55 protein-coding genes and 2 riboswitches (1 of these 57 cut by a window edge) are annotated in these 54693 nt (G+C 67.5%); of the genes, 29 read left to right on the plus strand and 26 right to left on the minus strand.

Features of this window, described 5'->3' with window-relative positions; translation table 11 throughout:
* Positions 1-7: 7 nt before the first annotated feature.
* From EJP67_RS11625 to EJP67_RS11645, 5 genes are all read right to left on the minus strand, one after another.
* Positions 8-1033 carry a tripartite tricarboxylate transporter substrate binding protein gene (locus EJP67_RS11625; RefSeq protein ID WP_126021862.1) on the minus strand — a complete coding sequence of 342 codons (1026 nt, stop codon included), beginning with the start codon at positions 1031-1033 and terminating at the stop codon, positions 8-10.
* Positions 1034-1046: 13 nt separating this feature from the next.
* Positions 1047-2489, minus strand: coding sequence for a sensor histidine kinase (locus tag EJP67_RS11630; protein WP_240650607.1), 1443 nt, complete (start codon positions 2487-2489; stop codon positions 1047-1049).
* Positions 2490-3155 (minus strand): response regulator, encoded by a 666-nt coding sequence (locus EJP67_RS11635; protein ID WP_126021863.1) that lies wholly within the window; start codon positions 3153-3155, stop codon positions 2490-2492.
* A gap of 25 nt (positions 3156-3180) precedes the next feature.
* Positions 3181-4191, minus strand: coding sequence for a Bug family tripartite tricarboxylate transporter substrate binding protein (locus tag EJP67_RS11640; RefSeq protein WP_126021864.1), 1011 nt, complete (start codon positions 4189-4191; stop codon positions 3181-3183).
* A gap of 80 nt (positions 4192-4271) precedes the next feature.
* Positions 4272-5066, minus strand: coding sequence for an IclR family transcriptional regulator domain-containing protein (locus tag EJP67_RS11645; RefSeq protein ID WP_126021865.1), 795 nt, complete (start codon positions 5064-5066; stop codon positions 4272-4274).
* A gap of 199 nt (positions 5067-5265) precedes the next feature.
* Here EJP67_RS11645 and EJP67_RS11650 point away from each other — a divergent pair, with 199 nt between their 5' ends.
* The 14 genes from EJP67_RS11650 (at position 5266) to EJP67_RS11715 (ending at position 20007) form a co-directional block, all read left to right on the plus strand.
* Positions 5266-6189 (plus strand): shikimate dehydrogenase family protein, encoded by a 924-nt coding sequence (locus EJP67_RS11650; RefSeq protein ID WP_126021866.1) that lies wholly within the window; start codon positions 5266-5268, stop codon positions 6187-6189.
* 142 nt (positions 6190-6331) lie between these two features.
* Positions 6332-7165, plus strand: coding sequence for a shikimate dehydrogenase family protein (locus EJP67_RS11655; protein WP_126021867.1), 834 nt, complete (start codon positions 6332-6334; stop codon positions 7163-7165).
* Between the two features lie 22 nt (positions 7166-7187).
* Positions 7188-8402 carry a 3-carboxy-cis,cis-muconate cycloisomerase gene (gene pcaB, locus EJP67_RS11660; RefSeq protein ID WP_126021868.1) on the plus strand — a complete coding sequence of 405 codons (1215 nt, stop codon included), beginning with the start codon at positions 7188-7190 and terminating at the stop codon, positions 8400-8402.
* Positions 8399-8830 (plus strand): carboxymuconolactone decarboxylase family protein, encoded by a 432-nt coding sequence (locus tag EJP67_RS11665; RefSeq protein ID WP_126021869.1) that lies wholly within the window; start codon positions 8399-8401, stop codon positions 8828-8830. Before pcaB ends, EJP67_RS11665 begins: the two co-directional genes overlap by 4 nt.
* Positions 8827-10062 (plus strand): Bcr/CflA family efflux MFS transporter, encoded by a 1236-nt coding sequence (locus tag EJP67_RS11670; RefSeq protein WP_126021870.1) that lies wholly within the window; start codon positions 8827-8829, stop codon positions 10060-10062. Before EJP67_RS11665 ends, EJP67_RS11670 begins: the two co-directional genes overlap by 4 nt.
* Positions 10059-10823: an alpha/beta fold hydrolase gene (locus EJP67_RS11675; protein WP_126021871.1), complete on the plus strand. Its 765-nt coding sequence runs from the start codon at positions 10059-10061 to the stop codon at positions 10821-10823. Before EJP67_RS11670 ends, EJP67_RS11675 begins: the two co-directional genes overlap by 4 nt.
* 134 nt (positions 10824-10957) lie before the next feature.
* Positions 10958-12835, plus strand: coding sequence for a bifunctional sugar phosphate isomerase/epimerase/4-hydroxyphenylpyruvate dioxygenase family protein (locus EJP67_RS11680; protein ID WP_126021872.1), 1878 nt, complete (start codon positions 10958-10960; stop codon positions 12833-12835).
* A 78-nt stretch (positions 12836-12913) separates the two neighbouring features.
* The gene (locus EJP67_RS11685) at positions 12914-14323 is read left to right on the plus strand and encodes an MFS transporter (protein WP_126021873.1); all 1410 of its coding nucleotides are present in this window, start codon (positions 12914-12916) and stop codon (positions 14321-14323) included.
* A 63-nt stretch (positions 14324-14386) separates the two neighbouring features.
* Positions 14387-15076 (plus strand): DsbA family oxidoreductase, encoded by a 690-nt coding sequence (locus tag EJP67_RS11690; protein ID WP_126021874.1) that lies wholly within the window; start codon positions 14387-14389, stop codon positions 15074-15076.
* A gap of 122 nt (positions 15077-15198) precedes the next feature.
* A complete protein-coding gene (locus EJP67_RS11695) occupies positions 15199-15681 on the plus strand; it encodes a hypothetical protein (protein WP_126021875.1) in 483 nt (160 codons plus the stop codon).
* 44 nt (positions 15682-15725) lie between these two features.
* Positions 15726-17291, plus strand: a complete 1566-nt coding sequence (locus EJP67_RS11700; RefSeq protein WP_126021876.1) for a DUF1800 domain-containing protein — start codon at positions 15726-15728, stop codon at positions 17289-17291.
* Positions 17292-17453: 162 nt separating this feature from the next.
* Complete coding sequence (locus EJP67_RS11705; RefSeq protein WP_126021877.1) at positions 17454-18665, plus strand: DUF1501 domain-containing protein; 1212 nt, start codon at positions 17454-17456, stop codon at positions 18663-18665.
* Between the two features lie 66 nt (positions 18666-18731).
* Positions 18732-19241, plus strand: a complete 510-nt coding sequence (locus tag EJP67_RS11710; protein WP_126021878.1) for a hypothetical protein — start codon at positions 18732-18734, stop codon at positions 19239-19241.
* Between the two features lie 37 nt (positions 19242-19278).
* Positions 19279-20007 carry a tRNA-uridine aminocarboxypropyltransferase gene (locus tag EJP67_RS11715; RefSeq protein ID WP_126021879.1) on the plus strand — a complete coding sequence of 243 codons (729 nt, stop codon included), beginning with the start codon at positions 19279-19281 and terminating at the stop codon, positions 20005-20007.
* Between the two features lie 12 nt (positions 20008-20019).
* Here EJP67_RS11715 and EJP67_RS11720 read toward each other — a convergent pair whose 3' ends face one another.
* Positions 20020-20850, minus strand: coding sequence for an HDOD domain-containing protein (locus EJP67_RS11720; protein ID WP_126021880.1), 831 nt, complete (start codon positions 20848-20850; stop codon positions 20020-20022).
* Positions 20851-21102: 252 nt separating this feature from the next.
* On the opposite strand from EJP67_RS11720, the gene EJP67_RS11725 reads away from it, so the two are divergent.
* The 3 genes from EJP67_RS11725 to EJP67_RS11735 all read left to right on the plus strand — a co-directional run bounded on the left by EJP67_RS11725 (position 21103) and on the right by EJP67_RS11735 (position 22874).
* Complete coding sequence (locus tag EJP67_RS11725; RefSeq protein ID WP_126021881.1) at positions 21103-21600, plus strand: DUF4188 domain-containing protein; 498 nt, start codon at positions 21103-21105, stop codon at positions 21598-21600.
* Between the two features lie 129 nt (positions 21601-21729).
* Positions 21730-22248: a hypothetical protein gene (locus EJP67_RS11730; RefSeq protein WP_126021882.1), complete on the plus strand. Its 519-nt coding sequence runs from the start codon at positions 21730-21732 to the stop codon at positions 22246-22248.
* Positions 22248-22874, plus strand: coding sequence for a hypothetical protein (locus tag EJP67_RS11735; RefSeq protein WP_126021883.1), 627 nt, complete (start codon positions 22248-22250; stop codon positions 22872-22874). The genes EJP67_RS11730 and EJP67_RS11735 overlap by 1 nt, the downstream gene beginning before the upstream one ends.
* Positions 22875-22900: 26 nt before the next feature.
* On the opposite strand, the gene EJP67_RS11740 is transcribed toward EJP67_RS11735, so the two are convergent.
* Positions 22901-23827, minus strand: a complete 927-nt coding sequence (locus EJP67_RS11740) for a LysR family transcriptional regulator (protein ID WP_126021884.1) — start codon at positions 23825-23827, stop codon at positions 22901-22903.
* A 142-nt stretch (positions 23828-23969) separates the two neighbouring features.
* Here EJP67_RS11740 and EJP67_RS11745 point away from each other — a divergent pair, with 142 nt between their 5' ends.
* Both EJP67_RS11745 and EJP67_RS11750 read left to right on the plus strand, forming a co-directional pair.
* Positions 23970-24374, plus strand: a complete 405-nt coding sequence (locus EJP67_RS11745; protein WP_126021885.1) for a RidA family protein — start codon at positions 23970-23972, stop codon at positions 24372-24374.
* Between the two features lie 270 nt (positions 24375-24644).
* A complete protein-coding gene (locus tag EJP67_RS11750; RefSeq protein WP_126021886.1) occupies positions 24645-25661 on the plus strand; it encodes a patatin-like phospholipase family protein in 1017 nt (338 codons plus the stop codon).
* Between the two features lie 25 nt (positions 25662-25686).
* Here EJP67_RS11750 and EJP67_RS11755 read toward each other — a convergent pair whose 3' ends face one another.
* The 7 genes from EJP67_RS11755 to EJP67_RS11785 form a co-directional block, all read right to left on the minus strand.
* Positions 25687-26769 carry a type II asparaginase gene (locus EJP67_RS11755; protein WP_126021887.1) on the minus strand — a complete coding sequence of 361 codons (1083 nt, stop codon included), beginning with the start codon at positions 26767-26769 and terminating at the stop codon, positions 25687-25689.
* Between the two features lie 58 nt (positions 26770-26827).
* Entirely contained in the window at positions 26828-28306 is a 1479-nt protein-coding gene (locus EJP67_RS11760; RefSeq protein WP_126021888.1) for an N-acyl-D-amino-acid deacylase family protein, read from the minus strand.
* Positions 28306-29292 carry a Bug family tripartite tricarboxylate transporter substrate binding protein gene (locus tag EJP67_RS11765; protein WP_126021889.1) on the minus strand — a complete coding sequence of 329 codons (987 nt, stop codon included), beginning with the start codon at positions 29290-29292 and terminating at the stop codon, positions 28306-28308. Before EJP67_RS11765 ends, EJP67_RS11760 begins: the two co-directional genes overlap by 1 nt.
* Positions 29293-29352: 60 nt before the next feature.
* Positions 29353-30087 (minus strand): cysteate racemase, encoded by a 735-nt coding sequence (gene cuyB / locus EJP67_RS11770; RefSeq protein ID WP_126021890.1) that lies wholly within the window; start codon positions 30085-30087, stop codon positions 29353-29355.
* On the minus strand, positions 30084-31034 hold the full coding sequence (locus EJP67_RS11775) for an N-carbamoyl-D-amino-acid hydrolase (protein WP_126021891.1): 951 nt from the start codon (positions 31032-31034) through the stop codon (positions 30084-30086). Before EJP67_RS11775 ends, cuyB begins: the two co-directional genes overlap by 4 nt.
* 227 nt (positions 31035-31261) lie before the next feature.
* Positions 31262-32188 (minus strand): LysR family transcriptional regulator, encoded by a 927-nt coding sequence (locus EJP67_RS11780; RefSeq protein WP_126021892.1) that lies wholly within the window; start codon positions 32186-32188, stop codon positions 31262-31264.
* Between the two features lie 184 nt (positions 32189-32372).
* Positions 32373-33263, minus strand: a complete 891-nt coding sequence (locus EJP67_RS11785; protein WP_126021893.1) for a LysR family transcriptional regulator — start codon at positions 33261-33263, stop codon at positions 32373-32375.
* Between the two features lie 82 nt (positions 33264-33345).
* On the opposite strand from EJP67_RS11785, the gene argC reads away from it, so the two are divergent.
* Complete coding sequence (argC, locus tag EJP67_RS11790) at positions 33346-34275, plus strand: N-acetyl-gamma-glutamyl-phosphate reductase (RefSeq protein ID WP_126021894.1); 930 nt, start codon at positions 33346-33348, stop codon at positions 34273-34275.
* A 67-nt stretch (positions 34276-34342) separates the two neighbouring features.
* Here the strand turns inward: argC and EJP67_RS11795 are convergent, their stop codons facing one another.
* From EJP67_RS11795 to EJP67_RS11810, 4 genes are all read right to left on the minus strand, one after another.
* Positions 34343-35290 carry a TauD/TfdA dioxygenase family protein gene (locus tag EJP67_RS11795; RefSeq protein WP_165909619.1) on the minus strand — a complete coding sequence of 316 codons (948 nt, stop codon included), beginning with the start codon at positions 35288-35290 and terminating at the stop codon, positions 34343-34345.
* A 70-nt stretch (positions 35291-35360) separates the two neighbouring features.
* Complete coding sequence (locus tag EJP67_RS11800; protein WP_126021896.1) at positions 35361-36362, minus strand: Bug family tripartite tricarboxylate transporter substrate binding protein; 1002 nt, start codon at positions 36360-36362, stop codon at positions 35361-35363.
* A 308-nt stretch (positions 36363-36670) separates the two neighbouring features.
* Complete coding sequence (locus EJP67_RS11805; protein WP_126021897.1) at positions 36671-37249, minus strand: dihydrofolate reductase family protein; 579 nt, start codon at positions 37247-37249, stop codon at positions 36671-36673.
* Positions 37250-37392: 143 nt separating this feature from the next.
* Positions 37393-38991 (minus strand): AlbA family DNA-binding domain-containing protein, encoded by a 1599-nt coding sequence (locus EJP67_RS11810; protein ID WP_126021898.1) that lies wholly within the window; start codon positions 38989-38991, stop codon positions 37393-37395.
* A gap of 292 nt (positions 38992-39283) precedes the next feature.
* On the opposite strand from EJP67_RS11810, the gene EJP67_RS11815 reads away from it, so the two are divergent.
* Entirely contained in the window at positions 39284-39643 is a 360-nt protein-coding gene (locus EJP67_RS11815) for a hypothetical protein (protein ID WP_126021899.1), read from the plus strand.
* 9 nt (positions 39644-39652) lie between these two features.
* On the opposite strand, the gene EJP67_RS11820 is transcribed toward EJP67_RS11815, so the two are convergent.
* Entirely contained in the window at positions 39653-40069 is a 417-nt protein-coding gene (locus EJP67_RS11820) for a GFA family protein (protein ID WP_126021900.1), read from the minus strand.
* Positions 40070-40345: 276 nt separating this feature from the next.
* On the opposite strand from EJP67_RS11820, the gene EJP67_RS11825 reads away from it, so the two are divergent.
* The 7 genes from EJP67_RS11825 to EJP67_RS11855 all read left to right on the plus strand — a co-directional run bounded on the left by EJP67_RS11825 (position 40346) and on the right by EJP67_RS11855 (position 45963).
* On the plus strand, positions 40346-40891 hold the full coding sequence (locus tag EJP67_RS11825) for a hypothetical protein (RefSeq protein ID WP_126021901.1): 546 nt from the start codon (positions 40346-40348) through the stop codon (positions 40889-40891).
* Positions 40888-41205: a hypothetical protein gene (locus EJP67_RS11830; RefSeq protein WP_126021902.1), complete on the plus strand. Its 318-nt coding sequence runs from the start codon at positions 40888-40890 to the stop codon at positions 41203-41205. The genes EJP67_RS11825 and EJP67_RS11830 overlap by 4 nt, the downstream gene beginning before the upstream one ends.
* Before the next feature lie 218 nt (positions 41206-41423).
* Positions 41424-42725, plus strand: coding sequence for a UDP-N-acetylglucosamine 1-carboxyvinyltransferase (locus EJP67_RS11835; RefSeq protein WP_126021903.1), 1302 nt, complete (start codon positions 41424-41426; stop codon positions 42723-42725).
* Positions 42726-42817: 92 nt separating this feature from the next.
* The gene (locus EJP67_RS11840) at positions 42818-43864 is read left to right on the plus strand and encodes an NAD(P)H-dependent flavin oxidoreductase (RefSeq protein ID WP_126021904.1); all 1047 of its coding nucleotides are present in this window, start codon (positions 42818-42820) and stop codon (positions 43862-43864) included.
* 26 nt (positions 43865-43890) lie between these two features.
* On the plus strand, positions 43891-44568 hold the full coding sequence (locus EJP67_RS11845) for an alpha/beta hydrolase (RefSeq protein WP_126021905.1): 678 nt from the start codon (positions 43891-43893) through the stop codon (positions 44566-44568).
* 124 nt (positions 44569-44692) lie between these two features.
* Positions 44693-45601, plus strand: coding sequence for a DUF3014 domain-containing protein (locus EJP67_RS11850; protein ID WP_126021906.1), 909 nt, complete (start codon positions 44693-44695; stop codon positions 45599-45601).
* Between the two features lie 107 nt (positions 45602-45708).
* Positions 45709-45963 carry a hypothetical protein gene (locus tag EJP67_RS11855; protein WP_126021907.1) on the plus strand — a complete coding sequence of 85 codons (255 nt, stop codon included), beginning with the start codon at positions 45709-45711 and terminating at the stop codon, positions 45961-45963.
* A gap of 34 nt (positions 45964-45997) precedes the next feature.
* On the opposite strand, the gene gcvP is transcribed toward EJP67_RS11855, so the two are convergent.
* From gcvP to EJP67_RS11890, 7 genes are all read right to left on the minus strand, one after another.
* Positions 45998-48913 (minus strand): aminomethyl-transferring glycine dehydrogenase, encoded by a 2916-nt coding sequence (gene gcvP, locus EJP67_RS11860; RefSeq protein ID WP_126021908.1) that lies wholly within the window; start codon positions 48911-48913, stop codon positions 45998-46000.
* Positions 48914-49081: 168 nt separating this feature from the next.
* Positions 49082-49453, minus strand: a complete 372-nt coding sequence (gene gcvH / locus EJP67_RS11865) for a glycine cleavage system protein GcvH (RefSeq protein WP_126021909.1) — start codon at positions 49451-49453, stop codon at positions 49082-49084.
* A 73-nt stretch (positions 49454-49526) separates the two neighbouring features.
* The gene (gcvT, locus tag EJP67_RS11870; RefSeq protein WP_126021910.1) at positions 49527-50699 is read right to left on the minus strand and encodes a glycine cleavage system aminomethyltransferase GcvT; all 1173 of its coding nucleotides are present in this window, start codon (positions 50697-50699) and stop codon (positions 49527-49529) included.
* 45 nt (positions 50700-50744) lie between these two features.
* Positions 50745-50858, minus strand: a riboswitch (glycine riboswitch).
* A gap of 12 nt (positions 50859-50870) precedes the next feature.
* Positions 50871-50968, minus strand: a riboswitch (glycine riboswitch).
* A gap of 46 nt (positions 50969-51014) precedes the next feature.
* On the minus strand, positions 51015-51425 hold the full coding sequence (locus EJP67_RS11875) for a YkvA family protein (RefSeq protein WP_240650610.1): 411 nt from the start codon (positions 51423-51425) through the stop codon (positions 51015-51017).
* 49 nt (positions 51426-51474) lie between these two features.
* Positions 51475-52023 (minus strand): hypothetical protein, encoded by a 549-nt coding sequence (locus EJP67_RS11880; protein WP_126021911.1) that lies wholly within the window; start codon positions 52021-52023, stop codon positions 51475-51477.
* Positions 52024-52136: 113 nt separating this feature from the next.
* Positions 52137-52613, minus strand: coding sequence for a L,D-transpeptidase Cds6 family protein (locus EJP67_RS11885; protein ID WP_126021912.1), 477 nt, complete (start codon positions 52611-52613; stop codon positions 52137-52139).
* An 81-nt stretch (positions 52614-52694) separates the two neighbouring features.
* On the minus strand, positions 52695-53885 hold the full coding sequence (locus EJP67_RS11890; protein ID WP_126021913.1) for an MFS transporter: 1191 nt from the start codon (positions 53883-53885) through the stop codon (positions 52695-52697).
* Positions 53886-53983: 98 nt separating this feature from the next.
* Here EJP67_RS11890 and EJP67_RS11895 point away from each other — a divergent pair, with 98 nt between their 5' ends.
* Positions 53984-54693, plus strand: partial view of an AraC family transcriptional regulator gene (locus EJP67_RS11895; protein WP_126021914.1) — the 5' portion only. The gene runs 70 nt beyond the window's last position; only the first 710 of its 780 coding nucleotides appear in the window; the start codon lies at positions 53984-53986; its stop codon lies beyond the right edge, outside the window.

Below are 54693 nucleotides of genomic sequence, written 5' to 3' on the forward strand. Positions count from 1 at the left end.
CGGATTCTCATCGGGAAGTCGGCCAGCGCCGCAGCCCCAGTTCGTCTGCCAGCTGCCGGTAGGCCTTGATCTGCGCCTGCACATAGTCGTCGAGCGCGGAGCCGGTGAGGGCGAAAGGGTAGAGCCCGTGCTGTTCGCGCAGCGATGCATAGCCGGGCGCAGCGCTCGCCTCGCGGAACGCGTTGGACCAGGCGCGCACGGCGGCATCGGGCACGTCCGCGCTCAGGTAGAGGCCGCGCACCGTGGGCCAGACCAGGTCCACGCCTTGCTCGCGCGCGGTCGGCACGCCGGTGAGGGCGCCGCCCAGCCGGTTCTCCGACAGCACCGCGAGCAGCCGCACGGCCGCTCCGCCCGCGATGGCCTGGAGTGCTTCGGCCGCATCGCCCGGAAACGCGTCGACATGCCGCCCCTGCAATGCGCTCAGTGCGTCGCCGCCGCCCTCGAAGGAGACGAAGCGCATCGCCTTGTGGTCTCGTCCCGCGGCGCGCACCAGCAGCGCGGCCTTCACCCAGTCCTGGCTGCCTACCGTGCCGCCCGCGCCGAAGGCGATGCGCGACGGGTCCTGCCGCAGTGCGGCGACAAGGTCCTGCAGGCGCCTGAAAGGCGAATCGCGGTGAACGGCGATCACACCGTAGTCGGTGCCCAGCGTGGCGATCCAGCGCACGGCCGAGGGCGAATGCGGTCCGAAGCGGCCTTGGGCGAGGTTGAGCAGCGAGCCGCTCGAGAACGCCACCAGCGTGCCCGGCCCGCCGAGCTTGCCGGTGGCGATGCGGTCGAAGGCCACGGCGCCGATGCCGCCCGGCAGGTAGCGCTGCGCGAGCGGTGGGCGCGTGGGGCGCACGGCCTGCAGCGCGTCGCGAGCCAGGGCGCAGGTCAGCGCGAAGCCGCCGCCCGCCTTGGCGGGGATCACGCAGTCGGCAGCTTCTTCGGAAGGATCGCCCGCGGCCATCGCGCGCATGCCGAATGGCGGCGCGAGCAGCGCACACAGCGCGCGCAATGCATGGCGTCGGTTGGAGGTAGCGGAGAAAGGCATGGCGGCGGGCCCGTCAGTCGGAGGCCGGGGCCGATGAAGCGCGCGGCCACCAGATGATCGCATGCAGCCCCGGGCCGGTTTCGCGTGCCTCGAGCCGCAGTTCGCCCCGGTGCCGCTGCGCAATGGAGCGCGCTATGGCCAGCCCGAGCCCGAAGCCGCCCTTGCCGGCGCGTGCGCCACGCCGGAAGCGCTGGCCCAGCGCGGCGCGTTCCTCCTCGTCGATGCCCGGGCCGTTGTCTTCCACGTTGAGGCTCCAGCCCGCGGCGTCGCCGGCAGCAAAAAGCGTGATCGTGCCTTCGGCTGGCGTGTAGGCGATGGCGTTGCTCACCAGGTTGCCCAGTGCCTCGCGCATCAGCCCGCGATCGGCCACGGCGGGGAATTCAGGCGCGGGTGAATGGACGCCCAGGTCGATGCCCAGATCTATGCGTTTTGCGCGCGCCAGCGGCAGCAGGTCGACGGCCACTTCGCGCAGCAGCCCCGCCAGATCGAATTCGGCGGGCTCCACCGGCACCGTGTCGCTGCGGCCCAGCGCCAGCAGTTGTTGCGCGCTGCGCGTGGCGCGGCCGATCTCGGTGCCGAGCGCATCGAGCGCCACCTGCACCTGCGCCGGGTCTTCTTCACGACGTGCGTAGTCGGCCTGCATGTGCAGCGTGGTCAGGTGCGTGCGCAGCTGGTGCGAAGCGTCGTCGAGGAACTGGCGCTGCTGCGAAACCAGCTCCTGCGTACGCGACATCTGCTGGTTGACGGCAGCCACCAGCGGCCGCACCTCGGCGGGCAGGTCGGTCTCGGCGATGCGCGTGAGGTCGTCGCTGGTGCGCGCACCCACCTCGCGCGCCAGTCGCGAAAGCGGGCGCAGCGCCGCCGCGAGCGCGATGGCGGTGCCGCACAGCAGCATCGCCAGCACCAGCCCGTCGCGCAGCGCCGCGCTGCGCACGAAGCGCGCGCTGAATTCCTGGCGCGAGCGCGTGCTCTCGCCGACCTGGATCAGCACGCTGCGCCCTGTGCTGCCGGCCGGCGCACGGTCGAGGTCGCGGCGGTAGGCCGCGAGCCGCACGGCCTCGCCGAAGTAGGTGGCGTCGTAGAAGGCCGGCACGCCCATCTTCAACTCGGCGGGCGGGGCGGGCAGGTCGGCGCTGCCCAGTTCGACCAGCCCGTCGGAGGTCGAGACGCGGAAGAACACCTGTCCGCTCGCCGTAAGCTCGAAGAACTCGAACATCGTGTAAGGCAGCTCGACGGAGAGCCCGCCCGACGCGGTCGAGATGTTGGCGTCGATGGACTTGAGCGCGCCCAGCAGCGAGCGGTCGTAGGCGGCGTTGGCGGCGGCCAGCGCGTCGTGCCGCGTCATCCACAGCTCCAGCGCGGTCACCACGAGCAGGGCGGGAAAGAGCAGCAGCGCGAGCCGCTGCCACAGGCTCGCGCGGCGCAGGCGGTTGAGGATGCCCTGCGTCACGCTCACTCAGTCTGCTTCCAGCACGTACCCAAGCCCACGCAGCGTGACGATGCGCACGCCGCTGCCGTCCAGGCGCTTGCGCAGCCGGTAGACGAAGACCTCCACCGCCTCGGGGTGCACTTCTTCGTCGTCGGAGAACACGCGCTCCAGGATCTGCTGCTTCGACAGCGGCTCGCCGCTGCGCTGCACCAGCACCCGCAGCACCGCCAGTTCGCGCGGCGAGAGCGCCAGCGCCTCGCCGTTGAGCGTGAAGTGCCGCCGCGCGCCGTCGTACACCAGCGGGCCGCAGGCCTGGCGCGGATGCTCCACGCCGCGCGCGCGGCGCACCAGCGCATGCAGCCGCGCCTCGAGCTCGGCCAGCGCAAAGGGCTTGGCGAGGAAGTCGTCGGCGCCCGCGTTGAGCGAGGCCACCCGCTCGTTCACCGAATCGCGCGCCGTGAGGATCAGCGCCGGCAGCCGCTGGTCGCGCTCGCGCAGCCGCTGCAGCACCGTGTGCCCGTCGAGCCCTGGCAGGCCCAGGTCGAGCACCAGCGCGTCATGGTCGCGCTGCTGCAGCGCCCGGTCGGCCAGCCGCCCGTCGTCCACCCATTCGACCTGGATGCCCGCGTGCTCCAGCGCCTTGCACAGCCAGGTGCCCAGGGTGTGTTCGTCTTCGGCCAGGAGAATGCGCATGGCCCGATGCTAGAGCCGACGGGGCTCAATCTGGCTTGATGTTTGCCCTTGCGATGACCTTCTGCCAGCGTGCCTGCTCCGACGCGATGAACTGCGCGAACTGCTCCGGCGTGCCGCCGATGGCTTCCGCCGCGTCGTTGGTCAGCCGCTGCATCGAGTCGGGCGACTTCACCGCCTTCATCGTCTCGGCCGAAAGCTTGGCGAGCTGCGCCGGCGTGATGCTGGCCGGCGCGAGCATGCCGTACCACTGCGTCATCTCGAAGCCCGGGAAGCCCTGTTCGGCCACGGTCGGCACGTCGGGCAACTGCGGCAGGCGCTTGGCCGAGCCGGTCGCGATGCAGCGCACCTTGCCCGCCTTGATGAACTGCAGCACCGCTGCCGCGCCGATGGCCGAGGCGTCGAGCCGGCCCGACAGCAGGTCGGTCACCATCGGGCCGGTGCCCCGGTAGGGCACGTGCAGCATGAACACGTCGGCCGTCATCTTCAGGTACTCGAAGGCCAGGTGGCCCGCGCTGCCGTTGCCCGCCGAGCCGTAGCTGAGCTTGCCCGGCTTCGACTTGGCGTAGGCGATGAACTCCTTCAAGTTCTTCGCCGGCACGTCGGGATGCACCACGTAGAGGCTGGGCACCTTGGCCAGCAGGCTCACGGGCTTGAAGTCCTTGTTCGCGTCGTAGGGCAGCTTGGCGAAGATGTACGGGTTGACCGCCAGCGTGCCGATGTGGCCGAGGATGATCGTGTGCTGGTCGGTGGCGCGCGCCACCTCGCCCATCGCGATGTTGCCGGCCGCGCCCGGCTTGTTGTCGACGAACACGCTCTGCCCGATGGTGCGCGAGAGTTCGGCGGCGGTCGAGCGCGCGACGATCTCCGAGCTGCCGCCCGGCGCGAAGGGCACGACGAAGCGGATCGACTTGCTGGGCCACGCGTCTTCGGCGAAGGCCATCGAGGGCAGCAGGCCGCCGAGGGCTGCCGCGCCGCCGGCCTGGAGCAGGCCGCGGCGGCTCAGGCGGGTGTCTTGGGGGAGGAGGGGTGCGGACATGGTGCTTGTGTCTCCAGCGCTTTTTGGATTGAAAGCGCACATCGTGCCCGGGGGATGCTGTCGGAATGCTGTCAGTCGGGTCAGATCAGGTTCCGCATCGCCTGCGCCGTCTCCCGAAGCACCGGCAGCACCCGCGCCACCGCATCCTCCGAGCTCTCGTGCCCCATCGGCATCGTGATGTTCAGCGCGCCGACCAGCGTGCCGTGCCGGTCACGCAGCGGCACCGCGATGCCGCGCGAGTTCAGGTCGAGCTGCTGTTCGGACAGCGCCCAGCCCTGGGCGCGGATGCGCGCAAGTTCGAGCTTCATGCGCTCCATGCTCGCGATGGTGTGCGAGGTGAAGACGGTGAGCTTGCGCGTGGTGAGCCACTCGTCGAGCTCGGCGTCGCTGCGCAGCGCCAGCATCAGCATGCCGGAGGCGGTGACCTGCGCCGGCACGCGTGCGCCGAGCACGTAGCCGGTGCTCATGCTGCGGTTGGGTCCGTTGCGGGCGATGTAGACCACCTCGTCGCCGTCCATCACGCTGAGGTAGGCGATCTCGTTGGTGCCGGCGGCCACACGCTGCAGGAAGGGCTGCACCACGCGCGGCAGGCGGGCCGACTCCAGGTACGACTGGCCCAGGCGCAGCACGCGCGGCGTGAGCCAGAACAGCTTGCCGTCGCTGGCCACGTAGCCCATGTGCTGCAGGGTCAGCAGGTAGCGCCGCGCGGCGGTGCGGGTCATGTTGGTGCGCTGGCCGGCCTGGCTGGCGGTGAGGCGCGGGTTGGCGTCGTCGAAGGCCTCGATGATGCTCACGCCGCGCTCCAGGCCGGCGATCCAGTCGCGCTTGTCCAGGCCGGGAGGCGGTGCCGGGTCGTGATTGCTGTCCTTGCTCATGGGCGGAAGTGTGATGTGTGCGGAAGGGTTCGAGTTTGCAATTGGTGCAGGTGAAAACCCTTGAATTGATCGATCATTGAATTCTAAAGATCGATAGTCGCACGTTTTGATGCCCCAAAGGCTGCAGGGATTGGCTGGAGGGACTATAAAGCTCGCCATCCGCCCTCCAAAAGAGCGATTGACGAACGGAAGCACGCACATGAGCCATTCCATCAGCGGCAGCACCCAGGCCTACCTGATCCCCGGTGACCCGGTTCGCAACGTGCGGCTGCCGCGCATGTTCAATGCGGCCTTCGAGCGCTACGGCATCGACGCCGTGCTGCTGCCCATGCAGGTGCCGGTGCGCGACTTCGCGGTGTTCTTCAAGTCGGCCTTTCTCGCGCGCAACGTGCGCGGCATGGTGATCGCGCCGCCCCACAAGCCGCTGGTGGTCGATCTGCTCGAAGGCTGCGGCCTCTTCGGCCGCGTGGCGGGCTCGGTCAACGTGGTGCGCCGCACCGAGGGCGACCAGCTCGAGGGCGATCTCTTCGACGGCGAGGGCCTGATAGGCGCGCTCGACCACTACAACATTCCCTTCCGCGGCAAGCGGGTGCTGATTTTGGGCGCGGGCGTGAGCGCCGCGGCCATCGGCGTGGCGCTGGCCGAGGGCGGCACGGTCAACGGCGCGGCGCACATCGCCATGTACGACAAGGCAGCCGGCAAGGCGGCCGGTGTGGCGGCCAAGCTCGACGCCTTCTTCGACGCGAACGTGGTCGCCGCCGACAGCAACGCGCCCGAGGGCTTCGACCTCGTCATCAACGCCACGCAGCTGGGGCTGAGCGACGACGACGCGGCGCCGGTCGATGTGGCGCGCATGGACAGCCACGCCGCGCTCTTCGACATCCTGCTGCGCAACCAGCCCACGCCGCTGGTGCGCGCGGCCCGTGCGCGCGGGCTCAATGCGCAGGCCGGCTTCGAGATGCTGATCCAGCAGATGCCGCACTACTTCCGCTACTTCGGCCACATGGATGCGGCGGATGCGATGACGGCCGACGCCGATTTCCTGCGCGAAATCATCTATCCGCCCGCGATGCACGCCGAGATCGCGCAGCCCTTGTGCTATCGCTCCCCGAGCGTGGTGTAAATGGCTCACCCCCAGGCTTCGCGCACTTCGTGTCGCTTCGCCAACCCCCTTGCAGGGGGCAATGCCTGCGGCCCGGCAAAGCCGGTTCCGCGGCATTCCTGGAAGAAACCTTCGACCTTTGACTGCACAGATTGATCCACCAATGATTTCCGGCAAATCCACCCTCATCGCCCACATCGGCTTTCCCACGGAGGCCTTCAAGGCTCCGATGATCTACAACCCCTGGTTCGACAAGCACGGCATCGACGCCGTGGTCGTTCCCATGGGCGTGAAGCCTGAGGACTACGCGGTGTCGCTGCCGCAGATCTTCAAGTTCAGCAACATCCGCGGCGCGCTGGTGACCATGCCGCACAAGGTGACGACGATGTCGCTGGTCGACGAGGTGACGCCCACCGCGCGCGTGGCCGGCGCCTGCAACGCCATCCTCAAGCGCCCCGACGGCACGCTGCTGGGCGACCAGTTCGACGGCGCCGGCTTCGTGCGCGGCGTGGAGCGCAAGGGGCGGCTCTTCAAGGGCACGCGGGTGCTGGTGTCGGGCGCGGGCGGCGTGGGCTCGGCCATCGCGGCGTCGATTGCCGCCGCGGGCGCCGCCGAGTTGATGCTGTTCGACATGAGCGAGGCTTCGGCCAACGCGCTGGCCGCCCGGCTGCGCGAGCACTATCCGCAGATGAAGGTGACCACCGGCTCGAAGGACCCGGCCGGCTACGACGTGGTGGTCAACGCCACGCCGCTGGGCATGAAGGAGGGCGATCCGCTGCCCTTCGATGTCGACCGCATCGACCCTTCGACCTTCGTCGGCGAGGTGGTCATGAAGACCGAGTACACGCCGCTGCTGCAGGCCGCCAAGGCCAAGGGCTGTGCGGTGCAGGTGGGCACCGACATGCTGTTCGAGATGATTCCGGCGTACCTGGAATTCTTCGGCTTCGGCACCGCCTCGCCCGAGGAGCTGCGCGCCGTGGCGCAACTGAAATACTGAAAAAGAAAGGAAGGCTCGCCCGATGAGCATTTTCGAAGGCTTCCTCTCCACATCCGAAACGCTCGGCGCCTTCAGCGACCGTGCCTTCGTCGACGCCATGCTGCGCTTCGAGGCCGCGCTGGCGCGCGCGCAGGCGGCCGAGGGGCTGATCCCCGAAAGCGCCGCCAACTCCATCGTCAGCAGTTGCAAGGTCGAGCTGTTCGACGTCGCCAAGATCGTGCGCGAGAGCGGCCGTGCCGGCAGCGTCGCGATTCCGCTGGTGAAGGCGCTGCGCGAGGCCGTGGGCCTGTTCAACGCCGAGGCCGCGCAATTCGTGCATTTCGGCAGCACCAGCCAGGACGTGATCGACAGCGCGATGGCGCTGGTCACGCGCGAGGCGGTGGCGCTCGTCGAGGCCGACCTCGCCAAGGCCGCCGACGCGCTGCTGCGCCTGGCCGTGACGCATGCCGAGACGCCGATGCTCGCGCGCACGCTGATGCAGCCGGCCTCGGTCACCAGCTTCGGCTTCAAGTGCGCCGGCTGGGCCGCGCCGCTGGTGCGCAGCCGCATCCGCCTGCGCGATGCCGCGAAGCACGCGCTGCAGCTGCAGCTCGGCGGTGCCATCGGCACGCTGGCGCAGATGAAGGGGCAGGGCGCTGCCGTGCGCAAGCGCATGGCCAGGGAACTCGGCCTGGGCGACCCCGGTGCGACCTGGCACACGCAGCGCGACGAATGGGTCGCGCTCGGCTGCGAGCTCGGCCTGATGACCGGCAGCCTGGGCAAGATCGCGGTTGACATCTCGCTGCTCGGGCAGTACGAGGTGGGCGAAGTCACCGAGCCCAGCGAGCCGGGGCGCGGCGGCTCGTCGGCCATGCCGCACAAGCGCAATCCGGTGGCGTCGATGGTCGCCATCGCCGCCGCGCACCGCGCGCCGCAGCGCGTGGCCGCGTTGCTCGGCGCCATGCCGCAGCAGCACGAACGCGCCCTCGGCGCCTGGCAGGCGGAGCTGGGCGAATGGCCGCAGCTGCTGATGTCGGCGCACGGCAGCGTGCGCGCGATGGCCGGCGCCTTGCCCGGCCTGCAGGTCGACGCCGCGCGCATGCGCGCCAACATCGACCGGCTGCGCGCCGAACTCCCGCGCGACGCGGCGGACGAATGGTTCGCCCCCGCGCTCGCCCACGAAGCCGGACAGACCGCGCTCGCCGAAGTGAAGGCGCTGCAGGCCCGGCTCGACGCACACAAGGAACTCTCTCAATGACCACCCCCGAAAACCCGCCCGTGGAGCCCGGCGCCTATGAAGCCGGCCTCGTCAACCGCCGCCGCGTGCTCGGCGATGCCTGGGTCGACAAGTCGCTGGCCAACCGCAACGGCTTCAACGCCGAGTTCCAGGAGCTCATCACGCGCCATGCCTGGAACGACATCTGGGGCCGTCCCGCGCTGGGCGACAAGACGCGCCGCTTCATGGTGCTGTCGATGATGCTGGGTATCCACGCGTACGAAGAATTCGCGATGCACGTGCGCGCCGCGCTCGACGGCCCGCCCGAGTCGCGCCTCACGCCGGACGAGATCAAGGAAGTGATCATGATGGCCGCCATCTACTGCGGCGTGCCCGTGGCCAATCACGCCTTCGGCATTGCGACGGGCATCCTGCGCGAGAAGGGCCTGCTGCCGCCGCTGGCGCAGTGACCGCGCCGCCTGCTCCAGGTAGGGGACGAACGAAGGGCCGCTTCGACGTCACCTTTGCGCTGCTGCTGCCGCTGCTTCTCGCAGCGCAGCCCGTAGCCACCGACAGCTATCTTCCCGCGCTCCCCGCCATCGCGAAGGAGCTCGGCTCGGCCAGCACCAGCCTCACGCTGTTCGTGCTGGCCTTCGGCTTTGCGCAGCTGCTGTGCGGGCCGCTGGCCGACCGCTTCGGGCGGCGGCCGGTGCTGCTGGCGGGGCTGGGCTGCTACGCGCTCGCGGCGCTCGGCGGCGCCTTCGCGGGCAGCGTGGCGCTGCTCGCGGGCTGGCGCACGCTGCAGGGCTTCTCGATGGCGGCGATCCTCGTGTGTTCGCGCGCCGCCGTACGCGACCTGTACCCGGCGCACGAAGGCCCGCACGTGATGGCGCGCGGCCTCACCGGCCTGGGCATCGTCGGGCTGATGGCGCCGCTGCTCGGCGCGTGGCTGGTGCAGGGCGCGGGCTGGCGCTGGGTGATGGCGGCGATGGCGCTCTACGCCGCGGTGCTGTTCGCTCTGTGCTGGCGTTCGTTCGGCGAAACGCGCCGGCCCCTGGGCGAGGGCGAGTCGTCCGCGCCGCGCGGCAGCACGCGCGCCGTGTTCGCGAGCCGCTCGTTCCGTGCCTGGGCCTCGGTGGCGGCCACCACCTACGGGGGCTTGTTCTGCTTCCTGCTGCTCTCGCCGATGGTCTACATCGGCTACCTGGGCTGGTCGCCAGCCTGGTACGGCTGGATCCCGGCCGGGGGTTCGCTGGTCTACATCTTCAGCACCACCATGTGCCGCAGCCTGCTGCGGCGCTACGGGCCTGTGCGCACGGTGAAGCTCGGCGCGTCGCTGAGCCTGGCCGGCGCCACCATCCAGGCGCTGGGCTGCTGGCTCATGCCGCTGAGCGCGGTGCCGCTGCTGTTCGGACACGCCGTCTACTGCCTGGGCCACGGCATCCACCAGCCCTGCGGGCAGGCGGGCGCGGTGGGCGACCTGCCGCACCTGGCGGGCCGCGCCGTGTCGTGGTCCGGCTTCGGCATGATGATGGTCGCGTTCTGCGCGGGGCAGCTGGCCGCGCGCTTCGTCGATGCCGATTATTCCAACGGCGCCTGGCCGATGGTCGTGCCCATGCTGCTGGCCGGCAGCGTGCTGGTGGCGATCGCGTTCTTCTGGCTGCCGCGTCTGCAACACCCGAAAAAGGAAACCACACCATGACCCGTTTGAATGTCGTTCGCGAGGGCGATGGCCCCATCGTCGTGCTCAGCCATGCGCTCGGCTGCGACCTGAGCATGTGGGACGGCGTGGCCGCGCACCTGGCGCGCGGCCACACGGTGCTGCGCTACGACCACCGCAACCACGGCGCCTCGGAGGTGCTGCCCGGCGAATTGCGCATCGAGACGCTGGCGCAGGACGCGGCCGAGCTCATCCGCCGGGAGGCGGGCGGCGAGCCGGTGCACTTCGTCGGCCTGTCGATGGGCGGCATGACGGCTCAGGCGCTGGCGGTGCGCCACCCCGAGCTGCTGAAGACGATCGTGATCGCCAATTCGGCTGCCCACTACCCCGACCAGACGCCCTGGCGCACGCGCGTCGAGACGGTGGCCGCCAGGGGCGTGGCCGCCATCGCCCCCGGTGCGGTGTCGCGCTGGATCACGCCGGCGTGGGCCGCCACGCCGGAAGGCGCGGAAGCCGCGAAGAAGCTGCACGACGTGCTGGTGCGCACCGACGCGCAGGGCTACATCGAGAGCTGCAACGCCGTCGCCGCCATCGACTTTCGCGAGAGCAACCACCGCGTCGCCGTGCCCACGCTGGTGATCGGCGGGCTGCAGGACGAGGCCACGCCGATGGCGATGTCGCAGGCCATGGCCACGGCCATTCCGCATGCCCGTCTGGAGACCATCGACGCCGCGCACCTGAGCGCCGTAGAGCGGCCGGAGGAATTTGCGCGGCTGCTGATCGATTTCTGGCGCAGCCTTTGAGCGGCCGGAGCCGGGGCGGCGGCCTAGGTGTATCCCGTATTTCGTGCGAATAACGGTTGAGTGTGATCGATGATCGATCAAACCGGCTCTGAATAGATTGTGACGTTGCCCGGGTGTTCCTAAAGTCCACCCCCATGCATCGCTCCATCGCCACCGTCTCGCTCAGCGGCACGCTCCGCCAGAAGCTCGAAGCCGTCGCCGCCGCCGGCTTCGACGGCATCGAGCTGTTCGAGGCCGACTTCATCAACTTCAAGGGCACGGCCGCCGAACTGGGCCGCATCGCCGGCGACCTGGGCCTGAGCATCGACCTGTACCAGCCGTTGCGCGACTTCGAAGGCATGCCCGAGGCGCAGTTCCGCCGCAGCCTGGAGCGCGCCGAGCGCAAGTTCGATCTGATGCAGGCCATGGGCGCACCGACGATGCTGTGCTGCTCCAACACCTCGCCGCTGTCCGTCAACGACCCTTCGCTGGCGGCCGCCCAACTGCACGAACTGGCCGAGCGCGCCGCGCGTCGCAACCTGCGCGTGGGCTTCGAGGCGCTGGCCTGGGGCCGCCACACCTGGCTTTACGGCCAGGCCTGGGAGATCGTGAAGCAGGCGAACCACCCGCACCTGGGGCTGATCCTCGACAGCTTCCACACGCTCTCGCTGAAGGACGACCCGGCCGGCATCGCGGCCATTCCGGGCGACAAGATCTTCTTCCTGCAGATGGCCGACGCGCCGCTGCTGTCGATGGACGTGCTGCAGTGGGCGCGCCATCACCGCTCGTTCCCGGGGCAGGGCGACTTCGACGTGGTCGGCTTCTTCGAGCAGGTGCTGCGCGCCGGCTACACCGGGCCGCTGTCGCTGGAGATCTTCAACGACATCTTTCGCGAGACGCCGAACCGCCGCACCGCGGTGGACGCGATGCGCTCGCTGCTGTACCTGGAGAGCGAAGCGCGCCAGCGCCTCGCCAAGCCGGCAGTGGCGCAGCAGGTGACGCTGTTCGACCCGCCGCCGGTGCCCGCGCTCTCGGGCCTTTCGTTCATCGAGTTCGCGGCCGACGAGGCTTCGGCCGCGACGCTGGCGACGCTGGTGAAGCAACTGGGCTTCCGCCGTATCGGCAGGCACCGCTCCAAGGCGGTGACGCTGTACCGCCAGGGCGAGATCAACCTGATCGTCAATGCGCAGCCCGATTCCTTCGCTCGAGAGCGCTTCGAGGCGCACGGCACTTCGGTGTGCGCGCTGGGCGTGCGCTGCGGCGATCCGCTGGCTGCGGTGGGCCGCGCCACCGCCATGCGCTCGCAGCGGCACGACAGTCCGGTCGGGCCCAACGAACTGCGTGTGCCGGCCATCGTGGCGCCGGGCGGCAACCTGATCCATTTCGTGCCCGAGGCGCTGGGCGCCAACGGCCTGTACGAGGCCGACTTCATTCTCGAAGACCAGGGCGCCGGCGCCAACGACGCGGGCCTGCAGCGCATCGACCACGTGGCGCTGGGCCTGGCGCTCGACCAGCTCGACACCTGGGTGCTGTTCACGCGCGCCGTGCTCGGCCTGGAGCCCGGCGAGAGCCTGGAGCTGGCCGACCCGTTCGGCCTGATCCGCAGCCGCGGCGTCGCCAATGCCGAGCGCAGCCTGCGGCTGGTGCTCAACGTGTCGCTGAGCCAGCGCACCCGCACCGCACGCACGCTGAGCGTGACCGGCGGTGGCGCGGTGCACCACATCGCGCTGAGCTGCTCCGACATTTTCGAGACCGCCGCGAAGCTGCGCGCCAACGGCACGCGCTTCGTTCCGATTTCCGACAACTACTACGACGACCTGGCCACCCGCATCGACGTCGAGCCCGCGCTGCTTTCGCGCATGCGCGACGCGGGCGTGCTCTTCGACCGCTCGCCGGCCGGCGACTACCTGCACATCTATACCGAGAGCTTCGAGGGCGGACTGTTCTTCGAGGTCGCGCAGCGCGTGGGCGACTACGACGCCTACGGCGCGCTCAATGCGCCGGCGCGCATGGCTTCGCAGGCACAGGACTGACAGGCCCGCCGGCGCATCGACAGATCGATTGACCGACAGAGCTGATTTCTTTTTTCACGTCACCACTGGAGACAACACATGGCAAGCAACACAGCCCGTGAGCCGCAAGGCAGGCACCAGTCGAGAAAGGCCGCGGCAAGCGGCTGGATCGGCTCGGCGCTGGAGTACTACGACTTCTTCATCTACGCCACCGCGGCGGCGCTGATCTTTCCGCAGATCTTCTTTCCCAAGGGCGACCCGACGACGGCCATCGTCGCCTCGCTCGCGACCTACGGCGTAGGCTACGTGGCACGCCCCATCGGCGCCTTCGTGCTCGGCCACTGGGGCGACACGCACGGGCGCAAGCAGGTGCTGGTGCTTTGCATGTTCCTGATGGGCTTCTCGACCGTGGCCGTCGGCCTGCTGCCGACCTACGACCAGGTCGGCCTGCTGGCACCGGTGCTGCTGGTGCTGCTGCGCTTGGTGCAGGGCTTCGCGGTGGCGGGCGAGATCTCGGGCGCTAGCTCGATGATTCTTGAACATGCTCCGTTCGGGCGACGCGGCTTCTTCGCGAGCTTCACGCTGCAGGGCGTGCAGGCCGGCCAGATCCTGGCGGCCGCCGTGTTCCTGCCGCTGGCGCACTACATGCCGGAGGACGCGTTCAACTCCTGGGGCTGGCGCATTCCGTTCCTGCTGAGCTTCCTGGTGATCGTGGCGGGCTACATCATCCGCCGCGAGGTGGACGAGACCCCGGCCTTCGCCGAGGTCGACAAGAAGGGTGAAACGGCCAAGGCGCCGATCATCCAGGCCTTCACCGACAGCTGGGCCGACATGCTGCGCGTGGTGTGCATGGCGCTGATGAACGTCATTCCGGTGGTGGCCACCGTGTTCGGCGCGGCCTACGCCGTGCAGGCCGCCTACGGCATCGGCTTCCAGAAGGACGTGTACCTGTGGATCCCGGTGCTCGGCAACATCCTGGCCGTGATCGTCATCCCGTTCGTGGGCAACCTGTCGGACCGCATCGGCCGCCGCCCGCCGATCATCGTCGGCGCGCTGGTCTCGGGCCTGCTGTCGTTCGTGTACCTGTACGCCATCAGCATCCGCAACGTGCCGCTGGCCATCTGCATGTCGCTGCTGATGTGGGGCGTGATCTACCAGGGCTACAACGCGACCTTCCCGAGCTTCTATCCGGAGCTGTTCCGCACCCGCAACCGCGTCTCGGCCATGGCCATCTCGCAGAACATCGGCACCACCTTCACCGCGCTGCTGCCGGCGCTGTTCGCCGCCGTCGCGCCTCCGGGCTCGACCAACGTGTGGTTCACCGTGGGTGCCATCACCTTCGCGGTGACGGTGCTCGCCGCCCTGGCCGCCTTCAGCGCCCGCGAAACCTACCGCATCCACATGCGCGACCTGGGCGACCCGAACGCCGTGCCGGTCGACAAGCAGGAATACGACCGCATGCGCGAGCAGACGCTGCAGGACGCGCGCCTGGCAAAGGCCGCGGCCTGAGGGGTGCTCGCAGGCGAAGACCTTTCGCCTGCCAAGGGTTGTGGCGCCGGGAAGAATGGCGCCATGACCTCCACATCCTCCCCCTCCCGCCTCAAGATCGACTTCGTCTCCGACGTGTCCTGTCCCTGGTGCGCCATCGGCCTGAGTTCGCTCGAGGCGGCGCTCGGGAAGGTGGCGCCGGAGATCACCGCGGAACTGCATTTCCAGCCCTTCGAGCTGAACCCGCAGATGCCGCCTGAAGGCCAGGACACCTTCGAGCACCTCAACCAGAAGTACGGCTCCACGCGCGAGCAGCAGGCGCAGTCGCGCGAGATGATCCGCCAGCGCGGCGCGGCTGTTGGTTTCGAGTTCAGCCCCGAAGGCCGTCCGCGCGTCTACAACACCTTCGATGCCCATCGGCTGCTGCACTGGGCCGAGCTGGAAAGCCCGGCCAAGCAGGCGGCGCTCAAGAAGCTGCTGCTGAAGGCCTACTTCACCGACAGCCAGAACCCTTCCGACCACGAGGTGCTGGTGCGCGCCGCCACCGAAGCGGGGCTCGACGCGGCCCGTGCCCGTCAGATACTGGACAGCGACGAGTTCGCGCAGGAAACCCGCGAACGCGAGCGCATGTACACCGACGCCGGCATCCACTCGGTGCCCGCGATCATCATCAACGACCGGCATCTCATTTCGGGCGGCCAGCCCGTCGAAGTGTTCGAGCGGGCCCTGCGCCAGATCGCCGGTGCTGCACCTTCGGGCCTTGCCACAGCCTGACTTAGCTGGCGCTTAGGCGCCATCTTTGCCCGGCGTTACGATGGTAAAGACCGTCAACCCGAAGCGGGCTCCGGCGGTTGAGGAGGCGTCTCCAACCACTGTCACACACAGGAGCCCCGAAGATGAAGAAGAAAAGCCTAATCGCCGCGCTCGCCCCCTTATTCGCTCTTTTGGCCGCGGCCTCGCTGCCGGCACTGGCGGCCGAGTACGGCAAGCATCCGTTCTATCTCCACGCCTTGTCCGACCTGCGCACCGCGGCCTGGAAGGTGGAGCACCGCCGCCCCGAGGACGGGCAGGTCTCGCGCGACGAGCAGGTGGTGATCGACGAGATCCACGCCGCCATCGGCGACCTGCAGCACGCCGCATGGCTCGACGGCAAGCCCGTCGAATGGCGCGAGCCCACCGATGCATGGCTGCCGCGCGAGGGCCGCCTGCACGCGGCGGTCGACCTGTTGCGCAAGGTGCATTCCGATGTGGCGCGCGAGGAGGACGACCCGCGCTCGCGGCCGTATCAGCAGCGCGGCCTCGAGCATGTCGACCTCGCGCTTTCCACCGCGCAGCACGCCATCGGCGACGTGCGCCGCCACGATCTGCGCAGGGAGTGAGGGCGGTGCCGGCCGCCGCTGTTTCGCCGATCTTCTCTTTCCCGATGCGGCGCGCATCGATGGCGCTTGGCGCCTGCGCGCTGGCGCTGCTCGCGGGCTGCGCAACCCCGCCCGGAGACCATCGGCCGCTGGTTTCGGTGTCGCTGCCTTCGCAGCAAGTGGACGAGGCCACGCGGCTGCGCTGGCTCGACCGCGTGAGCTGGGGCGCCAATGCGAGCAGCGACGCGCAGCTCGCGAAGCGCGGCCTCCCGCTGTGGATGCGCGACCAGCTCAACCCGCGCCCCGCGCCGCTGCCTGCGGCCGCGCAGGCGCAGATCGACGCGATGGAAATCTCGCGCACGCCGCTCGACCAGCTCGTCACCGGGCTCGACGCGCAGCGCAAGGCGGCCGATGCGCTGCCCGACGAAGACCAGAAGAAGGCCGCGCGGCAGGCCTACCAGCAGCACCTCAACGCGCTGGTGCGCGAGGCCCAGCAGCGCTTCGTGCTGCGCGCCCTCTACTCGCCCAACCAGCTGCAGGAGCAGATGACCTGGTTCTGGATGAACCACTTCAACGTCAACCTGCGCAAGGACAACATCCGCGCGATGGTGGGCGACTATGAGGAGAACGCCATCCGCCCGCACGCGCTCGGCAGGTTCCGCGACCTGCTCGGCGCCACGCTGCACCATCCGGCGATGCTGCGCTACCTCGACAACGCGCAGAACGCCGCCAACCGCATCAACGAGAACTACGCGCGCGAGCTGATGGAGCTGCACACGCTGGGCGTTGGCGGCGGCTATTCGCAGGCCGACGTGCAGGAGCTGGCACGCGTGCTCACCGGCGTGGGCGTGAGCTACCAGCCGCTCGATGCGCCGCCGCCGAACGTGCGGCCCAACCTACGCGCCGACTACGTGCGCAAGGGCCTCTTCGAGTTCAACCCGAACCGCCACGACTACGGGCCGAAGACGCTGCTGGGACAGCCCATCCAGAGCCGCGGGCTGGCCGAGGCCGACGAGGCGCTCGACCGCCTCGCGCGCGCGCCGGCCACCGCGCGCTTCGTCTCGCGCAAGCTCGCCGTGTACTTCGTCTCCGACGATCCGCCGCAGGCGCTTGTCGACCGCATGGCTGCAGCCTTCACGCGCAGCGACGGCGACATCGCCATCACGCTGAAGGCTCTGTTCGAGTCGCCCGAGTTCTCGGCTTCGCTGGGCCGCAAGTTCCGCGACCCGGTGCACTACGTGATGGCCGGCGTGCGCCTCGCGTACGACGACCGCGTGGTCACCAACGTGAACCCGATGCTCGGCTGGATCAACCGCATGGGCGAGCAGCTCTACGGCCACGAGACGCCCGACGGCTATCCGCTCAACGAGGCCGCATGGGCGAGCGCGGGGCAGATGAACACCCGCTTCGAGATCGCGCGCGCCATCGGCGCGAACGGCACGGTGCTGTTCCGCGCGGACGACAAGGCACCGCTGGAGAAGCCCGCCTTTCCCCCGCTGTCCGATTCGCGCGCGGTGCGCACGATGCAGGGCAGCATGAGCGCGGACACGCGCGAGGCACTGGCGCAGGCGAAGAACCCGCAGGAATGGAACACCTTCCTGCTGGCCTCGCCCGAGCTGATGCGCCGCTGAGGTTCGGGTTTTTCTCCCTCCCCCGCTGGGGGAGGGCAGGGGTGGGGGCAAGCGGCGCTCAATGAAGCGCTGAGGCTTGACAAGCATTGCCGTGCCCCCATCCCAACCTTCCCCCAAAGGGGGAAGGAGCAAGGCAGGAAGAAAGAAGAAAGGACAACCGTCATGCAACGCAGAGAAATCCTGAAGCTCGCAGCCGCCGCACCGTTCGCAGGCACCGCCGCCAAGGTGATGGCCGCGCCGGCCGCCGAAGGCGCCAAGCTGCTGGTCGTGTTCCTGCGCGGCGCCTACGACTGCTGCAACCTGCTCGTGCCCACGGCCAGCGACTTCTACTACGCCTCGCGTCCCAACATCGCCATCGCACGGCCCGGTTCGCCCAATGGCGCGCTGCCGCTGGACGGCAGCTGGGGCCTGCACCCCGCACTGGCTCAGAGCGTGCTGCCGATGTTCCAGCAGAAGCAGGCGTCCTTCGTCGCCTTCGCGGGCACCGACGACCTCACGCGCAGCCACTTCGAGACGCAGGACTCCATCGAGCTCGGCCAGGCGCTCGACAAGCGCCGCGACTACCGCTCGGGCTTTCTCAACCGGCTGGCCGGCGTGCTCGGCGCGGGGCCCGTCACCGACGTGTCGCCCATCGCCTTCACCGACCAGTTGCCGATCTCGATGCGCGGCAACGCCAAGGCCGCCAACATGGCGCTGGCCGGCAATGCGCGCTCGGGCATCGACGCGCGGCAGAGCCAGGTCATCGCGTCCATGTACCGCAATACCACGCTGGCCCAGCCGGTGGCCGAGGGCTTCCAGGTGCGCGACGAAGTCATGCGCGCGGTGCAGGCCGAGATGGACGCCGCCAGCCGCAATGCCATGACCGCCAAGGGCTTCGAGCTGGTGGCGCGCCGCATGGCGCTGCTGATGCGCGACCGCTTCGACCTCGGCTTCGTCGACGTCGGCGGCTGGGACACCCACGTGGGGCAGGGCGGCGCCACCGGCTACCTCGCCAACCGTTTTGAAGAACTGGGCCGCGGCGTGGCCGGCTTCGTGCAGGAGATGGGCGACGACGCCTGGCGCCAGACGGTCGTGGTCGTCATCAGCGAGTTCGGCCGTACCTTCCGCGAAAACGGCAACCGCGGCACCGACCACGGCCACGGCACCGTCTACTGGGTGCTCGGCGGCGGCCTCTCGGCGCAGGCCGGCGGGCGTGTGGTGGGCGAGCAGCAGGCGCTGACGCAGGCGACGCTGTTCCAGAACCGCGACTATCCGGTGCTCAACGAGTACCGGGCGGTGTTCGGCGGGTTGTTCCAGCGGATGTACGGGCTGTCGCCGGCGCAGCTGGGGAGGGTGTTCGAGGGCGTGGCGCCGAAGGACTTGCGGCTCGTCTAGCGGCGTCGGCTCCAAGGCGGCATGAGCCATGATCCGGGCTGATACAGGACGGATCGGGAAAGAAACATGGCCGTGATCGCCGAACACCTGCGAATGTCCGAGCTGCAGCGGCTCGGAGCATCCGCTCCGCTGATGCTGCTGGCTGCCGGCCAGTGCATCCACGAGGCGTTGCGGGACTCCTGCCTGGGACCGCCGTTCTACGTCTACAACGGCGCGGACGTGCCCGAAGGGCCCACGCTGGTTCCGCTGTGGGACCACGGCAGCAGGGTCTGCGGCCTCCGGGCAGCGGAGGGCAGCCTGGAGTTCATCGAGTTCAGCATCGAATTGCCTCAGGACTTCGAAAGGGTTGCCGGCACCGAGCAGGGCTTCTGGACGACGCGCTTCGACTTCCTCTACGAATGCGATCTGTCCGATGAAGTGCTGCGCGACGCCGCCGGAGTGGTCGGATTCCGCTTCCTGGAGTGGTACCTGACGGCGAGGGAAGCCTTCGAGGAGCAACTGGGCAGCTTCAGCGCCCATCGGGCGTGGCTTCAGGAGCTGGTCGCCGGCATCGACCGGGACGCCACTTCAGCCTGATCACAGGGCGGGCTGCAACACCACCGAGAATCCCCGCATGCCTCACGCCGTTTCCCTTCTTCGCGCCGCACGGCTGGCGCGAAGCGCCAAGCCTTTTCTTGCCCGTGGCGGCTTCAAGCGCGAGCGCTGTGCGGGCTGTCGGCTGGTGCCCAGCCACTGCATGTGCGCCATCCGCCCGTCGGTCGCAACGCGCGCGGGCGTCTGCCTGATCATGGCGGACATCGAGCCGCTCAAGCCCACCAACACCGGCTGGCTGGTCGCCGACGTGGTGGCCGACACCTTCGCCTTCGGCTGGGCTCGCACCGAGGTCGACCCTGCACTGCTGGCGCTGCTGAACGACCCGCAATGGCAGCCCTACGTGGTGTTTCCGGGGCAGTACGCGGAACCGGAGCGTGTGGTGCTGGGCGTCGAGCAGCCCGCTGCGAAGCGCCCGCTCTTCATCCTGTTCGACGCGACCTGGGCCGAGGCGCGCAAGATGTTCCGCAGGAGCCCGTACCTCGACCGGCTACCGGTGCTGAGCCTTCGCCCGGAGCAGATCACGCAGTACAAGCTGCGCAATTCGGGCCGCGAAGACCACTTCTGCACCAGCGAGGTCGCCGCGATGTGCCTGAACCTGGCGGGCGAGCATGCGGCAGGGCAAACGCTGGAGGCCTATCTGCCGGTGTTCTCGCACCACTATCTGCGCGCGAAGAACCAGCAGCCGGTTGAGTGGGACGGTGCCGAGCACCAGCGGCTGCGCGAGGTGGTCGCCGCGCAGGCCTCGTGACGGCCGCCGTCGTCAGGCGATCATCGATTCGAGTTCCGCCGCCAGTTCGCGCGGCGCAGGCATTTCCTGGACGATGTCCTCGGTGATGCCGGCAGCGATGGCCGACTGGCTCGGCCAGACGCCGCCCAGATTGCCCAGGTCCACGCCCTGGCGCTCCAGCGCCACGCGCCACACGGCCAGGTGCAGAACGCCGCCGAGTGCGTCGGCATGCACCGACTTGTCGGGGCTCACGAAGCTCGAAAGCCCGCCGACCAGGTCGGGCGCGAAGCCCCAGCGCTGCGCCAGCGAGGCGCTCACGTCGCCGTAGTGGTAGCCGAACTCGACCAGTTCCAGCTGCGCGCGCCCCAGCGCCTCGAAGGGATGGAGGGCGTTCAGCGCGGCGATCCGGCCCGGCATCGCCTGGGCCATGATCAGGTGGCCGATCGCATGCATGCTGCCGGCGGTAAAGGCCAGGTTGGGGTCGACGAGCCGGGTCTTGGAAGCCAGATACCGCGAAGCCGAAGCCACGCGCAGGCTGTGCGCCCAGAAGGCCGGAAGGCTGACGCCTTCCACCTTCCTGAAGGCGCCCGCCAGGCCCGAACTCACCACCACCGAGCGGATCGCCGAGAGCCCCAGCATCAGGATCGCGCCCTGGATCGAGGAAATCTTGCGCCGCAGCCCGAAGAGCGGCGAATTGATCATCTGCAGCACCTTGGCCGCCAGCACCTGGTCGAGTTCGATGCGGTGAGCGACCGCCGAGAAGGACACGTCGTCGTCCCTCAGCATCTCCATCAGGTCGGAGACCACCCTCGGAACAGTGGGGAGCGACTCGTCATTGGCAAAGAGTTCGTCGAGTGTCTTCATGGCGCTGGGGAGGTGTTATGCCTTTGTATGCAATGGATTTTCTCCCGGCGCGCGCCCTGGCGGGGCCCCGGTTTGCGCCGATCCGTCATTTCTACGGATTCTGGTGGGGAGGGTTTACCCGGCGTAGGCGCATTTGGCACCGCGTACAGGCATTCCGTCGCATGGCGGTCGCTGTGGCGAGGGTGCGATGACATAGTCCGGCCGACTTCGCCGCAACCATCAACGAGCCAGAGGACAAGAGGACGCCCCGTCATGATCAACAGAGAACGCCTGACCGCCAAGCTGGAAGGGGACTTCGTCGTGTTCCTCATCGGCATGCGCATCAACCAGCCGCTGAAGCTGCACAAATGGCTTCCCGTCGCGGCCGCCATGCCCCGCATGCTCAAGGAGCTCCAGCAGCAGCCGGAGCGCGGCCTGCTTCACGCCGAGCTGTGGTTCTCGCGCACGATCCTCGTGCTGCAGTACTGGCGTTCCATGGAACAGCTGCTGGCCTACGCCAAGGACAAGGAGGCCGAGCACCTTCCGGCGTGGAGAGCGTTCAACAAGGCCATCGGCACTGACGGCTCAGTAGGCATCTGGCACGAGACCTACGCGGTGTCGCCCGGCACCTACGAGAACATCTACGTCAACATGCCGCCCTTCGGGCTCGGCGGAGCCGGGGCGCTTCGGAGCGTGGCGGAGGCTAATCGGTCGGCGGCTGCCCGGTTGAGGGCTACGAAGAGCGCCCGCGCCGATCTGCGCCTGCCTTGATGGCTCTTGGCAATGGCGTTGTGCCGGATTTAACGCGCAAGCGGGCAAGTTCTTGTGGCGCGGTAGCATGGCGTCGATCGCGGCAGACAATGCCCGCCTATGCCCAATTTCAGATTTCAGGAGAGCCCGATGGCTACCAATAACTCGGCGGCGATATTGGATTTGATAAGGGCAAATGCCCAGAAGCTGCGCGCCGAGCAAGAAGAAGCGAATTCCGTCGATTGGTCTGCGCGGCGATCGTGGTGGCAGCAAGAAATCCAGAAACTCTACGGTGACCTTGGCGAAGTCCTGCGTCCTCTGGCGGAGTCCGGGGATCTGCAAATCAGTCGGCGCCCCCAAACCATCCACGAGGAATCCCTGGGCCAATACGAAACGGAAGCCCTGGAGCTTTCCATCGGGCGGCGAAGCGTCGTGCTGAAGCCGATTGGCTCCGTGATCATCGGCGGTGTCGGCCGGATCGATCTTCTAGGTCCCGAAGGCACAGCAAGGCTGATCCTGGCGACCCCGGATGGACAGGGCGACCGGGAGTACAAGACAAACGCGAAGTGGCATGTCACGGCACCGAGCCGGCCCTTGCCGCTTGCGGAGATGGACGACAAGACCTTCCTCGAACTCTTTGCCCAGCTCATAGGCATCCGGGGCGAGTAGTGCTCTTCTTTCCGAACAGACAGGGCTATCTGGAACCAGAGGCAATCTTCGAGTGGTATCAGATGTGTGCCGCGGCCATCGATTCGCATCGGGCAGCGTTCCTCAACTGGCTTTCGAACGGGGCGACCGGCGTTCCTCCCTCGCCGCTTTCTTCCGCGCTGATCGGCGGCACACGTGAAGATGTCGTCGAGCATTTCGATCAGGTTGCCAAGGAGCTGGAGCTTTCGTCGGTTCTCTGGCTGGTGACCGCGTGCGAAGGGCGGTTGAGGGTCGATCTGCGGACACGATTGAAAGACCAGGACTTTCTGGCCACTCGCCTCCAGATTGCGAGAAACGGCCGGGCGCAAGAATTCCTGGTTCCCTTGGAAGACGAGGGGATCTTCGACGCCTGGAAAGCGTTCATCCGAGGGCATGTCACCGGGCCGCTTCAAGATCAGGCAGTCAATGCGATGGGGTCTGTGAAGCCTCTCATCGATCTTCGGCACTGGCTGGCGCGTGGCCGCTATTGGCAGACCAAGGTATCGACCACTGCGCAGACGCCGGCGGCCGTCAGGAATGCAGTCATCCAGCTTTTCCGCTTGCTCGATCAATGCGCGGCAAAAGCGGGCATCCGTGCGGTGGCGTGAAGGCTGATCGGGTGATATGGCTGGAGCTATGAATTGCTCCGGCCCGCAACCGGCGCATGCAGCGCCATCAGCTCCGCCACCCAATCGATGAACACCCGCAGCTTCGCGCTGACATGCCGGTTCGGCGGAAACGCCACGTACAGCGGCATCGGGTCGAAGCTCCAGCCCTCGAAGAGCGGCACCAACTCGCCGCTGGGCAGGTGCGCCTTCGCCATGTAGTCGGGCAGCCAGAGCACGCCCAGGCCTGCCAGCCCCGCTGCGAGATACGCGTTGCCGTCGTCGACCGATAGCACGTACCGCCCCTGCACCTCGATGCGTTCGCCATCGCGGTACATGGCGTACGGAAAGGTCTTGCCGTTGCGCGACCACAGGAAGCCGACGATGCGGTGGTGCGTATCTTCCAGCTCGCGCGGATCGGAGGGCGTGCCGGCGCGCTCCAGGTAGCTGGGCGCCGCATACACGCCGAGCTGCAGGTCGCCCACGCGGCGCGCCATGAGCGACTGGTCGGTGAGCTCGCCGCCGCGCACCACGCAATCGACGTTCTCGCCGATCAGGTCGACCATGCGGTCGCTCACGCCCATGTCGAGCTGGATGTCGGGGTAGCGCGCGTGGAACGCGGGCAGCGCCGGCACGAGGATCATGCGGGCCAGCGGGCTGGGCACGTCCACGCGCAGGCGGCCTCTGGGAGAAGTCGACGCGCCCGAGAGGCTGGTCTCGGCGTCGTCCATGTCCGCCAGCAGGCGCACCACGCGCTCGTAGTAGGCGGCGCCGTCGGCCGTGAGGCCGACCTTGCGCGTGGTCCGGTTGAGCAGCTTCACGCGCAGCCTCGCTTCGAGCTGCTGCACCAGCTGGGTCACGCTGGTCTTGCTCGTGTGAAGCGTCTCGGCCGCCTTGGTGAAGCTGCCTGCTTCCACCACGCGGGCGAAGGCCTGCATTGCGTCGAAACGGTCCATGGTGCTGTTCCTGAGTTGCCGATTGTTTGGATTCCCCAAACAGTCATTGTCGGCATTGCCCGTTTATCGGCGAGGCGCGCTTTCCTAAAGTCCTTTCATTCCATCCATTCACTGATTGAAGAAGAGAGAAAGGAAAGCATCCATGGCCAAACGCGACGTCGTCTTCCCGCCCGGGCGCCAGGCGCTCTACGAAAAAAACCGCTATTCGCCCGCAGTCCGCGCCAACGGATTCCTGTTCGTGTCGGGGCAGGTCGGCAGCCGCGAGGACGGCTCGCCCGAGCCCGACCTCGAAGCGCAGGTGCGGCTCGCATTCAAGAACCTGAACGCGGTGCTGGGCGCCGCCGGCTGCACCTTCGACGACGTGGTGGACGTCACAGTCTTCATCGTCGACCCCGAGGAGAACTTCGAGAAGGCCTGGAAGATCGTGCCGGAGTTCTGGGGCGATGCGCCGCATCCCACGCTGACCGGCATCGGCGTGACCTGGCTTTACGGCTTCAAGTTCGAGATCAAGGTGATCGCGAAGCTGCCCGGCAACGGCGAAGGCTGAATCGCTCGCGAAGCCGAAGCGGAGGAATGACGACTTTCTTTGTATGGAGACTGCTGTAGAGAGGCCGAACCTCACTTGTTCAAGTGATGCACCGCCCCGCGAATTGACCCACATTCCGCCCTGAGATCCGTGGCTATCGATCGTTCGGCGTGGGGAACGATCACTTCATCGCATCGGCAAACCCCCGCATTGAAAGTCCCGGCGCCTTCGATGGAAAGAGGGCGCCTTGCGTCCATTCATCCATCCATCCACTCGAGCAAGGAGCACGGCATGTCTTTCAAGATTCTCTGCTGCGACGGCGGCGGCATTCGTGGCGTCATCACGGCGCTGTTGATCCAGGACCTGGACAAGAGCTTCGGCATCGTCGCGGGCGCGAACGGCTTTGCCGGTACGTCCACCGGCGGGCTGATCTCGCTCGGGCTCGTGAACGGCGTGGCCATCGGCGACATCGTGAACGTCTACGAGAACGACGGCGCCACCATCTTCAAGCCCAACGGCTGGCTGCTGGAAGCGCAGGCCAGGCAGCAAGACAGGGCCCCGGCGCAGTCGACGGCAGAACTGCTGGGCAGCGGCCCGGGCATCTTCGAGTGCCAGTACGTCAACACCGGCCTGCAGTCGATCGCGCAGCAGTTGGTGGGCAGCGGCCCGCTGTCGTCGGCGAGCCGCTTCGTGGCCGTCAACTCCGCGCGGCTGTGGGACCCGAGCCAGAACAGCTGGGAGCCCTGCACCATCTCCAACGGACCGAGCAATGCCTATCGCGGCATCAGCATGGTGGACGCCGCGCTGGCCACCTCGGCCGCGCCGACCTACTTCCCTCCGTACCAGGTGGGCAGCTACGGCTACTTCGCCGATGGCGGCACCTTCGCCAACAACCCGTCGATGACGGCGATGGTGGAGGCGATCTACCAGGGCTACGCGAGCGGCACGTCCGACATCCTGATGCTCTCGCTCGGCACCGGCGTGAACCCGGTGGGCATTTCGCCAAGCTCGGTGTCGAACCCGCTGGACTGGGGCGTCACGCACTGGCTGTGGCCCTTCAGCGATGGCACGGTGCCGGCGACTGCGCTGCTCAACCTCACCATGGACGCCACCGCCGAACTGGCCGCGATCCAGGCCGGGCAGCTGCTCGGCGGCAACTACATGCGCGGCAACGTGCCGCTGGCCCAGCCCTTCGGGCTGGACGACTACAAGAACGTCGGCGAGCTGGTGAGCGCGACGCAGAACTACATCAAGAACTCGCCCGAGTGGGCGAAGGTGCGCAACTGGGTGGAGGCGAACTGGACCTGAGCCGGCCTCCAGCCGCTGCAATCGCTCAATACTCCTCGAACATCCGCTGAAGCTCCTTCGGATCGTTCGTCTTCGTCAGACCGAGCATCAGGAGGATCCGCGCCTTCTGCGTCGTGTGCATCATCGATGTCACGAAGCCGGCTTCGGTGAACTGACCGACCGGGGTCACGATGCCGCTCATGGCGCGCGACCCGACGACGATGGCCACGCCCTTCTGGCGCGCGGCCTTCAGGCTCTGCAGCGTGACGTCGGGCATGTTCGCATGGCCGACGCCCGCGTTGACGATGCCCTTCGCGCCGGCTGCGACTGCGGCGTCGACCAGCACGCCGTCGGAGCCCAGGGTCGTGTAGTTGATGTCCACGCGCGGCAGCTTCTGCAGGTTCGACACGTCGAACTCGCTGTGCACGGTGTGCCGCTTCAGCGGTTGCGCGACGAAGTAGGGCGTGGAGTTCTGCATGTAGCCCAGGTCACCGCCGTCCAGGCTCTTGAAGGTGGCGACGTTGGTGGTGTTGGTCTTGGTCACGCTGAACGCGCTGCTGATGACCTCGTTCATGCTCACCATCACGCCCTTGTCCCGGGCGCTGGGGCTCGCGGCCAGTGCGACCGCGTTGACCAGGTTCAGCGGGCCGTCCGCGCTCATGCCGGTGCTGGGGCGCATGGAGCCCACGATCACCACGGGCTTGGCGCTCTTGACCACCAGGTTGAGGAAGTAGGCGGTTTCTTCCAGCGTGTCGGTGCCGTGGGTGATGACGACGCCGTCCACGTTCTTCGACGCGAGGATCTCGTTGGTGCGCTTCGCCAGCGTCAGCCAGTTGTCGATGCTCAGCTTGGAGCTGCCGACATTGAAGATCTGCTCGCCCGTGATGTTGGCGAACTTCTGGATCTCGGGAACGGCAGTCACCAGTGCTTCGACGCCCACGGGCTGCAGCCCTTTGCTCAGGCCGTAGTCGGTGAGCGCCAGGCTGTCGGCGCCCCGGCTGGCGATGGTGCCGCCGGTGGCCAGGATCACCACGTTGGGCTTGGCCGGGGCCTGCGCGATGGCATGCCCGGCGCCTCCGAGGAGGCCGATGGCGGTCAGAAACGTCAAGGCGATTTTCTTGGGGTTCATGATTCGACGGTTTTGAAGGAGGGGAACAGAGGAGGGAGAGAGAAAGGGAGGTCCCGGATCAGTGCCGCTGCAGCACCTTGCCCGGCCGCAGGCCGGTGGGGCGCTGCCCGTCCCAGACCCGCTGCCCGTTGACCCACACGCCCTCGATGCCCCGGCTTGCCTGCACGGGGTTGTCGAAGGTGGCGAGGTCCGTCACGCGCTGCGCATCGAAGGCCACCAGGTCGGCCCGCAGGCCCGGGCGCAGCAGGCCCCTGTCGACCAGTCCGTAGTTGCTCGCGGCCAGGCCGGTCATCTTGTGGACGGCGGCTTCCAGCGTGAGCAGGCCCTTGTCGCGAACCAGCCGCGACAGCACGCGCGTGAAGGTGCCCCATTGGCGCGGGTGCGGATGCGGATCGAAGGGCAGCCCGTCGGAGCCGACCATGGTGCGCGGGTGCGCCAGGATGCGCTCCACGTCGCGCTCGTCCATCAGGAAGTAGATGGCGCCCGCGGGTGCGAGCCGCTGCAGCATGGCCTCGTCGTCCAGCCCCCATTCGCGCTGCAGGTCCGCGAAGTCGCGCCCCTGCGCGGACGGCTCGTTCTTCGACCATGCGATGAGCGTGCGGCTCGCCAGCCGCACGCGGTCGAGCCGCAGCATGGTCGAGGTGGCCGGGTAGGGGTGGCAGTCGAGGCAGACAGGCTGCATCGCGCCGGCCTCGTCGATGCGCGAGAGGGTCTGCGCCGACCTGCCATGGTTGCGCTCGCCCGCCAGCTTGTGGTGCGAGAACACGACGCGCGCGGTCAGCGCGCGCCCGATTTCCAGTGCCTCCTCGATCGCCTCGTCGATCCGGTCGGATTCGTCGCGCAGGTGCACCGCGTAGACCATGCCTCCACGGCCCCGCATGGTTTCGCCGATGTCGATGATCTCCTGCGTGGTGGCGTGCTGCGCGGGCGGGTAGAAGGTGCCGGTGGACATGCCGAACGCGCCTGCGTCCAGCGCCTCGGCCAGAAGCTGCCGCATGGCGTCGCATTCCTGCGGCGTCGCGGCCCGCTGCAGGTCGTCCATCGCGCTCACGCGCAGGCTGGCGTGGCCCACGAGGGGAATCACGTTGACCGCTGCAGGCGTCTGCCGCAGCGCGTCCATCCAGGAAGAGAAGCTCGCGTAGCGGAATAGCTCGGGCGGCCCCAGCAGGTCGAGCGGCTGGGGCAGGGGGCTGCCGGGCGGCACGGGCGCGAGGCTCACGCCGCAGTTGCCGGTCACCACCGTGGTCACGCCCTGCGAAACCTTGGGCACCATGTCCGGATGCGCCAGCAGGTAGCCGTCGTCGTGGGTGTGGGAGTCGATGAAGCCGGGTGCCAGGGCCAGGCCGTGGAGCTCGACGACTCCGGCGCCAGCGATCTCGCTGCCTGGCGGCAGGATGTCCGCGATGGTGTCGCCCTCTATCAGCACATCCGCGCGGCGCGGCGGGGCGCCGCTGCCGTCGATCACCGTGCCGCCGCGCAGCAGCAACTGCTGCTGTTGTTGCTGCTGTTGCCCGGATGGAGTCGCGAGGCCCGCCATCAGTCGAGCTTCTCGATGCGGTTGCGCTCGATCAGCTCGCCCCAGCGCTTGGTTTCGCGGTCGATGGTGCGCTGGAAGTCGGCGGGCGTACCGCCGGCCGGCACGGCGCCGAGCTTGGCGAGGCCCTCACGCACGCTGGGGGTGGCCAGCGCTGCGTTGATTGCGGCGTTGAGCTTCTCGATCACCTCGCGCGGCGTTCCGCGTGGCGCGACCACGCCGCCCCAGGCCACCGTCTCGTAGCCTTTGATGCCCGCTTCGTCCAGCGTGGGTACGTTCGGCAGCAGCGCGATGCGCTTGGCGCTGCTCACCGCGAGCGCGCGCACCCGTCCGGACGAGACCAGCGGGCCGACTTCGGAAGAATTGGCGAACAGGTAGTCGATGCGACCGCCCATCAGGTCCTGCAGCGCGGCGGGGCCGCCGTTGTAGGGCACGAAGAGCACGTCGATGCCGGCCATGCTGCGGAACAGTTCGCCGCCCATGTGGCCGGTGGTGCCGATGCCGGGGGCGCCGAAGGACAGCTTGCCCGGCTGCTTGCGCGCTGTGGCCACCAGCCCGGCCACGTCCTGGATGGGCGAGTCCTTGGGCACGATCAGCACGTTGTAGAGGTCGAAGGCCTGCGCCACCGGCATCAGGTCGTGGTCCACGTCGTAAGGCAGCTTCTTGAACAGCGTGCGGTTGACCGCCAGCGTGTTCACGTTGCCGTAGCCGATGGTGTAGCCGTCGGCCGGCTTGCTCTTGATCTGCAGGATGCCGATGTTGCCTGCTGCGCCGGGGCGGTTCTCGATGACCACCGGCACGCCGAGCGACTTGGAGACCTCGTTGGTCACCAGCCGCGAGAGCACGTCGGGCGAGCCGCCGGCCGCCGAGGGCACGACGAAGGTGATGGGGCGGTCGGGCCAGGCGGCCCACGTCGGGGCGGCGCTCGCCAGCAGGCCGAAGGCGGTGGCCAGCACGGCCATCGGGCGGGAGAACTTGCGATGGATCATCGGAAGGGTCTTTCGTGGAAGTGGAGAGGCGACAAGGGGAGGCGAAAAGGGGAGGCAGCCTCAGTGCTGCTGGCGGCAGTGCGCGATCGCGGCCAGCGCCAGCGCGTCGATGGAGTCCGTGAGCACGCAGTCGAACTCGCCGCGCCGGTGGTGCGGAACCGCCAATGGCAGCTCGGTACAGCCGAGCACCACGGCCTGCGCGCCGCGTGCGACCAGCGCGCGGATGCCTTGTGCGGCCGGCTCCCAGGCGGCATCGATCTGCCCGGCCTTGACCGCCGCGATGGACGCTACGCAGTGGCGTTGCACGTCGTCAGCTTCGGGAACGATCGCCTCGTACCCCGCCTGCTCCAGCGCTCGCTGGTACAGGCCGAGCGCCAGCGTGGCCGGCGTGCCGAGCACGCCCACCTTGCCTTGCACGACACTGTGGCGCCGCAGGTTCTGCACCACCGCCTCGGCGATGTTCAGCACCGGCAGCCGGGTCGCGCCTTTCAGGTCGTCGAACCAGAGATGCGCGGTGTTGCAGGGCACGGCGATGCAGCCGGCGCCCGCCGCCTCCAGCAGGCGGATGCCGCGCTGCATGGCGGGCAGCGGGCTCTCGCCGCCCTGGAGCATGGCGCTCGAACGATCGGGGATGCGAGGGTCGTTGCACAGGATCGTCGGAATGTGGTCCTGGTCGACGGCAGCCTCTGTCAGCTGCACCATCCGCAGCGCGAAGGTCGCGCCCGCCAGCGGCCCCATGCCGCCGAGGATGCCCAGCGCCCTCGGCGCGAATGGGGGGTGCTGCTGCCCGCTCATGGCAGCGGATCTCCGGCGCCGGTGCGCTCGACGATCAGGCGGTAGTGTTCCGGACGGCGGTGCTTGGCGAAGTTGAAGACGTGCTCGCGGAAGTGCGCGCCCAGCGCAAGGTCGGCGCGCACGCAGATGACCTCGTCTTCCTCGCTCACCGTGCGCGCCACGATCTCGCCGCTGGGCGCCACGATCACGGAGCTGCCGATCATGTGGTGGCCGTCCTCCGACCCGCACTTGGCTGCAGCCGCCACCCAGATGCCGTTCTGGTAGGCGTTGGCCTGCAGCGAGATCAGGTGCGTGGTGGTGCGCAGGTGCGTCGGCTCGTTCCAGTGGATGTTGAGCGAGGGCGTGTTGTAGCCGAGCACCACCACCTCGGCGCCCTGCAGCGCCATCACGCGGTAGGTCTCGGGCCAGCGGCGGTCGTTGCACAGGCACATGCCCATGCGCACGCCGTCGGTGTCGAAGGCGCGGAAGCCCAAGTCGCCGACCTCGAAGAACTTCTTCTCCAGATGCTGGAAGGGTGCCTCGGGCTTGTACTCCGAATGGCCCGGTAGGTGGATCTTGCGGTAGCGGCCCGCGATGCTGCCGTCTCGCCCCACGATCACGGCCGAATTGAAGCCGCGCCCGTCCTCGGTGAGTTCCGCGTAGCCCAGATAGAAGCCCATGCCGAGCCTGCGCGCTTCGTCGAAGAGCGGCTGCGTCGCCGGGCCGGGCATGCTGCGCTCGAAGAAGCGCTCATGGGCCTCTTCTTCGCTCATCCAGTAGCGCGGAAAGAAGGTGGTGAGCGCGAGCTCGGGGAAGGTCACGAACTCCGCGCCGCGGCTGTGGGCCTGGCGCAGCATGTCGACCAGCCGGGCCACCACCGACTCGCGGCTGTCGGACAGATGGACGGGGCCCATCTGGGCGACCGCAAGGCCGAGAAAACGTGGGGGAGTGCCGGGGCGCGATGTCATCTGAACCTTCTTCGTTGCAGCCGTGTGACTGGTGCAATCGATTATTCGAAGCGGTGCCCACGACGTCGAATGACGATTTGTCGCTCGGGTTTAACAACACGCTAAAGGTCCGCCTTCCGGTGGTGCGCACGCGCGCGCCTGCACCGGGGCAGGGCGCCGAGGCATCGGATGAGGGCCGCCGCAGCGGGCGGAGAAGAAGGGAGAAGGGGGCGCGGCGCCCCGGCTCGTCAGCGCAGGATCTCGTCGTCGTCCGCGAGCGGCAAGGCCAGCCCGCGCTGCAGCAGCACGCTGTGCAATGCGCGCAGCAGCGCCTGCGCCGCTGGCGACAGGGGCTCGGTCTGCAGGTACACCAGGTCGGCCACGATGGGCAGCGCGTCGCGCACCGGTATCGCCTTGAAAGACGACCCGAGCCAGCCCTGCAGCGAGTACTCGTCCACCAGCGCGATGCCGGCCCCGGCATGCACCAGCGAGCAGGCGTACTGCGGCGAGGTGACCTCCACGCTGATGCGCGGCGCGGCATCGCGCGTCTCGAACATCTGGTCGATGCGCAGGCCCAGCGGCGAGCCGTGCGGATAGCCGATGAACTCGTGGGGCAGCAGTTCGTCGAGGCCGACTTCTTCGAACGCGGCCAGCGGATGGCTGCGTGGGCAGATGCACATCAGCCGGCTGCTCGCCAGCGGCCTCGTCGCAAGGTTCGGATGGTCGACCGGAAAGGTGGAAATGCCCAGGTCGGCCCGCTGCTGCAGGATGCGTTCCTTCAGCGCCTCATGCGTGAGGCAGTGGAAATGAACCTGCACGTCGGGCATGGCGTTGCGCAACTGCGCGATCGCCTGCGGCACCAGCGTCTGCCCGATGCTGGGGCTCGAAAGAATGCTCAGCAGGCTGCGTCGCCGCAGCGCAAGCTCGTGCGAAAGGCTGCCGATGCGCTGCACGCCGCCGTAGACCTGCTCGACCTCCAGATACAGCCGCCGCGCCTCCGCTGTGGCATGCAGGCGCCCCTTCACGCGCTCGAAAAGCAGAAAGCCCAGCCGGCTCTCGGTATGCGAGAGCAGCCGGCTGACGGCAGGAATGGATACGTGAAGCAGCCGCGCTGCGCCGCTCACGGAGCCGGTGATCATCACCGCGCGGAACACCTCGATCTGTCGCAGGTTCATGCTTGAATTTGCAGCCCGAGGTTGAGCCGGATTACGCGCCCCAGCCTCCTTTGCCGCTTCAGGTGCTGGTCAAGCGTGGCCGGCATGTTCGAAAACCCGATTCCCGAAGGCATGGCGATAGCGGTTGCGGGCGGTGAGTACAAAGATATTCAGAATTATCCCCGCCTGACCGGGCATTCAGGCTTCAGCCAGCTGAACCCTTTTCAGGCAGCAAGGCGTTCATGACGAAACGCGTCGGCCCACTGGCGCCCCGGTCGCTGACCGCGAGGCCGAGCTGCCGCCACAGGGCCGGGCTGAGCGGACGCACGGCGATGCGAGGGTCGCGCGCGCTCTGTTGCGATTCCTCCGGCAGCAGCGCCGCTCCGTAGCCCGCGGCAACCAGCGTTTTGATCGCGTCGTTGTAGTTGAGCTCGATGCGTGGCCGGCAATGGACGCCAGCCGCGGAGAACCATTCCGCGGTAAGCCTGTAGAGACGCGTGGAGGAGTCGTTCATGATCAACGGCTGCTGGGCCAGCCACTGCGGAGTCAGCCGCCTCGGTGCCTTCCAGTCCGCCGGCAGGAAGGCGACGACCGCCTCGCGCCGCAGGGGCGTGACATGGACGCCCCGCACGGGCGCCTGCGGCAGCGCCACGACCGCCAGGTCCAGGCTACCTGCGGCGAGCCGGGCCATGCTTTCGTTGGAGGTCAGCACCTGCACGTTCACGTCGATGCCGGGATGGTTGCGCGCGAGGCGTCCAAGCGCTGGCGGCAGCAGATGCGCGATGGCACCCGTCGAGGCACCCACCCGCACGCGGCCCGTCTGGCCCGCGAGCTGGCGTCTGACGTCCTCCACCGCTTCGTCCGCGTCGGCCAGCAGCCTGCGGGCACGCGCGATGAAGCGCTCTCCCAGGGCGGTTGCCTGCGCGGGCCCCCGTCCTCGAACGAGCAACTGGCCACCCAGGCGCGACTCCAGCTCGGCGATCTGGACGGTGACCGTAGGTGCCGCCAGGTGAAGGGCGCGTGCGGCGTTGGCCAGGGAGCCGAGGTCGGCGATGGCGACAAGGGTGCGCAGATGGTCGAGGCTCAGTTCTCGCATGGCGCAAATTTAACTTTTCTTAATTCCGGGTTCCATATATTTAGCTGGAGCCATCGAGGTCGGATGCCTACGATCGCGCTCCATGGACCTCAAGATCTTCATCGACGGCGATCAGGGCACCACCGGCCTTGACCTGCAGAACCGGCTCCGGGGTGGGGAATTCCGCATCCACACATTGCCGGCGAACCTGCGCAAGGACGCGGCTGCCCGACGGGCCGCTCTCAACGAGTGCGACATCGCCATCCTTTGCCTGCCCGATGCAGCGGCACGCGACGCGGTGGCGATGATCGAGAACCCTTCGGTGCGCGTGATCGACGCCAGCTCTGCCCACCGCACCAGCCCGGGCTGGGTCTACGGCCTGCCCGAGCTCGATGCACGGCAGGGCGAACGCATCGCCTCGGCGACGCGGGTCACGAATCCGGGCTGCTATCCCACCGCCGCGGTTGCCCTGCTGCGGCCGTTGACGGATGAGGGCCTTCTGCCCGCCGACTATCCGCTTGTCATCCATGCGGTCTCGGGTTATTCGGGCCAGGGCAGGGCGGGAGCGGAAGCGCACGAGGCCGGGGCGGCAGCGCATTCGCTGAAGGTCTACGGCCTTGCACTCGAGCACAAGCACGTGGCGGAAATGGAGGCCTACGCCGGCCTGACGGCGCGGCCCATCTTCGTGCCGGCCTATGGCAGCTACCGGCAGGGCATCGTGCTCACCATCGGATTGCACGCGCGAATGCTTCCCTCCGGTGTCTCGGGCATGCGCATCCACGAATGCCTTGCGCAGCGATACCGCGATGCGGCGCACGTCCACGTGCTGCCGATGTCGTCGGCCGTGCCGATGACCGAGCTCGACCCGCAGGTCCACAACGGCTCGAACGACATGAGTCTGGCCGTCGCGTGCAATGAGCGCACGGGTCAGATCGTCCTGGGCGCGGTTCTCGATAACCTGGGGAAGGGGGCCGCGGGCGCGGCAGTGCAGAACCTGCGACTGACGGCGAGCGCTTCACGGCGCACGTCGTGAATTCGATGCAGAGCGAACGCTTCCGGACGGGGCCGATGTCCGCAACAGAGGCGGACCTGTCTGTTCGCTATCGAACCCGCCTCGGAACATCGCCAATGATGGTCGCGCGCATCATGTGGCGTTCCGAGGGGTAGTAGTCGGACACCGCGTAGTGCTGGACTGCCCGGTTGTCCCAGAAGACGATCGTGTCCGGCTCCCAGTGCACGCGCACCTGGTATTCCGGGATCTTGGCCTGGCGCACGAGCAGGTCGAACAATTCGCGAATCTGGGTCGGGGTATCCATGCCCCAATCCGAGCCCAGGACTTCCCGGTAGTTGGCGATGTGCGTGGTGTGGATTTCGTTCACGTACAGGATCAACTCCCCGGTTTCAGGGTGCGTGACCACCACCGGGTGCTCCACGGCGCGATGCCGGTCCCGATGCGCGGCGCGTTCGTTCGGATCCATCTTCTTGAACAACGCGACATTGACGTCGTTGACTGCCACCATGCCGTCGATCTTGCGCTTGACCTCCTCCGGCAACCCGGCATAGGCCTGAACCATGTTGCAGAAGATGGTGTCCCCTCCAACTTCCGGGCACTTGATGCAACGAAGAATCGAACCCATCGAGGGCTTCTCGTAGAACGCGGTGTCGGAGTGAAAGAGGTTTTCGGCTCCCTTCTTTTCCCTGGAAGCCTTGAGTTGAACAAGCTCGGGAAAATCCGCGTTGGCGGCCAGCAGCGGATTCTGCGTCTCGAGATCGCCGAACTTCCGGGCGAACGCCACATGCTGCGCGGGGGAGACAGGCTGGCGCCGGATGACCAGCACCCGGAAAGCCAGCAGCAGTGCACGAATCCTGGCGATGCCATCGTCATCGAGATCCGGCAGAAACAGATCCTGCAACTCCAGACCGAGCGACGGGGCCAGTCGACGGGTCTTCCAGCCCGAAGGCAATCCTTCGAGAGCTTGCTTCATGCCCGGGCTCGATTCGACAGGTGTCCAGCGTGAAGCCATTTCATCGGCAATGTTCAATGACATTCTTGTCTCCATTCAATTTATCGATGCAATTCACGAGCGGAACCTCGGGCCCGGCTCGCACAGCTTTTTCCTATTCCGCAGTCACTCCTGAAACCTTGATGAACTCCTGCCAACGCGGAACCTCCGCTTCGAGGAACTTGCGGAAATCCGACGGTGATCGAACCGCTTGCCGTCCCCCAACCTGCTCGATCAAGGCCGTGTACTCGTCGGTTTGCAGGATGGCCTGCACTGCGTTCCAGATCTCCGCGACCTTGTCCGGCGCGACACCGCTGGGCGTCAGCAGGCCGACCCATGGCACGACATCGAATCCCGGAAGCCCCGATTCGGCGACCGTGGGAATCGACTCGAGCTTGGGCAGCCGCTTCGCGCTGCTGATGGCCAGAGCCCTGATGCGGCCGCCTTGCAAGAGCGGCGTCGCGGCAGCCACCCCTTCGAAGGTCACCTGAACCTGGCCTGCGGCAAGGGCCGTCAGCGACGGCGCGGCCCCCTGATAGGGGACGTGCACGAACTTCAGCCTGGTACGCCGGATGAACTCCGTCATGGCCAGATGCGAAACGCTCCCCACGCCGGGCGATGAAAAGCTGATCTCCCCCGGATGGCTGTTCGCATAGCTGACCAGCGACTCCACCGAATCAATCGGCAGCCTGGAATTGACGAGCAGCAACAGCGGGGTGTCGTAGAGCGTCGCGACCGGCTCGAAGTTCTTCAGGGTGTTGTATCTCACGGCCTTGAAGAGGATCGGATTGATGACCAGCGCCGAAGATGCCGAGAAGGTCAGCGTGTTCAGGTCGCCGGCCGATCTGGCGACGTTGCCCAGCGCGATGCTTCCGCTCTGGCCCGGAACGTTCTCGACGAAGAAATTGCGGTCCAGCTTCCTGCTCAAGGCGGATGCCAGGTACCGCCCCACCGTGTCGACGGATTGACCCGGTGGATAGCCGATGACGATCCGCGACGAGCGATGGGAAGCGTCGCCCGCCTGCGTCTGCGTCTGTGCTTCGGCCTGGTCGGACATGCCGATGGAGAGCAGGCCCATGGACGCGGCAATCCACACGAACAGGAATCGAACTTTCATCCGTTGTCTCCATCGTTGTTCTAAGAGATGGCGCCCGAATCACGTGCACGCACCGCGTGCGTCTGCGCTCAATTGCCCGAATGGCTTGTCATCGGAACAATCATCGAACCGGGGTGAGGCCTCGTCCAATACCGTTTGGCCGGGCAGACATATGGGAATCGTATGGGTGTGGCCAGCCGCCGAAGCGGCGCCCGCCGCGTTCAGGGCTGCAGATGAGCCAGATCGATCCGAGGAGTCTTCGCTGCTCGCGCGCCAGCCTGTGGTGTCGCTGCGCAGCCTGGGCGGGTTGGCCCGCGCCGTCCAACTCGCTACGCGGGCTGCAGCGGCCCGGCGAGCTTGTAGGTATTGAGAAGGAGGCCGGACGGCGTCGTCTTGGTGCTGGCGAGTTCGAAGGAACACCCCGGCGTCCCCTCGGCGAAGAGGCGTTTGCCCGTGCCCACCAGCACCGGATAGACGATCAGCAGGACTTCGTCTGCAAGCCCATGCGCCAGCAGCGCCGAAGTCAGCGTGGAACTGCCCCACAGCACAAGGTTGGGGCCGGCCTGCGACTTGATGCGCCGCACGCCCTCGACCAGATCCGGCCCGACGCCTTCGAACGGTCCCCACGCGAGGCTCTCCGGACGATGGGTGACGACGAACTTGGTGGCCGCATTCAGGCCATCCGCCATCGGGCCGCTGGGCGCCTTCGGCCAGTAGTCCGACCACATGTCGTAGGTGCGCCGGCCCAGCAGCAGATCGAAGCGCCCGCCGTGCGCGGCAAGCACTTCGTCCCGGCCGGCGGGAGTCCGGTAAGGCACGGTCCAGTCGGCATAGGGGAAGCCGTCCTCGCTGGAGGGCTGGATCACGCCGTCGAGCGACACGTGCTCCATGAGCTTGAGCTTTCTCATCCGGGTCTCCGTGTTTGACTGTTGGGGTTGGCAGGACGGAATGAAGGAGCAACTCAGCCTTCAACTGAGCCGTTCGTTGTTCGGTTGCTCGTGAAACTCATTGACGGATTCTGAGTAGATCGATCAATGCTTGGTAGATCGGTCTAGAAATTCCCGCTTCTCATTCGAGCAACCTCGTCAACAACCAACTGCATCGGCAAGTCGAAGAAATCGAAAAGTGCATAGAGTGGGCGCAGCAATGGATGAATGATCTCTGGCAGATTGGCTTCAATCGAGTGGGTTTCGACATGCGTTGAAAGCGTGATGGCATCTTGGTGAGCAACACGGCCTTCGCGAATATTGCGGCGACCTGTAACGCTTGCCAATGATCGACCGGATAGACCTGAGTAGTGGGCAACGAACCTGATCGTGGTCGGTCCGTCGAAAAGATTACCGGCAAGACTGCGTGCATGTAGCAACGTTTCGCCTATTCGCCATACAGGCAGAGTGACATCAAAGACAGTTGCAGGGGGGGCTGGCGCACGCCCTGTCCCTAGCACCTCCTCTCCATCCTCTTGGTATCCGCGCAGTAGGAATGCCAATCCGTCCGGATGAACTCGCCAAAAATCGGAGTGGGCGGCATCACGTTGTTCCACCGGTGTGTGCGGATCGCCACCCAACCAGCACTCAATTGTGTTATTGAACAAATAGGGCTCTATTCCAGCGCGCGTTGGGTACCAAAATGGAGGCCAACCTGTATGTCGAACAACACTGGCTCTGAGTACCTCTGGCAGGTTCTCGATTGCAATCTGTCGGCTCTCTCCGGTTATTTCGTACGCCATGTAGAAGTAGCCATGTGGCATTCGGGGGGGAGCACCCGTGGGAATTCGCGCAATAAGGTTTGTCCATCGTTCGAGGCTCGACCCCACCCATTCATCAAGCCGTGCTGGAGCGGCGGGTTGCTCGACCTGTGGAACTACGCCGGTAATCAGATCCCTTATCTGATCGAACATCTCGTCACGCCGGTTTCGCAGGCAGCGATTCAGAAGGTCGTCCCAGTCTTGCGCACTTTGTGGTGTCTCACTCCTCGGACCAGGTTTGCGGACATAGATCGCGTTGTTCGAGACGGTATTTCCATTCGGGCCAGCCCTCCTGGCGCGAATTGGCATTCGATGTCCTCCAGGAACAACGACTATGGGAAAGAGAGAGCCGACCGGGTTCGCGATTAGGTGTACGGCGCAATGAAATGGTGGATCGGCGTAGTTGTGGACGATGCCGTTAACTAGATCTTGCGAATAGCCGTCGAGCGTGGCAGGTCGCCCTTGTGCCTCTACGATGCCACCGGCAGTCTCGATGAGGCCTAAGACAATGAAACCCCCACCGTGATTCGCGAGGGCTAGCACAGCTTTCGCGAATGTCGCCTTATCTTCGTTCGAAGCCTGCAGGTCAAGCCAATTTTTTATCTCACAATCAAGATCTTCCCTAGGTTCAACCAAAAGGTCGGCGAGGCGTTCGCGTGAAGTTGCCATTGAGAAATGCCTGTTCAAAGAGAGTGTGAGGAGCCTCGTCAGGATATGACATCGCAGATTCAGATTGAAGTGAGTAAAGCCTCTCTCGTTGAAATACTTCATTTGCCTGCGGCGCGGTAGAAGCAAGGCTTCAGCGGCCTGCACATGGCTAGCTGTATCGCCGTTGCGCTTGGACGGTCGTGTCTTAGTTGACGTGGTTCGTCGATTTATCCATCGACTCAACAGCAATTGCATTGACCTCCCAAACTTGACTGTTTCCATCGACAGCGCTTACATTGCCCCCGCCTCGTGATGAGCGGGGCCGGGTTTGACAGCCCGCCGACATCCTGCGACGAGAGCCGCAGCCACCGCACTGGTCTGCGGCTTTTTCGTTTGCGCCTAATTTTTAGGCGGCTCGAACGGGAGGGCTCGCGCCCTGCCGGTTTCCGCAAGGATGTCCCGGTCTGTCAACCCGTTCGAGCTGCCGCCCTCGTTTGACAGCGGGTGCGTCGGTTTCTGCAAATCGACATCCTTGGGAGGCCCACTCATGGCCAATGCTTCTTCAAACGACGCGGCAAGCGCCGACGCTCGCTGCACTTGCACGCCTTATCGCCCCGACGCCCAGTTCAAGCCTTTCGAATGGGTTCAGGGCGACCGGCTCGGCGATTCTTCGCAACAAAGCCAGGCCGCATTCCTCAACGATGCCCGCGACGTGGTGCAGGGCGCGCAGACGCTGGTGCAACTGCTCGGCTGGGACGAAGACCGGCGCGATGCCGCTTCGTCCGACGCAGACCCCGCGCCACTCTTCGATGCCTGCCATCGCAACTCGCTGCAGCGGCTGCTCTCGGCGACGCTGGGACTTCTTCATGCTCGGATCGAAGTCCAGTGCGAGGCGCTGACGGGGTAGAGCGCTTTCTTATTTGCCCGGCGGCATCTTCTCGAACTTGACCAGCTCCGGGTCGAGAACGTCCCATGCATGCCCCCGCACGCCGTACGTGACCGCCTGCGGCCTGAACCGGCCCGGGTCGTCGAGGCTCGCTGCATGCACGGTGATGACGTCCGGCATCGCCGCATAGGTCATGTAGACGGGCGAGCCGCAGGTGGGGCAGAACGCGCGGGTCTTGACGTTGCCGCTGTCGCCGACCATGTCCCACAGCGTGGCGTTGCCGGTCTGCTTCGCGCCGCCGCGCGGAAAGCTCAGGTACGAGCCGTGGCCGGTGCCGCTCTTGTGCTGGCAGTCGAGGCACTGGCAGTGGTTCTGGAAAATCGGCTCGGCCGGGATGTCGTAGCGGATCGCGCCGCATGCGCAGCCGCCGGTGTAGGAGGAGTTCATTTGTCTTGTCCTTTCGAGGTTGCCTGGACAGCGAGAGCTGGCGGCAGGCAACGAATTTATTTGGACAAGGGCAGGGCGGGCGAGTAACAAGTTCGTCGCGAATGGGCGCCGCCCCGGGGCTCAGGCTTCCTCCTCATTGTCAGCACGACGCGCTTCAACTTGCGCAAAAACACACGTTGTGGGGGTGCGAGGGCTTTGGGCTGGCTGGCGGCACATGCCCGAATCGATACCATGCGCCGGGCATCGCCAGGGTATCTGGCCAATCAAGGGAGGACAATGTCAACAGACATGAATACAGTTGGGCGTGCACAGCACTCGGAGCCAACCTTCACGCTCTATGGACGGATCGCTGCGACGTATGCGGGGTACATCGGGCGTCCCTACGCCGATCTGCATTTGTCGCTCATCATTGACGATGCCTACAACGGCATCACTGTGATCGATGGACAGCCGACCTTCGGGGAAGCAGGTTTGCACAATCTCTTGCGCATCAGGACCAACATCTACACCAACGAGTTGCCCGGCGGGGTGATCGTCAAGATTCCGCTCGATCCGCCGGCCGGGATGAGTCGCGAGACCTTCGCGCGTGAGTTGGTGATTCGTGCCACCAACTTTGCAAGCTATGTCTCACCCTATCGTCCTCCGGCCAAGCTGCGGGGCGACAAGATGAATCCCGGCGAATACAACAGCAGCTCGTACTTGGCTGCGCTCCTCAAAAGCGTGATGGGTTACGTGCCGGCGGTCCATGTGGTCGGCTACCAAACACCCGGGTGGGAGCAACCCATGCCATTGCATTTCTTCAAGGGCGAGGCGCTGCGATGAAGCCGAGCTGGCGACTTGGCTCGCACATTGCGCTCTGGGCGATTGCTTCACCTCTGGTCGAGATGCTGGCAGGGTTCATCGGGACCAAGGCGTTCTCCGCACTGGGAGCGTTTGCACCGACCCTCACCCTTGTCCTCGAGGGCGCGATTCTCTTGGGCTGGGCGGTCTGGATCTATTGGCGTCACGTGCCTGGCGCACCAACGGCCGGCCGCCGCATCGCGTACGCCATTGCCTTCGGGTGCGTGCTGTTGGCTGCCGGTTATGCAGCTCTGTGGGCGGCCTGGATGCTGGCGACCCTGCTGTTCGGTGCGTAGGCGGCGCCCGGCGTGACCATCAGGTGCGCTGGAATTTGCTCGATGTAACGCGAAAGAATTGTTATTTGAACGGCTCCAGCGTTGAAGTTCTTACAACTTCGGCCCCGTTCATGCCGCTTTCAGACGGTAAAGTCCTGTCTCCCGTTTCGGACTATTGCCGAACCTTTTCCTGCCGCCTCCACCCGGTCGCTTTCCCGCCTTCTCGCGCGCTCTTCTCCATGTCCAACCTCATCGTGCACGGCGGTACGCCGCTGCGTGGCCGCATCACCCCTTCCGCCAACAAGAACGCAGTGCTGCCGGTGCTCTGCGCCACGCTTCTTACCTGGGAGCCGCTGCGCCTGCATGGGGTGCCCGACATCACCGACGTGCGCAAGATCCTGGACATCTTCCGCACCCTGGGCAGCGACGTGCGCATGGACCACGAAACGGGCACGCTGGAGCTGCATCACCGCGAGACGGCCTTCGACGCGTCGCGCCACCGGCTGCCCGAGGAGATGCGCTCGTCGATCATGCTGGTGCCGCCGCTGCTGGCGCGCTTCGGCGTGGCGCGTCTGGAGGACAACGTCAAGGGCTGCACGCTGGGCGTGCGCGAGATCGATCCGCACGTGGAGGTGTTCCAGCGCTTTGGCGGCGAGGTGGAGCGCACCGAGGGCTCGCTGCTGGTGCGCAGCAAGGGCCGGCTGATGCCCACCGACCACTGGCTGGACTACGCCTCGGTCACGACCACCGAGAACTTCGTGCTGTGCGCGGCGGCCACTGACGGCGCCTCGACGCTGACCAACGCGGCCTCGGAGCCGCACGTGCAGGAGTTCTGCCGCTTCATGTCGATGATCGGCGTGCGCATCGAGGGCATCGGCACCTCGCGGCTCACGGTGCACGGCGGCGGCACACTCAAGGGCGGCGAGTTCCGCTTCGACGAAGACTTCCACGAGATCACCACTTTTCTCGCGCTGGGCGCCATCACCGGCGGCGACGTGATCGTGCGCAACAGCGCGCCCGAGAACTTTCCGCTGCTGGACCGCACCTTCGCCAAGTTCGGTGTGCAGATCGAGCACAAGGAAGGCTGGTCGCGCGCCATCCGCAGCGGCCCGCTGAAGGTGCAGACGCCTTTCACGAGCAACGTGCTCACCAAGGTGGAGGCGGCGCCCTGGCCCTACTTCCCGGTGGACCTGCTGCCGATCTTCATCGCGCTGGGCGTTCGTGCCGAAGGCAACGCGATGTTCTGGAACAAGGTCTACGACGGCGCACTGGGCTGGACGGGCGAGCTCTCGAAGTTCGGCGCGCACGTGTTCTCGTCCGACCCGCACCGGCTCATCACCTTCGGCGGCAATCCGCTGACGCCGGCGGTGGTCGAGAGCCCGTACATCATCCGCGTGGCGATAGCGCTCTTCATGGTGGCGGCCAGCATCGAGGGCCGCTCCGAGATCCGCAACGCGGCGCCCATCCGCCGCGCGCATCCGCGCTTCGTCGAGAACCTGCGCAGCCTGGGCGTGCAGGTGGAGTGGACGAGCGAGGAGTGAGCTGAAGCGGGGCGATGACCCTGCCGCCGCGGCGACCTCCGGCTTGGCCGGAGAATGGCCGGCATTCGACGAAACAGAAGGAGCGCCCTCGAATGACCACGCTGCAACAACTCCTCGGAACGGAACTTCCGCTCATCCAGGCCCCGATGGCCGGCATACAGGTCAGCGCGATGGCCATCGCGGTCAGCAATGCCGGCGGCCTGGGCTCCCTGCCGGCGGCCATGCTGGGCACCGACGCCCTGCGCAGCGAGATCGCCGCGATCCGCGCTGGCACCGACAAGCCCTACAACGTCAATTTCTTTTGCCACACGCCGCCCGTGCCCAGCGCCGAGCGCGAGGCCACCTGGCGCACAGCGCTGGCGCCTTACTACGCCGAGTACGGCATCGACGCCGCGAGCATTCCGGCCGGGCCGGGGCGCAACCCCTTCAGCGCCGAAGTGGCCGACTTGCTGGCCGAGTTCCGGCCGCCGGTGGTGAGCTTCCATTTCGGGCTGCCTCCCGAGGCGTTGCTGGCGCAGGTGCATGGCTGGGGCGCCAAGGTGTTGGCCTCGGCCACCACGGTCGAAGAGGCGCTGTGGCTCGAGGCGCATGGCGCCGACGCGGTCATCGCGCAGGGGCTGGAGGCAGGCGGGCATCGCGGCCATTTCCTCTCGCACGACCTGACGAAGCAACTCGGCACCTTCGCGCTGCTGCCGCAATTGGTCAAGGCGGTGAAGCTGCCGGTGATCGCGGCGGGCGGCATCGCCGATGCCGATGGCGTGGCGGCGGCGATGTCGCTGGGCGCGGCGGGCGTGCAGATCGGCACGGCCTACATGCTGACGCCCGAGGCGACGACCAGCGCGCTGCATCGCGCGGCGCTCAAGAGCGAGGCGGCGCGGCACACGGCGCTTACCAATCTCTTCACCGGGCGGCCGGCGCGCGGCATCGTCAATCGCGTGATGCGCGACCTGGGCCCGATCGGTTCGGCGGCTCCTGAGTTTCCGCTGGCCACCTCGGCCATCGCACCGCTGCGCGCCAAGGCCGAGGCGAAGGGCAGTGGCGACTTCTCTCCGCTGTGGTCGGGGCAGAACGCGACCGGCTGCCGCGAGATTCCGGCGGCCGAGCTCACCCGTGCGCTGGCAGAAGGATTCCGCCGATAGGAACGACAAGAGAAAAGTCCAGGACCATGACCCAGCTTCACCTGCCCCTGAAATTCCTCGCGCACGGCGCGCAACCCGGTGTTCGCGAGCCCTGGCTGCTGGTGCTGATGCACGGCGTCGGCAGCAACGAGCAGGACCTGTTCGGCCTCGCGCGGATGATGCCGCCGCAGTTTCACGTGCTGAGCCTGCGCGCGCCCTATGTGCTGTCGCCCGACTCCTACGCGTGGTTCGAGTTCGAGGTGCTGCCCGGCGGCGAACGCCGCATCGACGAGGAGCAGGAGCGCGAGAGCCGCTTTCTCGTCGGCGAGATGGTCGCTTCGGCCGCGCAGCAGCTGGGCGTGCCTGCCGAGCGAGTGATCGTCGGCGGCTTCAGCCAGGGCGGGATCATGGCGCTGTCGCTGCTGCTGACCAGGCCCGAGAGCGTGCGCGCCGCCATGGTGTGGCACAGCCGGCTGCTGTCGCAGGTGGTGCCGCATATCGCGCCGCCCGAGGCCTTCGAGGGCAAGGCGCTGTGGGTGAGCCACGGCAGCGCCGACAACGTGATTCCGCCGAGCGCGGCGCAGGCCACGCGCGAACTGGCGCGCACGCTGCCGCTGGCGCTGTCGGGCACGGACTTTCCGGGCGCGCACGAGATCCGTCCGGCGGAGCTGCAGGCCACGCTGGCGTGGCTGCAGTCGCTGAGCGCGCAGGCAGGCCCAGCCTGAGCGACTGAACTTCAGCGCGGTCGCCGCGTCACAGGGCGTTACGACGAGGCGGGCCGGCCATGACCCGATCTGGTGCACCATAGCCGCTCGCCTTCCTGACATTCCAGCACAAGGAACCGCCCCTATGTCCGACAGCGACACCCGCGACACCCCCGAGTTCAGGCCCCGCCGCGAAACGCCCATAGGAACCATCGTCGTCGGCGTGCTCGTGCTGCTCGCGGCCGCGTTCTTCGGCTGGCGCTGGTACCAGCAACAGCAGCAGGCCCCCGAGGCCACGCCGGTGGCCACGGCCCCGAACGACGGGGCGCCGCCCGCGCCGGCACCCGCGCCCGCACCTCAATCCCAGGAACCGCGAAACCCGATGGACGGGATCGCGGTGCCCGACGCGGGCCTGACCACTGCCACCGACACTGATACACGCGTGATGAAGGCGCTCGTCGACCTGTTCGGCAGCAAGAACGTGGCCGACTTCCTGCAGTTCGACGGCATCGTGCGGCGCTTCGTGGCAACGGTGGACAACCTCGCGCGCGAGCAGGCGCCCGCGAGCGCGTGGCCGGTGCAGCAGACCAAACAGCGCTTCATCACCTCGGGGCAGGGCGACAAGCAGGTCATCGCCGCCAACAACGCGGCGCGCTACAACCCCATCGTGCTGTTCGCCGAGTCGGTCGATGCGGCGAAGGCGGCCAAGGCCTATGCGCGGCTCTATCCGCTCTTCCAGAAGGCCTATGAAGAGCTGGGCTATCCGGGGCGCTACTTCAACGACAGGCTCGTCGCCGTGATCGACCACCTGCTGCAGGCGCCCGAGCCCGCCGGTCCGGTGCAGGTGCGGCTGGTCGAGGTGAAGGGCGACGTTCCCTCGCAGCGCCCGTGGGTGCGTTACGAGTACGCCGATCCGCAGCTGGAGGCCATGTCTTCGGGCCAGAAGATCATGGTGCGCATGGGCCTGGAGAACGAGCGCAAGGTGAAGGCCGCCATGCGCGCCTTCCGCGAGCAGGTGGCCACGGGCGACGTGGCCAGGAAGAAGCAGCCCTGACGCAGCGGGCGTTCTTCCGGCGCTCCGTGTAGGCGCACACCGATTGCATGCCCTGCGGTTGTCGCGGAGGCTTGGTTGCCGAAACCCAAGCTCCGGAGGACAACCGTATGAACCAGATGAGCGTCGACCTCTACCAGAGTGCCACCGATTCGGAGAAATTCCTCGCGCTTCCCGCGGGCACAGACCCCGCCGAACTCATGGGTCCGATGACCTTCGACCGGGACTACGCGCAGATCAAACGTTACCGCGAGGCATTCATGTTCGATCCGTCGGAGGCCTATGCGGGCGTCAATGCCGCGAAGATCGCGGCCGACATCCTCACGGTGAAGTGGGCGACCTACCGCCGCGATCCTTCGTCATAGAAGGACGCGGCTTCCTTTCCTTCGGTCACTTCGCTCAGGCCTCTTCGGCTTCCTCGCTGTACTCGCTCACCGGCACGCAGCTGCAGAACAGGTTGCGGTCGCCGTAGACGTTGTCGACGCGGCCGACCGGCGGCCAGTATTTGGCGCTCTTGAGTTCGGCCAGCGGGAACGCGCCAAGCTCGCGCGAGTACGGGTGGCTCCACTCGCTGCCCAGCAGGCTCGCGGCCGTGTGCGGCGCGTGCTTGAGCGGGTTGTCTTCCTTCGGCCAGACGCCTTCCTCGATGCGGCGGATCTCGCCGCGGATGGCGATCATCGCGTCGATGAAACGGTCGAGCTCGGCCAGCGGCTCGCTCTCGGTGGGCTCCACCATCAGCGTGCCGGGCACGGGGAAGCTCAGCGTGGGCGCGTGGAAGCCGTAGTCGATCAGGCGCTTGGCTACGTCTTCTGCGGTGACGCCGCTGGTGTCCTTGAGCGGGCGCAGGTCCAGGATGCACTCGTGCGCCACATGCCCGTTGGGGCTGGAATACAGCGTCGGGTAGTGGTCCTTCAGGCGCGCGCTGATGTAGTTGGCGCTGAGGATGGCCGTCTCCGTCGCGGCCTGCAGGCCCTTGGCGCCCATCATGCGGCAGTACATCCAGCTGATCGGCAGCACCGCCGCGTTACCCAGCGGCGCTGCCGACACCGCGCCCACGCCGTTCGACGCCACGCCGGCCGTGGCATGGCCCGGCAGGTAGGGCACGAGGTCTTCCACCACGCAGACCGGGCCCACGCCGGGGCCGCCGCCGCCGTGCGGAATGCAGAAGGTCTTGTGCAGGTTCAGGTGGCTCACGTCGCCGCCGAACTCGCCCGGCGCGGCCACGCCGACCAGCGCGTTCATGTTGGCACCGTCGACGTACACACGGCCGCCGTGCGCATGCACCAGCTCGCACAGCTCCTTCACGCGGGTTTCGAACACGCCGTGGGTGCTGGGGTAGGTGATCATCACCGCGGCCAGGTTGGCGCTGTGCTTCTCGCAGGCGCGCTTGAGGTCGTCGAGGTCGACGTTGCCCTGCGCGTCGCAGGCCGTCACCACCACCTGCAGGCCGACCATTTGCGCGCTGGCCGGGTTGGTGCCGTGCGCCGACGACGGAATCAGGCAGATGTTGCGATGCCCCTGGCCCTTGGCCTCGTGGAAGGACTTGATGGCCAGCAGGCCCGCGTACTCGCCCTGCGAGCCGGCGTTGGGCTGCAGGCTGATGCCCGCGTAGCCGGTGGCCTCGCACAGCCAGGCGCGCAACTGGGCGTCGAGCTGGGCGTAGCCCTGCAGCTGGTCGGCTGGCGCGAAGGGGTGGATGTTCGCGAACTCGGGCCAGGTGATGGGGATCATCTCGCTGGTCGCGTTGAGCTTCATGGTGCAGCTGCCCAGCGGGATCATGCTGCGGTCGAGCGCCAGGTCCTTGTCGGACAGGCTGCGGATGTAGCGCAGCATCGCCGTCTCGCTCTTGTGCGTGTTGAACACCGGGTGCGTGAGGAAGGCGCTGCTGCGGCGCAGCTCCTCGGGAATCAGCGGCGTGGTGCTGCCCGAGAGATCGTCGAAGCGCGGCGCCTGCTTGCCGGCGGGCGCGAACAGGCCCCACAGCGTTTCGACGTCGGCGCGCGTGCTGGTCTCGTCCAGCGAGATGCCCAGGTGCTGCTGCAGGCGCTGGCGCAGGTTGACGCCGGCCGCGTGCGCGCGTTCGATGATCGCCTGCGTGTCTTCGCCGGTGCGGATGGTCAGCGAGTCGAATGCGGTGGCGTTCACCGGCTCGCGGCCCATCTGCGCGAGGCCCTTGGCCAGCACCGCGGTGAGCGCGGCCACGCGCTGCGCGATGCGCGTGAGGCCGTCGGGCCCGTGGTACACGGCGTACATGCTGGCCACCACGGCCGGCAGCACCTGCGCGGTGCAGATGTTGGAAGTGGCCTTCTCGCGGCGGATGTGCTGCTCGCGCGTCTGCAGCGCGAGGCGGTAGGCGGGCTGGCCGTGCGTGTCGACACTCACGCCCACGAGGCGGCCCGGCAGCGAGCGCTTGAACTCGTCGCGGCAGGCCAGGTAGGCGGCGTGCGGGCCGCCGTTGCACAGCGGCATGCCGAAACGCTGCGTGGTGCCGCAGACGATGTCGGCGCCCCATTCGCCGGGAGGCGCCAGCAGCGTCAGCGCCAGCAGGTCGGCCGCGACGATAAAGGCGGCGTCGCACTGGTGCGCATGGCCCGCGAGCGGGCGCAGGTCGTGCACGTGGCCGGTGGTGGCGGGGTACTGCGCGAGCACGCCGAAGAAGGCGCCGCTCACCATCAGGTGCGGCAGCGTTTCCGACACGGTGCTCACCTTGACCTCGATGCCCAGCGGCGCGGCGCGCGTCTTGATGACTTCGATGGTCTGCGGATGGCAGTCGCCCGAGACCAGGAACACGTTGCTCTTGCTCTTCACGCTGCGCTTGGCCAGCGTCATCGCCTCGGCGGCGGCCGTGGCCTCGTCGAGCATCGAGGCGTTGGCGATGGCCATGCCCGTGAGGTCGCACACCATCGTCTGGAAGTTGAGCAGGGCTTCCATGCGGCCCTGCGAGATCTCGGCCTGGTAGGGCGTGTAGGCGGTGTACCAGGCGGGGTTTTCGAGGATGTTGCGCAGGATCACGCCCGGCGTGTGGTTGCCGTAGTAGCCCTGGCCGATGAAGTTGCGGAACACCTTGTTCTTCGACGCCATCGCCTTGAGCTCGGCCAGCGCGTCGGCTTCGGTGACCGGGGCGGGCAGGCGCATCGGCTTCGAGCGGCGGATGGCGGCGGGCACGATGCCGTCGATGAGCTCCGCGCGCGTTTCCGACCCGATCGCCGGCAGCATGCGCGCCTCGTCCGCCGCGTCGATGCCGATGTGGCGGGCAATGAATTCTTCGGCGTTCTCGAGTTCTTGCAGGGTGGGAAGGGCAGCGGGCTTCGACATGGCAGTGCTGTTGATAAGAGCTTGGGGCGGAGGAGCGGGGTCAGAACGCAGAAGTCGCGAAGGTTTCGCAGAGGTCGCAGAAGGAAAACCAAAAGATGATTCGGTTTCTTCCGCGACTTCTGCGTAGTTTTTGTATTCCTTCTGCGTTCGGCTTTCCGATTTCGAGGATCAGGACTCGGCAGCGAACTTGTCGTACGAGGCCGCGTCCAGCAGCGCGTCGAGCTGCGAGGGGTCGCTCAGCTTGACCTTGAAGAACCAGCCGGCGGCCAGCGGGTCGCTGTTGGCGAGCGACGGGTCGGCGCGCAGCTCTTCGTTCACTGCGGTGATTTCGCCCGACACGGGCATGAACACGTCGGCGGCGGCTTTCACCGATTCGACGACGCCGGCGACATCGCCCTGCGCGAAGGTCTTGCCGACTTCGGGCAGGTCGACGAACACCACGTCGCCCAGCGCGTCCTGCGCGTGCACGGTGATGCCGACGGTGGCCGCGTCGCCTTCGGCCGACACCCATTCGTGGTCCTTGGTGTACTTGATGCTCATGGTGGAAAAACTCCTCGTGGAAAAAATGGATCGGGGTGCAGAGCCTAGCCGGGTCCGCGGCGTTCAGTCGCGCTCATCCCCGGTAATAGCGCGTCGGCACGAAAGGCATGGTCGACACCTCCATCGGCACCGGCTTGCCGCGCACGATGGCCTGCACGCGCGTGCCGGGCTCGGCGAACGCGGTGGCCACGTAGCCCATGGCGATGCAGCGGTCGGCCGTGGGGCCTAGCAGGCCGCTGGTGACAGTGCCGATGTCCTGGCCCTCGAAAGACTGCAGTACCGTGCCGTCGCGCACCGGAATGCGCTCCAGCGCCACGAGGCCCACGCGTTTGCGCTTCAGCGTGTCGTGGTCGGTGTGTCCGGCCGCGCCGGCGGTGGAGGCGGCCAACTGCGCGAGCACCTTCGCGGCACCCGGAAAGCCGCCTTCGCGCGCGCCGCCCGCGCGGCGCACCTTCTGCATCGCCCAGTTGAGCGAGGCCTCGACGGGCGTGGTGGTGGTGTCGATGTCGTTGCCGTAGAGGCAAAGGCCCGCTTCGAGCCGCAGCGAATTGCGCGCGCCCAGGCCGATGGGCTTGACCTCGGGCTGGGCCAGCAGCAGGCGGGCGAGGCGTTCGGCGTCGGCGGCGGCCACCGAGATCTCGAAGCCGTCTTCGCCGGTGTAGCCGCTGCGGGTGACGAAGGCCGCAATGCCGTCGATCTGCACCGCGCCGCCCGTCATGAACACGAAGCGCTCGATGCCGGGCGACAGCCGCGCCAGCGTGGCCGCGGCCTGCGGGCCCTGCAGCGCGAGCAGCGCGTTCTCGGGCAGGGGGCGCACCTCGCAGCGCGAGCCGATCTTCTGCTGGATGTGAGCGATGTCGGCCACCTTGCAGGCGCCGTTGACGATCACGAAGATCGAGCCGTTGCCCTCGTTGAAGAACATCAGGTCGTCGAGGATGCCGCCCTCGTCGTCCAGCAGCAGGCCGTAGCGCTGCTTGCCGGCGGGCAGGTCGATCACGTCGACGGGCATCAGGGTCTCGAAGGCGGCCGCGGCGTCGGGGCCGACCAGGCGCAGCTGGCCCATGTGGGAAATGTCGAAGAGGCCGGCCGCGTCGCGCGTGTGCTTGTGCTCGGCCATCAGGCCCGCCGGGTACTGGACCGGCATCGAATAGCCGGCGAAGGGCACCATGCGGGCGCCCAGCTCCAGGTGGAGGTCGTACAGCGGCGTCTTGAGAAGTTCGGTAGCGGGGGCGGAAGAAGCGGCCACGGGGCACTCCAAAGGGGCAGTCGAAATCCATGACGCAAGCCATGGGCCACCCCTGCTGTCCGCTTTACCTGAGAGATTCGCCCCACGATCGGGGTTTGCTCCTTCGGTGGGCCGCTGCTCCTGTTTTGGATGCGGCGGCCTCTCTCCAGCAAGGAAACGCCGGTTTTCACCGGCGCCTCGTCAGTCCTTTTGCCTGAGCGTTCGGGGGAAATTTGCCCCCTGCGCCTTCGGCGGCCCCGGCTTGCGGGGCTCTCTCCTGACCCCGGCGAGTGTAGTTGATCGAGCGGCCCGGCCGGCGGATATGCCTTGCCGCGCTCAACGCGCCGACAGATACCAGGCCCCGAGCCCGGCCGCGATCCAGACGGCCACGACCAGCGCGGCGCCCCAGCGGCTGGTCGGTTTGGAGCCGGCACTCTGCATCCAGGCATCGGCCTGCTCGCGGCACTCGGCGAGCACGGGCGCCGGAACCATCCGGACCGCGAGCCAGATCAGCCCCGGCAGCAGCAGCACGTCGTCGACGTAGCCCAGCACCGGAATGAAGTCGGGGATCAGGTCGATCGGGCTGAGCGCATAGGCCACCACGAAAACGCCCAGCGCCTTCGCATACCAGGGCGTGGAGGCGTGCCGGCAGGCGAACCAGAGCGTGACGCCGTCGCGCTTGAGGCGCCTGGCCCAGTTTCGAAGGCGCGCGGACAACGAGGTGGAGGCGGGAGGCGGGGAATTCACCCGGCGATGGTGTCACAGGCCGTGGCGGCCATCGCCCCGATCGAAGTTCTCAGTGAATCACTTCGGCCGGCGGCAGCAGCCGGTCGATGCGCTCGCGCAGCGACTCGGCGCGCTCCGCGCCCGCGGTCTTCTCGATCTCGGTGAGCATCAGCGCGGCGATGGTCAGCATGGCGTTGCGGTCGCGTGCCTCGCGCAGGGCGTCGCGCATCTGCAGCGCGAACTTCGGGTCGCGGCGCACGAACATGCGCTCGCAGATGTCGAACAGGAACATGCGCGTGGTCGCCAGCGAACGCTTGCCGTCGAAGGTGTCGGCGGAGGTGGCGACCTGGATCGGCTCGACGGCGGGAATGGGCGAGGGCGCGGGCTGTGCGGGGGGCTCGGCTTCCGCCGCCGCGGCCTTCGTGCCCTGCAGGTAGCCCTTGTCGATCAGCGCCTGGATGGTCCGCTCGGCTTCATCGCGGTTGGGGAAGAGGGGACTGAAGTCGGTCAGGGAGCGCCGGCCGTCGGCCATCAGCAGCAGGGCGCGTTCGCGCTGGGTGAGCGTGCGCTGTCCGCCCTGGAGTTCGTTGCGCGCCTTGTCGGTCTTGGTGGGAAACATGGCAGCCACAGCTTTGGGGAAACGAAGGCTGCAGCATGGTTGCAAGTGGTGACACCTTCGTGAACCGTTTGGCTTACAGGGGCATTGCGTCCCGCCTCGTCCGGGCGCCTGCATCAGCCGCCCGCGCTCTCCTTGCGGATGAGCCAGCGGCCCTCCACGCGCTGCAGCTCCAGCGTCTTGCGGCTCTTCTCGCGCAGCTTGTCGGCGCTGTAGGTCTGCTGGAAGCTGGCGGTGGCCGCCTGCCCCTTGAGGCTGATGACGAGGCTGTCGATCTCCACGCTGATGGCGGCCTTCTCTTCGATGCGCGTACGGCGATCGGTCTCCCATGCCTTGCGGTCCTGGCCGCGCGGGGGTGTGAAGTCGCTCGCATAGGCGGCGAGGTAGCGGGCCACGTCGCGTGCGGACCATGCGGCGGCCCAGGCGCGCACTGCGGCTTCGACTTCGCGGATGCCTGCTGCGGGATCGGCCGGTGCGGCGGCGGCTGCCGGCGCGGTGGTCGCTGCCGGCGCGGCCGTCGTTGCCGGCCCGGCGGCGAAGGCCGCCGGAGCCAGCAGCGCGCTCCCCAGTACGCAGCTCAGGAATCGATTCATGGCGCGGTGTCCCTCCTTGTCGTTTCGCCGGCCCTTCGGCCCTGCGCCCGATTCTGGCAGCGAACATGCGCCGGGCCGCTTTCAGGCGGCGGCAGCTCCTTCGGCGTCGGCCGGCATCGCCTGCATGGCGCGGTTGCGCAGCCGCAGCGCGAAGACCGTCGCCACGCACAGCACGCAGAGCACTGCTGTCAGCGTGACGCCGAGGCCGCGCGCGTCCGACAGCATGCCGAAGAACGGCGACACCAGCCCGCCCACCGACAGCGCCAGCCCCAGCGCGATGCCGCTGGCCGTGGCCGGGTTGCGCGGCAGGTAGTCCTGCGCGAGCGTCACCTGCGCGGCGAAGGGCAGGAACATGCACAGGCCGAAGAGCGCGGTGCAGGCAAGCGCCCATCCTGCACTCGGGGCGAGCACGATGCCCGCGAGCGAGGGCAGTGCAAGCAGATAACCGGCGCGGATCGTGCCCATTCGCCCGATGCGGTCGCCCAGCCAGCCGCCGATCAGCGTGCCGACGGCGCCCGCCGCCGTGAACATGGTGAGCGCCGCCGCGCCCTGGAAGGCCGAACCTTGCAGGTCGCGCGTGATGCGCAGCGACAGCATCGACATCACCGTGACGTACGGAATCGACCAGCCCACGATGGTCGCCACCAGCAGCCCGAAGGCGCGCCAGTCGTTGTGGGGCTTCATCAGGTGATCGCCGGCCTTGCGGGCCGCTGCTGCGTTGCCCGAGGCCGCCCCGCGCCGCGCGTTCGCGGCGAACCACACCACGCCCATCGCCAGCGCCGGCACGCCCAGCAGGTAGCTGTGCGACAGGCTGCCGCCGCCCACGACGGCGGCCGCCAGTACCGGCGCGAACGAGGCGCCGATGGTGCCGCCCACCGAGAACACGCTCATCGCCTTCTGCGAGCCGCCGCCGGCCGCGCGCGCCGCCACCGTGGCCGGTGGGTGGTAGGCCGCGATGCCCAGCCCGCACAGCGCCATCGCGATCCAGGTCAGCAGGTAGCTCTGGCCCAGCCCCGCCAGCACCACGCCCAGCGCGGCGACAAGGAAGCCCGTGGGCACCAGCCAACTGCGCGGGTGCCGATCGGCGTACAGGCCGAAGAGGGGCTGCACCACGCTCGACAGGCCCGTGGCCGCCAGCATCAGCCCGCTGACTGCCGTGTAGCTGTAGCCGCGCTCCAGCACCATGAATGGCAGCAGGGCGGGCACGAGGCCCTGGTAGAGGTCGTTGACGGCATGGGTGCCGGTGAGCAGCCCGAGTCGGCGCTTGTTCATGACGGATGCTTCTTTCGTTTGCAGGAGGAGTGGAAAAAAGCATCGTAGGAAGCCGTGAGAAGATGTTCCTGCTACGAATTGGCAAGCATCGTCGAGAAATGGACAAAGAAATTGATCTCCGGCCGGAGCACGGCGAGTCGACCCCGCGCGCCGTCGCGGTGCTGGCGACCGACCCGGCGGGCGATGCCTTCATTCCGCCGCACACGCACCGACGCGGCCAGCTCATCCACGCGATCTCGGGCGTGATGCTGGTGAGTGCCGCCGCCGGCAGCTGGGTGGTGCCGACCGGTCGCGGCGTGTGGGTGCCCGGCGGCATGGAGCACCAGATCCGCATGGCGGGCGAGGTGCGCATGCGCACCGTGTTCGTCGAACCCGGCACGCGGGCCGACCTGGGCAGCGAATGTCGCGTGATCCACGTCGGCGCGCTGCTGTGGGAGCTGATCGTCACGGCCGTGTCGCTGCCGCTGGACTACGCGCCGGGCGGCCGCGACGAGCGCGTGATGGAGCTGATCCTCGACGAGATCGAGGCCGCACCCGCGCTCTCGCTGCACGTGCCGATGCCGCGCCACGCCCGGCTGGCCGCGCTGTGCGAGGAGCTGGTGCGCGACCCCTCGCTGCCCGCAACGCTGGACGACTGGGCCTCGCGTCTGCACATGAACACCCGCACGCTCGCGCGCCTGTTCCAGCGCGAGACGGGCATGAACTTCGGCGCGTGGTGCCGGCAGGCGAGGCTGCTGCTGAGCCTGCCCCGGCTGGCGGCGGGTGCGTCGATCCTGGAAGTGGCGCTGGCCCACGGCTACGAGAGCCC

Origin of the sequence: Variovorax guangxiensis, from assembly GCF_003952165.1 — a bacterium.
GTDB lineage: Bacteria > Pseudomonadota > Gammaproteobacteria > Burkholderiales > Burkholderiaceae_C > Variovorax > Variovorax guangxiensis.

What these genes read in the sequence shown, in the direction of transcription:
- EJP67_RS11675 (WP_126021871.1), top strand. Translation starts at nt 10,059, where the DNA reads ATGACCCGTTTGAATGTCGTTCGCGAGGGCGATGGCCCCATCGTCGTG.
- EJP67_RS11760 (WP_126021888.1), bottom strand. Translation starts at nt 28,306, where the DNA reads ATGGCGGGCCTCGCGACTCCATCCGGGCAACAGCAGCAACAACAGCAG.
- EJP67_RS11720 (WP_126021880.1), bottom strand. Translation starts at nt 20,850, where the DNA reads ATGAAGACACTCGACGAACTCTTTGCCAATGACGAGTCGCTCCCCACT.
- EJP67_RS11690 (WP_126021874.1), top strand. Translation starts at nt 14,387, where the DNA reads ATGACCTCCACATCCTCCCCCTCCCGCCTCAAGATCGACTTCGTCTCC.
- EJP67_RS11745 (WP_126021885.1), top strand. Translation starts at nt 23,970, where the DNA reads ATGGCCAAACGCGACGTCGTCTTCCCGCCCGGGCGCCAGGCGCTCTAC.
- argC (WP_126021894.1), top strand. Translation starts at nt 33,346, where the DNA reads ATGGACCTCAAGATCTTCATCGACGGCGATCAGGGCACCACCGGCCTT.
- EJP67_RS11730 (WP_126021882.1), top strand. Translation starts at nt 21,730, where the DNA reads ATGGCTACCAATAACTCGGCGGCGATATTGGATTTGATAAGGGCAAAT.
- EJP67_RS11780 (WP_126021892.1), bottom strand. Translation starts at nt 32,188, where the DNA reads ATGAACCTGCGACAGATCGAGGTGTTCCGCGCGGTGATGATCACCGGC.
- EJP67_RS11840 (WP_126021904.1), top strand. Translation starts at nt 42,818, where the DNA reads ATGACCACGCTGCAACAACTCCTCGGAACGGAACTTCCGCTCATCCAG.
- EJP67_RS11645 (WP_126021865.1), bottom strand. Translation starts at nt 5,066, where the DNA reads ATGAGCAAGGACAGCAATCACGACCCGGCACCGCCTCCCGGCCTGGAC.
- EJP67_RS11885 (WP_126021912.1), bottom strand. Translation starts at nt 52,613, where the DNA reads ATGAATCGATTCCTGAGCTGCGTACTGGGGAGCGCGCTGCTGGCTCCG.
- EJP67_RS11775 (WP_126021891.1), bottom strand. Translation starts at nt 31,034, where the DNA reads ATGACATCGCGCCCCGGCACTCCCCCACGTTTTCTCGGCCTTGCGGTC.
- EJP67_RS11640 (WP_126021864.1), bottom strand. Translation starts at nt 4,191, where the DNA reads ATGTCCGCACCCCTCCTCCCCCAAGACACCCGCCTGAGCCGCCGCGGC.
- EJP67_RS11890 (WP_126021913.1), bottom strand. Translation starts at nt 53,885, where the DNA reads ATGAACAAGCGCCGACTCGGGCTGCTCACCGGCACCCATGCCGTCAAC.
- EJP67_RS11680 (WP_126021872.1), top strand. Translation starts at nt 10,958, where the DNA reads ATGCATCGCTCCATCGCCACCGTCTCGCTCAGCGGCACGCTCCGCCAG.
- EJP67_RS11830 (WP_126021902.1), top strand. Translation starts at nt 40,888, where the DNA reads ATGAAGCCGAGCTGGCGACTTGGCTCGCACATTGCGCTCTGGGCGATT.
- EJP67_RS11805 (WP_126021897.1), bottom strand. Translation starts at nt 37,249, where the DNA reads ATGAGAAAGCTCAAGCTCATGGAGCACGTGTCGCTCGACGGCGTGATC.
- EJP67_RS11825 (WP_126021901.1), top strand. Translation starts at nt 40,346, where the DNA reads ATGTCAACAGACATGAATACAGTTGGGCGTGCACAGCACTCGGAGCCA.
- EJP67_RS11795 (WP_165909619.1), bottom strand. Translation starts at nt 35,290, where the DNA reads ATGTCATTGAACATTGCCGATGAAATGGCTTCACGCTGGACACCTGTC.
- EJP67_RS11755 (WP_126021887.1), bottom strand. Translation starts at nt 26,769, where the DNA reads ATGAACCCCAAGAAAATCGCCTTGACGTTTCTGACCGCCATCGGCCTC.
- EJP67_RS11635 (WP_126021863.1), bottom strand. Translation starts at nt 3,155, where the DNA reads ATGCGCATTCTCCTGGCCGAAGACGAACACACCCTGGGCACCTGGCTG.
- EJP67_RS11625 (WP_126021862.1), bottom strand. Translation starts at nt 1,033, where the DNA reads ATGCCTTTCTCCGCTACCTCCAACCGACGCCATGCATTGCGCGCGCTG.
- gcvH (WP_126021909.1), bottom strand. Translation starts at nt 49,453, where the DNA reads ATGAGCATCAAGTACACCAAGGACCACGAATGGGTGTCGGCCGAAGGC.
- EJP67_RS11725 (WP_126021881.1), top strand. Translation starts at nt 21,103, where the DNA reads ATGATCAACAGAGAACGCCTGACCGCCAAGCTGGAAGGGGACTTCGTC.
- EJP67_RS11855 (WP_126021907.1), top strand. Translation starts at nt 45,709, where the DNA reads ATGAACCAGATGAGCGTCGACCTCTACCAGAGTGCCACCGATTCGGAG.
- EJP67_RS11810 (WP_126021898.1), bottom strand. Translation starts at nt 38,991, where the DNA reads ATGCAATTGCTGTTGAGTCGATGGATAAATCGACGAACCACGTCAACT.
- EJP67_RS11700 (WP_126021876.1), top strand. Translation starts at nt 15,726, where the DNA reads ATGCGGCGCGCATCGATGGCGCTTGGCGCCTGCGCGCTGGCGCTGCTC.
- EJP67_RS11655 (WP_126021867.1), top strand. Translation starts at nt 6,332, where the DNA reads ATGATTTCCGGCAAATCCACCCTCATCGCCCACATCGGCTTTCCCACG.
- gcvP (WP_126021908.1), bottom strand. Translation starts at nt 48,913, where the DNA reads ATGTCGAAGCCCGCTGCCCTTCCCACCCTGCAAGAACTCGAGAACGCC.
- EJP67_RS11850 (WP_126021906.1), top strand. Translation starts at nt 44,693, where the DNA reads ATGTCCGACAGCGACACCCGCGACACCCCCGAGTTCAGGCCCCGCCGC.
- EJP67_RS11695 (WP_126021875.1), top strand. Translation starts at nt 15,199, where the DNA reads ATGAAGAAGAAAAGCCTAATCGCCGCGCTCGCCCCCTTATTCGCTCTT.
- EJP67_RS11815 (WP_126021899.1), top strand. Translation starts at nt 39,284, where the DNA reads ATGGCCAATGCTTCTTCAAACGACGCGGCAAGCGCCGACGCTCGCTGC.
- EJP67_RS11785 (WP_126021893.1), bottom strand. Translation starts at nt 33,263, where the DNA reads ATGCGAGAACTGAGCCTCGACCATCTGCGCACCCTTGTCGCCATCGCC.
- EJP67_RS11665 (WP_126021869.1), top strand. Translation starts at nt 8,399, where the DNA reads ATGACCACCCCCGAAAACCCGCCCGTGGAGCCCGGCGCCTATGAAGCC.
- EJP67_RS11835 (WP_126021903.1), top strand. Translation starts at nt 41,424, where the DNA reads ATGTCCAACCTCATCGTGCACGGCGGTACGCCGCTGCGTGGCCGCATC.
- EJP67_RS11880 (WP_126021911.1), bottom strand. Translation starts at nt 52,023, where the DNA reads ATGTTTCCCACCAAGACCGACAAGGCGCGCAACGAACTCCAGGGCGGA.
- EJP67_RS11750 (WP_126021886.1), top strand. Translation starts at nt 24,645, where the DNA reads ATGTCTTTCAAGATTCTCTGCTGCGACGGCGGCGGCATTCGTGGCGTC.
- EJP67_RS11740 (WP_126021884.1), bottom strand. Translation starts at nt 23,827, where the DNA reads ATGGACCGTTTCGACGCAATGCAGGCCTTCGCCCGCGTGGTGGAAGCA.
- EJP67_RS11710 (WP_126021878.1), top strand. Translation starts at nt 18,732, where the DNA reads ATGGCCGTGATCGCCGAACACCTGCGAATGTCCGAGCTGCAGCGGCTC.
- pcaB (WP_126021868.1), top strand. Translation starts at nt 7,188, where the DNA reads ATGAGCATTTTCGAAGGCTTCCTCTCCACATCCGAAACGCTCGGCGCC.
- cuyB (WP_126021890.1), bottom strand. Translation starts at nt 30,087, where the DNA reads ATGAGCGGGCAGCAGCACCCCCCATTCGCGCCGAGGGCGCTGGGCATC.
- EJP67_RS11705 (WP_126021877.1), top strand. Translation starts at nt 17,454, where the DNA reads ATGCAACGCAGAGAAATCCTGAAGCTCGCAGCCGCCGCACCGTTCGCA.
- EJP67_RS11715 (WP_126021879.1), top strand. Translation starts at nt 19,279, where the DNA reads ATGCCTCACGCCGTTTCCCTTCTTCGCGCCGCACGGCTGGCGCGAAGC.
- EJP67_RS11650 (WP_126021866.1), top strand. Translation starts at nt 5,266, where the DNA reads ATGAGCCATTCCATCAGCGGCAGCACCCAGGCCTACCTGATCCCCGGT.
- EJP67_RS11845 (WP_126021905.1), top strand. Translation starts at nt 43,891, where the DNA reads ATGACCCAGCTTCACCTGCCCCTGAAATTCCTCGCGCACGGCGCGCAA.
- EJP67_RS11685 (WP_126021873.1), top strand. Translation starts at nt 12,914, where the DNA reads ATGGCAAGCAACACAGCCCGTGAGCCGCAAGGCAGGCACCAGTCGAGA.
- EJP67_RS11820 (WP_126021900.1), bottom strand. Translation starts at nt 40,069, where the DNA reads ATGAACTCCTCCTACACCGGCGGCTGCGCATGCGGCGCGATCCGCTAC.
- EJP67_RS11765 (WP_126021889.1), bottom strand. Translation starts at nt 29,292, where the DNA reads ATGATCCATCGCAAGTTCTCCCGCCCGATGGCCGTGCTGGCCACCGCC.
- EJP67_RS11800 (WP_126021896.1), bottom strand. Translation starts at nt 36,362, where the DNA reads ATGAAAGTTCGATTCCTGTTCGTGTGGATTGCCGCGTCCATGGGCCTG.